General features: G+C 64.9%; 49 protein-coding genes and 2 pseudogenes (1 of these 51 cut by a window edge). 22 read left to right on the forward strand and 29 right to left on the reverse strand.

Features of this window, described 5'->3' with window-relative positions:
* Positions 1-338, forward strand: a 338-nt coding sequence (locus tag EPK82_RS19200) for an aldehyde dehydrogenase family protein (protein WP_134677689.1), incomplete at its 5' end; no start/stop codon positions are given.
* Between the two features lie 349 nt (positions 339-687).
* On the opposite strand, the pseudogene EPK82_RS24955 reads toward EPK82_RS19200, so the two are convergent.
* From EPK82_RS24955 to EPK82_RS19220, 4 genes and pseudogenes are all read right to left on the reverse strand, one after another.
* Positions 688-966: pseudogene (locus EPK82_RS24955) on the reverse strand (hypothetical protein); the annotation flags it as partial.
* 197 nt (positions 967-1,163) lie between these two features.
* On the reverse strand, positions 1,164-1,718 hold the full coding sequence (locus EPK82_RS19210) for a YbhB/YbcL family Raf kinase inhibitor-like protein (RefSeq protein ID WP_134677691.1): 555 nt from the start codon (positions 1,716-1,718) through the stop codon (positions 1,164-1,166).
* Between the two features lie 60 nt (positions 1,719-1,778).
* Positions 1,779-2,612, reverse strand: a complete 834-nt coding sequence (locus EPK82_RS19215; protein WP_167494380.1) for a helix-turn-helix transcriptional regulator — start codon at positions 2,610-2,612, stop codon at positions 1,779-1,781.
* A gap of 206 nt (positions 2,613-2,818) precedes the next feature.
* Positions 2,819-3,715 carry a LysR family transcriptional regulator gene (locus EPK82_RS19220; RefSeq protein ID WP_134677693.1) on the reverse strand — a complete coding sequence of 299 codons (897 nt, stop codon included), beginning with the start codon at positions 3,713-3,715 and terminating at the stop codon, positions 2,819-2,821.
* 96 nt (positions 3,716-3,811) lie between these two features.
* Here EPK82_RS19220 and EPK82_RS19225 point away from each other — a divergent pair, with 96 nt between their 5' ends.
* Genes EPK82_RS19225 through EPK82_RS19245 form a run of 5 tightly spaced genes read left to right on the forward strand, consistent with a single transcriptional unit; the run spans position 3,812 to position 7,449 of the window.
* The gene (locus EPK82_RS19225) at positions 3,812-4,483 is read left to right on the forward strand and encodes an SDR family oxidoreductase (protein ID WP_134677694.1); all 672 of its coding nucleotides are present in this window, start codon (positions 3,812-3,814) and stop codon (positions 4,481-4,483) included.
* Between the two features lie 18 nt (positions 4,484-4,501).
* Positions 4,502-5,620: an alkene reductase gene (locus EPK82_RS19230; RefSeq protein ID WP_134677695.1), complete on the forward strand. Its 1,119-nt coding sequence runs from the start codon at positions 4,502-4,504 to the stop codon at positions 5,618-5,620.
* A complete protein-coding gene (locus EPK82_RS19235) occupies positions 5,617-6,111 on the forward strand; it encodes a VOC family protein (protein WP_208651164.1) in 495 nt (164 codons plus the stop codon). Before EPK82_RS19230 ends, EPK82_RS19235 begins: the two co-directional genes overlap by 4 nt.
* A gap of 36 nt (positions 6,112-6,147) precedes the next feature.
* A complete protein-coding gene (locus EPK82_RS19240) occupies positions 6,148-6,954 on the forward strand; it encodes a glycine betaine ABC transporter substrate-binding protein (RefSeq protein ID WP_134677696.1) in 807 nt (268 codons plus the stop codon).
* Between the two features lie 24 nt (positions 6,955-6,978).
* Positions 6,979-7,449 (forward strand): Atu1372/SO_1960 family protein, encoded by a 471-nt coding sequence (locus EPK82_RS19245; RefSeq protein ID WP_134677697.1) that lies wholly within the window; start codon positions 6,979-6,981, stop codon positions 7,447-7,449.
* A gap of 220 nt (positions 7,450-7,669) precedes the next feature.
* On the opposite strand, the gene EPK82_RS19250 is transcribed toward EPK82_RS19245, so the two are convergent.
* The 8 genes from EPK82_RS19250 to EPK82_RS19285 form a co-directional block, all read right to left on the reverse strand.
* A complete protein-coding gene (locus tag EPK82_RS19250; protein WP_134677698.1) occupies positions 7,670-8,053 on the reverse strand; it encodes a hypothetical protein in 384 nt (127 codons plus the stop codon).
* A gap of 129 nt (positions 8,054-8,182) precedes the next feature.
* Positions 8,183-9,388: a CmlA/FloR family chloramphenicol efflux MFS transporter gene (gene cml / locus EPK82_RS19255; protein ID WP_134677699.1), complete on the reverse strand. Its 1,206-nt coding sequence runs from the start codon at positions 9,386-9,388 to the stop codon at positions 8,183-8,185.
* Positions 9,389-9,619: 231 nt separating this feature from the next.
* Complete coding sequence (locus tag EPK82_RS19260) at positions 9,620-10,366, reverse strand: SDR family NAD(P)-dependent oxidoreductase (RefSeq protein ID WP_134677700.1); 747 nt, start codon at positions 10,364-10,366, stop codon at positions 9,620-9,622.
* A 2-nt stretch (positions 10,367-10,368) separates the two neighbouring features.
* The gene (locus EPK82_RS19265) at positions 10,369-11,184 is read right to left on the reverse strand and encodes an ABC transporter permease (protein WP_134677701.1); all 816 of its coding nucleotides are present in this window, start codon (positions 11,182-11,184) and stop codon (positions 10,369-10,371) included.
* 13 nt (positions 11,185-11,197) lie between these two features.
* Positions 11,198-12,463, reverse strand: a complete 1,266-nt coding sequence (locus EPK82_RS19270; RefSeq protein ID WP_134677702.1) for an ABC transporter permease — start codon at positions 12,461-12,463, stop codon at positions 11,198-11,200.
* 78 nt (positions 12,464-12,541) lie between these two features.
* The gene (locus EPK82_RS19275) at positions 12,542-13,543 is read right to left on the reverse strand and encodes an ABC transporter substrate-binding protein (protein ID WP_244230049.1); all 1,002 of its coding nucleotides are present in this window, start codon (positions 13,541-13,543) and stop codon (positions 12,542-12,544) included.
* Positions 13,544-13,745: 202 nt separating this feature from the next.
* Positions 13,746-14,849 (reverse strand): ABC transporter ATP-binding protein, encoded by a 1,104-nt coding sequence (locus EPK82_RS19280; RefSeq protein WP_134677704.1) that lies wholly within the window; start codon positions 14,847-14,849, stop codon positions 13,746-13,748.
* Complete coding sequence (locus EPK82_RS19285) at positions 14,846-16,282, reverse strand: aminotransferase (RefSeq protein ID WP_341870010.1); 1,437 nt, start codon at positions 16,280-16,282, stop codon at positions 14,846-14,848. The genes EPK82_RS19280 and EPK82_RS19285 overlap by 4 nt, the downstream gene beginning before the upstream one ends.
* A 151-nt stretch (positions 16,283-16,433) precedes the next feature.
* Here EPK82_RS19285 and EPK82_RS19290 point away from each other — a divergent pair, with 151 nt between their 5' ends.
* From EPK82_RS19290 to EPK82_RS19310, 5 genes are all read left to right on the forward strand, one after another.
* Complete coding sequence (locus EPK82_RS19290; RefSeq protein ID WP_134677706.1) at positions 16,434-17,318, forward strand: transketolase; 885 nt, start codon at positions 16,434-16,436, stop codon at positions 17,316-17,318.
* Positions 17,315-18,313: a transketolase family protein gene (locus EPK82_RS19295; protein ID WP_134677707.1), complete on the forward strand. Its 999-nt coding sequence runs from the start codon at positions 17,315-17,317 to the stop codon at positions 18,311-18,313. The genes EPK82_RS19290 and EPK82_RS19295 overlap by 4 nt, the downstream gene beginning before the upstream one ends.
* The gene (locus EPK82_RS19300) at positions 18,303-19,595 is read left to right on the forward strand and encodes an aspartate aminotransferase family protein (RefSeq protein ID WP_134677708.1); all 1,293 of its coding nucleotides are present in this window, start codon (positions 18,303-18,305) and stop codon (positions 19,593-19,595) included. The genes EPK82_RS19295 and EPK82_RS19300 overlap by 11 nt, the downstream gene beginning before the upstream one ends.
* Positions 19,596-19,702: 107 nt before the next feature.
* Positions 19,703-20,380 (forward strand): GntR family transcriptional regulator, encoded by a 678-nt coding sequence (locus EPK82_RS19305; protein WP_134677709.1) that lies wholly within the window; start codon positions 19,703-19,705, stop codon positions 20,378-20,380.
* An 84-nt stretch (positions 20,381-20,464) separates the two neighbouring features.
* Positions 20,465-22,285, forward strand: a complete 1,821-nt coding sequence (locus EPK82_RS19310; protein WP_134677710.1) for an ABC transporter ATP-binding protein/permease — start codon at positions 20,465-20,467, stop codon at positions 22,283-22,285.
* A 287-nt stretch (positions 22,286-22,572) separates the two neighbouring features.
* Here the strand turns inward: EPK82_RS19310 and EPK82_RS19315 are convergent, their stop codons facing one another.
* The 4 genes from EPK82_RS19315 to EPK82_RS19330 are packed head-to-tail and all read right to left on the reverse strand — an operon-like array spanning position 22,573 to position 29,172.
* The gene (locus EPK82_RS19315) at positions 22,573-22,893 is read right to left on the reverse strand and encodes a DUF2149 domain-containing protein (protein ID WP_134677711.1); all 321 of its coding nucleotides are present in this window, start codon (positions 22,891-22,893) and stop codon (positions 22,573-22,575) included.
* Positions 22,893-23,369, reverse strand: coding sequence for a MotA/TolQ/ExbB proton channel family protein (locus EPK82_RS19320; protein WP_134677712.1), 477 nt, complete (start codon positions 23,367-23,369; stop codon positions 22,893-22,895). The genes EPK82_RS19315 and EPK82_RS19320 overlap by 1 nt, the downstream gene beginning before the upstream one ends.
* Positions 23,366-27,217: a cobaltochelatase subunit CobN gene (gene cobN / locus EPK82_RS19325; protein ID WP_134677713.1), complete on the reverse strand. Its 3,852-nt coding sequence runs from the start codon at positions 27,215-27,217 to the stop codon at positions 23,366-23,368. The genes EPK82_RS19320 and cobN overlap by 4 nt, the downstream gene beginning before the upstream one ends.
* Positions 27,217-29,172 (reverse strand): TonB-dependent receptor domain-containing protein, encoded by a 1,956-nt coding sequence (locus EPK82_RS19330; protein WP_134677714.1) that lies wholly within the window; start codon positions 29,170-29,172, stop codon positions 27,217-27,219. The genes cobN and EPK82_RS19330 overlap by 1 nt, the downstream gene beginning before the upstream one ends.
* Positions 29,173-29,335: 163 nt before the next feature.
* On the opposite strand from EPK82_RS19330, the pseudogene EPK82_RS19335 reads away from it, so the two are divergent.
* The 3 genes and pseudogenes from EPK82_RS19335 to EPK82_RS19345 all read left to right on the forward strand — a co-directional run.
* A pseudogene (locus tag EPK82_RS19335) lies at positions 29,336-30,052 on the forward strand (flavin reductase); the annotation flags it as partial.
* Positions 30,053-30,176: 124 nt separating this feature from the next.
* Positions 30,177-32,375 (forward strand): OsmC domain/YcaO domain-containing protein, encoded by a 2,199-nt coding sequence (locus tag EPK82_RS19340; protein ID WP_134677715.1) that lies wholly within the window; start codon positions 30,177-30,179, stop codon positions 32,373-32,375.
* Positions 32,376-32,377: 2 nt separating this feature from the next.
* The gene (locus EPK82_RS19345) at positions 32,378-32,968 is read left to right on the forward strand and encodes a nucleotidyltransferase family protein (RefSeq protein WP_134677716.1); all 591 of its coding nucleotides are present in this window, start codon (positions 32,378-32,380) and stop codon (positions 32,966-32,968) included.
* 4 nt (positions 32,969-32,972) lie between these two features.
* Here EPK82_RS19345 and EPK82_RS19350 read toward each other — a convergent pair whose 3' ends face one another.
* Positions 32,973-33,890, reverse strand: coding sequence for a LysR family transcriptional regulator (locus EPK82_RS19350; RefSeq protein ID WP_037047036.1), 918 nt, complete (start codon positions 33,888-33,890; stop codon positions 32,973-32,975).
* 130 nt (positions 33,891-34,020) lie between these two features.
* Between EPK82_RS19350 and EPK82_RS19355 the strand changes: the two genes are divergently transcribed.
* Complete coding sequence (locus EPK82_RS19355) at positions 34,021-35,271, forward strand: cation:dicarboxylate symporter family transporter (RefSeq protein WP_134677717.1); 1,251 nt, start codon at positions 34,021-34,023, stop codon at positions 35,269-35,271.
* Positions 35,272-35,287: 16 nt separating this feature from the next.
* Here EPK82_RS19355 and EPK82_RS19360 read toward each other — a convergent pair whose 3' ends face one another.
* The 4 genes from EPK82_RS19360 to EPK82_RS19375 form a co-directional block, all read right to left on the reverse strand.
* The gene (locus tag EPK82_RS19360) at positions 35,288-35,749 is read right to left on the reverse strand and encodes a hypothetical protein (RefSeq protein WP_134677718.1); all 462 of its coding nucleotides are present in this window, start codon (positions 35,747-35,749) and stop codon (positions 35,288-35,290) included.
* Positions 35,750-35,869: 120 nt separating this feature from the next.
* Positions 35,870-37,459: an argininosuccinate lyase gene (locus EPK82_RS19365; protein ID WP_134677719.1), complete on the reverse strand. Its 1,590-nt coding sequence runs from the start codon at positions 37,457-37,459 to the stop codon at positions 35,870-35,872.
* 59 nt (positions 37,460-37,518) lie between these two features.
* A complete protein-coding gene (locus EPK82_RS19370) occupies positions 37,519-38,760 on the reverse strand; it encodes an OprD family porin (RefSeq protein ID WP_134677774.1) in 1,242 nt (413 codons plus the stop codon).
* A 138-nt stretch (positions 38,761-38,898) separates the two neighbouring features.
* Positions 38,899-39,786 carry a LysR family transcriptional regulator gene (locus tag EPK82_RS19375; protein WP_037047027.1) on the reverse strand — a complete coding sequence of 296 codons (888 nt, stop codon included), beginning with the start codon at positions 39,784-39,786 and terminating at the stop codon, positions 38,899-38,901.
* 119 nt (positions 39,787-39,905) lie between these two features.
* Between EPK82_RS19375 and EPK82_RS19380 the strand changes: the two genes are divergently transcribed.
* The 4 genes from EPK82_RS19380 to EPK82_RS19395 all read left to right on the forward strand — a co-directional run bounded on the left by EPK82_RS19380 (position 39,906) and on the right by EPK82_RS19395 (position 44,428).
* Positions 39,906-40,604, forward strand: a complete 699-nt coding sequence (locus EPK82_RS19380) for a CoA transferase subunit A (protein WP_037047024.1) — start codon at positions 39,906-39,908, stop codon at positions 40,602-40,604.
* A gap of 153 nt (positions 40,605-40,757) precedes the next feature.
* Positions 40,758-41,414 (forward strand): CoA transferase subunit B, encoded by a 657-nt coding sequence (locus EPK82_RS19385; RefSeq protein WP_037047022.1) that lies wholly within the window; start codon positions 40,758-40,760, stop codon positions 41,412-41,414.
* Between the two features lie 147 nt (positions 41,415-41,561).
* On the forward strand, positions 41,562-42,740 hold the full coding sequence (locus EPK82_RS19390) for an acetyl-CoA C-acetyltransferase (RefSeq protein ID WP_134677720.1): 1,179 nt from the start codon (positions 41,562-41,564) through the stop codon (positions 42,738-42,740).
* A 344-nt stretch (positions 42,741-43,084) separates the two neighbouring features.
* A complete protein-coding gene (locus EPK82_RS19395) occupies positions 43,085-44,428 on the forward strand; it encodes a short-chain fatty acid transporter (RefSeq protein WP_037047010.1) in 1,344 nt (447 codons plus the stop codon).
* A 97-nt stretch (positions 44,429-44,525) separates the two neighbouring features.
* Here EPK82_RS19395 and EPK82_RS19400 read toward each other — a convergent pair whose 3' ends face one another.
* From EPK82_RS19400 to EPK82_RS19410, 3 genes are all read right to left on the reverse strand, one after another.
* Complete coding sequence (locus EPK82_RS19400; protein WP_134677721.1) at positions 44,526-47,138, reverse strand: LuxR C-terminal-related transcriptional regulator; 2,613 nt, start codon at positions 47,136-47,138, stop codon at positions 44,526-44,528.
* 167 nt (positions 47,139-47,305) lie between these two features.
* Positions 47,306-48,673, reverse strand: a complete 1,368-nt coding sequence (locus tag EPK82_RS19405) for a DUF1329 domain-containing protein (protein ID WP_134677722.1) — start codon at positions 48,671-48,673, stop codon at positions 47,306-47,308.
* A 27-nt stretch (positions 48,674-48,700) separates the two neighbouring features.
* Complete coding sequence (locus EPK82_RS19410; RefSeq protein ID WP_134677723.1) at positions 48,701-50,494, reverse strand: DUF1302 domain-containing protein; 1,794 nt, start codon at positions 50,492-50,494, stop codon at positions 48,701-48,703.
* A gap of 240 nt (positions 50,495-50,734) precedes the next feature.
* Between EPK82_RS19410 and EPK82_RS19415 the strand changes: the two genes are divergently transcribed.
* Positions 50,735-51,016, forward strand: coding sequence for a hypothetical protein (locus EPK82_RS19415; RefSeq protein ID WP_037047003.1), 282 nt, complete (start codon positions 50,735-50,737; stop codon positions 51,014-51,016).
* 6 nt (positions 51,017-51,022) lie between these two features.
* Here EPK82_RS19415 and EPK82_RS19420 read toward each other — a convergent pair whose 3' ends face one another.
* The 5 genes from EPK82_RS19420 to EPK82_RS19440 form a co-directional block, all read right to left on the reverse strand.
* Entirely contained in the window at positions 51,023-52,177 is a 1,155-nt protein-coding gene (locus tag EPK82_RS19420; RefSeq protein ID WP_037047001.1) for a phospholipase D-like domain-containing protein, read from the reverse strand.
* Between the two features lie 246 nt (positions 52,178-52,423).
* Positions 52,424-52,744: a hypothetical protein gene (locus EPK82_RS19425; protein WP_037046999.1), complete on the reverse strand. Its 321-nt coding sequence runs from the start codon at positions 52,742-52,744 to the stop codon at positions 52,424-52,426.
* Positions 52,741-53,859, reverse strand: coding sequence for a serine hydrolase domain-containing protein (locus EPK82_RS19430; RefSeq protein WP_134677724.1), 1,119 nt, complete (start codon positions 53,857-53,859; stop codon positions 52,741-52,743). Before EPK82_RS19430 ends, EPK82_RS19425 begins: the two co-directional genes overlap by 4 nt.
* Before the next feature lie 84 nt (positions 53,860-53,943).
* Positions 53,944-54,729, reverse strand: coding sequence for an oxygen-binding di-iron domain-containing protein (locus EPK82_RS19435; RefSeq protein ID WP_037046995.1), 786 nt, complete (start codon positions 54,727-54,729; stop codon positions 53,944-53,946).
* 66 nt (positions 54,730-54,795) lie between these two features.
* Positions 54,796-55,686: an acyl-CoA dehydrogenase middle domain-containing protein gene (locus EPK82_RS19440; protein ID WP_037046993.1), complete on the reverse strand. Its 891-nt coding sequence runs from the start codon at positions 55,684-55,686 to the stop codon at positions 54,796-54,798.
* Positions 55,687-55,831: 145 nt separating this feature from the next.
* Between EPK82_RS19440 and olsB the strand changes: the two genes are divergently transcribed.
* The gene (olsB, locus tag EPK82_RS19445; protein ID WP_037046991.1) at positions 55,832-56,563 is read left to right on the forward strand and encodes an L-ornithine N(alpha)-acyltransferase; all 732 of its coding nucleotides are present in this window, start codon (positions 55,832-55,834) and stop codon (positions 56,561-56,563) included.
* Between the two features lie 116 nt (positions 56,564-56,679).
* On the forward strand, positions 56,680-57,310 hold the 5' portion of the coding sequence (locus EPK82_RS19450; protein ID WP_134677725.1) for a lysophospholipid acyltransferase family protein. Its footprint extends 143 nt past the window's final position; only the first 631 of its 774 coding nucleotides appear in the window; its start codon is at positions 56,680-56,682; the stop codon falls past the right edge of the window.

Raw genomic sequence — 57,310 nt, forward strand, 5'->3', positions numbered from 1 at the left:
AGATGCGCGTGTTCCAGGAGGAGATCTTCGGCCCGGTGATCGGCGTGACCACCTTCAAGGACGAGGCCGAGGCGCTGGCCATCGCCAACGACACCGAGTTCGGCCTGGGCGCCGGCGTGTGGAGCCGCGACATGAACGTCGCCTACCGCATGGGCCGCGCGATCAAGGCGGGTCGCGTATGGACCAACTGCTACCACCTGTACCCGGCGCATGCTGCCTTCGGCGGCTACAAGAAGTCCGGGGTCGGGCGTGAGACCCACAAGATGATGCTCGATCACTACCAGCAGACCAAGAACCTGCTGGTCAGCTACGACATCAATCCGCTGGGGTTCTTCTGAACCAGCAACGGCTCTCCCAGACTAGCCACTCGGCCCTGGCTCGTTGCGCGAAGAGACCAAATTCCGCCCAGGGCACACTGCTCTGGGCGGAGCAGGCTCAGAGCTTGCCCTCCGAACCGCTGTAGCGGGTGCCCTGAACATTGCCATCCGCATCTGAGAGGCAGGACCAGTGAGCGTCTGCCCCCGGAACCCTGACCATCACCCCGATGCCCGCTTCGGCACTCATGACATCGATGACCGACAACGAGCTCTGGGCCACCCCCGTGGTTTTCGCAACAGCCGCCAGACACGCCTGCTCGGCCTTGCTTGGCTCCTTGTTGGGAACCACGCTGGACGATGCCGAGGCATCCTGACAGACACCATGAACGCCGTGTTTCGCTGTATAGGAAACACTCATACTCTGATCCGGGTTCTGCATGAGCGAGATGGTGACGCCGTCATGTGAGGCCTCGTGATAGCTGTCGCTGAATTTCTTCAGCTTGGCTTCCTTGCCATTCACATAGACGGGGCCACCTTGATCGGCATGCACCTCGATCGAACCGGGGCAGCTGTAGTTCAACAGAGGGATTCCGGCTTGCGCCATGCCGGAAGCAAGCAGTGCGATACTCGAGACAAGATGAATGTTCATGGGATTGGCGTCGTCCTCGGCAGGGATTGGAGCAATTGAAATCCAGCCTCTCCAAACGTCGGAAATCATTCTCGAGCCAGGCTGGATCCACCCTCAGGAATCTAGCATGGAATCGATCCAGCCCGACGCCAGCCGGCAAATGGCGAGCTGCGGCAGCGGCCGGACCGTTCTGCGCAACCCCGTGTGCAGCCCTACGTTCAACGTCCGTAAGTGGCCGTCACGCTCGCACTGGCCAGCTTGTTGAAATGCACGAGGAAGCCGATCAGCGCCGGCGAGGCGTTCGCCAATGGCGGCTCCAGCTTTTCCACCTTCAACGCATGCACGGTGAACACATAGCGGTGCGGTTTGTCCCCCTGCGGCGGGCAGGCGCCGCCAAAACCGGCCGAGCCGTAGTCGCTGACGCCCTCTACCGCCCCCTCCGGCAGCGCTTGGCCAGCCTTCTGGCCAACGCCCTCAGGCAGCGACGAGGTGCTTGCCGGCAGGTCATAGAGGACCCAATGCCACCAGCCCGACCCTGTGGGTGCATCCGGGTCGTAAGCGGTGACCACGAAGCTCTTCGTCCCGGCTGGCGCGCCACTCCAGGACAACGCCGGCGAAAGATTGTCGCCACTGCAGCCGAAGCCGCTGTATACGTGCCGTTCGGACAGGGTTCCCCCATCCGCGAACGACGAACTGGTCAGCGTGAAGTCTGCAGCCCTGACCAATGCAGGCAGGCAGACGAAAGCAAGAGCGACAGCGATCACAGGGCGCATCGGAGAGATTCCTTGACAGTATTCGACGGCGGCAATGATCCCGCCGCGTAACCTGCCCCGCTACGCCAAACGCTCCAGATGCGCGCCATTCTGCGCCAAGCGTTGGCGCATCACCGAGGGCGCGAATCCCCAGCGCGCCTGGAAGGCCGCGCTGAAGCGGCTGTGTGACTCCCAACCACAATGCAGGGCGATGTCGTTGATGGAGCGCTGGGTGCTCTGCAGCAGGACCAGAGCGGTTTCCAGGCGCACCTCGCGGACCAGCCCGGCGAGGGTGAATCCCGACCCGGCGAGGCGTCGGCGCAGCGTCGAGGCGCTGGTATGGAAAACCTCGGCGAGACGTTCGATTCTCCAGTCCTCTTCAGGCCGCAGAGCGATGAGCCGGCGGATACGCTCCGCCCAGGAAATCTGCTCGACGGGCTTGAGACGCACGCCACGCTCACCCAGGACAAGCAACAGTTCGATCACCCGGTGGCGCTGCAGCAAAGGAGAAACCGTCGCCGCCTCCAGGGCCAGCGCAGTGCGCTCGATGACCTCGCTCAGTTCACCGTCGAGGTCCATGGTCCTGGCTGCGGACAGCTCGTCCCGCACCGGCGGCAGGATGGCCGCAACCGCCCTGACAGGTTCGTCGGAAAAGGCCAAGGCCAGCGCCTCGTAGCACGACTCGTCAGCGGGATCATTGAGCACGTCCCACTGGGTTCCCCGTGCCAGCACCACCACTTCGTTCTTCGATACGCTGAGGGTCCCGGTTGGTGCGATGAGCGCCTTGCGACCACGGCGCACCAGCACCAGGAGGTCCTCGCGGATCGACAGGGTTCTCACACGATGCCTGGCGCTGCTGGCAATGCGAATGACCTGAGCCGGCGCGGAAGCGATATCAGTAACGGGAGTGGACACTAGGGACAGTTCCTTTTCGGTTGGTTTCGCCACCATTGGCTGTCGCAGCCGCGCAGTGCCTCGGAAGGCAGTGGTCACATGCACATCACGCAGGGCGGGCGGCACCGGGCTTCGTCTGAAGGGCTGTTCGCGCTGCCAATCTACTGGGTGTGCCGTCGGAAAGCCAAGCCAGGGCACTTGCCCACTCTGGCAACGGCCCGCTCTGGCTAGGTTCTGTCATCGGCGGCAAGCTCCGTGGCGATCGCCTCGATCAGCGCGCGTACGCGGCGCGGCTGGCTGCGCGTCCCCGGGTAGACGATCTGCAGGGCCGTACGTGCCGCACTGTATGGCGCCAGGACTTCGATCAGTCGTCCGCCATCAAGGTCGGCCTGCACGTCCCATACCGATTTCAGGCACAGACCATGGCCCTGCAGCGCCCAGCGCCTGACCAGTTCGCCATGGTTGGCCATGCGCCGGCTGCGGACGGCGACCGAGTAGGGCTTGCCGTCGACGAGAAACGACCACTGGTGATCACTGTTGATGCCGAAACGCATGACGATGCAGTCATGCCCGTGCAGTTCATCGGGGTGCAATGGCACACCCATGCGCTCGAGGTAGCCGGGCGCGGCGCATACGACGCGCCGGTTCTCGCCGATGGGTTTGACCTTCAGGCTGCTGTCAGCCAGCGTGCCGTAGCGCACGGCAAAATCGAGGCCCTGGCTGACCAGGTCGACGAAGCCGTCGGTGAGGTTGAGCTCGACGCTGACCTCGCGGTGCTGGTCGAGAAAGCGGTCGACAATCGGCACGATGCGCGCCTGCCCCAGATCGACCGGAGCACTCAAGCGCACCGGCCCACTCAGGCTCTGCGCACCAAGACGCACCCGGCTGTCCAGTTCCTCCGCTTCGGCCAGCAGGCGGCGGGCGCCCTCGGCCAGCGTCCGGCCTTCGTCCGTCAGACTGATCGAGCGCGTGGTGCGGGTCAGCAACGCCACACCATAGTGCGACTCCAGTGCGGCCAGCCGTTCGGACACCGAGGCGGGCGAGAGCCCCAGCTCACGCCCGGCGGCAGAAAGCCCGCCCTTCTCGATGATCAGCAGGAACAGCTCCAGGTGGTTGAGCATCATTCGTAATATCCGAAATATCTTTTCGATTCTTGCTGGATTTTAAGCCTGCAGCGCAAAGCATAAGGTACCCCCATCGTTCATCGAGGGGGAAGCACCGTGAACTTCACCGAGCAAAGCACCAGCGTCATCGTCGGCGGCCATACGGGTATCGGTCGGGCACTTGCGGATGCACTCCGCGAGCGCCCGGGTCGGGTGCTGGTGGCCAGCCGCCGCAGCGGCCTGGATGTCACCGACCCGAGCGCCGTGGAGCGCTACTTCGAGGCCATCGGCACTATCGACCACCTGATCTTCACCGCCGGCTCACAAGCGCCGGGCGGGCAACTGCTCGACATGGACCTGAGCACGGCGAGGGCCGCCTTCGACACCAAGTTCTGGGGCAGCCTGGCCGTGGCCAAGGTAGGCGCACGGTACCTGCGCGCCGGTGGCAGCCTGACGCTGACGAGCGGCTTCCTGGCACGCCGCGCCGTGCCCGGCACCTTCGTCAAGACGGCGATGAACGCAGCGCTCGAAGCCGTCGCCAAGGTGCTGGCACGTGAACTGGCGCCATTGCGGGTGAACGTCGTCAGCCCCGGCCTGACCGACAGCGAAGCCTATGCCGGCATGGCAGAGGACGCACGCCTGGCCATGCTGCAACGCGCCGCCAACAACCTGCCGGTCGGCCGCGTCGGCAGGCCGCAAGACCTGGCCCAGGGCTACCTGCTGGCCATCGACAACCCCTTCATGACAGGTGCGGTCATCGATATCGATGGCGGCGCACTCATCAACTGATCCCACGGAGAAACGTCCATGTCCGACTCTCGCAAACTCTTCGACCCGGTCCGCGTTGGCAACCTGGAACTGGCCAACCGCCTGGTTATGGCACCGATGACACGCGCGCGCAGCACGCAGCCCGGTGACGTACCCAACGCCCTCAATGCCAGCTACTACGCGCAGCGTGCCAGCGCCGGGCTGATCGTCTCGGAGGCCACGCAGATCTCGCCACAGGGCAAGGGCTACTCGTTCACCCCCGGCATCCACAGTGCCGAGCAGGTGGAAGGCTGGCGCCTGGTGACCCGTGCCGTGCACCAGGCCGGGGGGCGCATCTACCTGCAGCTCTGGCACGTCGGGCGCATGTCGCACCCGGACTTCCATGACGGGCAGCTTCCGGTCGCGCCCTCGTCCGTCGCCTTCGACGGCGCGATCTGGAAAGTCGACCCGGTCACCGGCGAGGGCGGCATGCACCCCTGCCCCATCCCGCGAGCACTCGAGCGCGAGGAAATACAGGCAATCGTCGAGGACTACCGCGTCGCCGCCAGGCACGCCATTGCCGCCGGTTTCGACGGTGTCGAGGTACACGCGGCCAATGGCTACCTGATCGACCAGTTCCTGCGCACCACCTCTAACCTGCGCAGCGACGAATACGGCGGCTCGCGGGAAAATCGCCTGCGCTTTCTGCGTCAGGTGATCGACGCCGTGGCCGACGAAGTCGGCGCCGCGCGCACCGCCATTCGCCTGGCTCCGTTCCTCACCGCGCGTGGCATGGCCTGCCCGGACATCCTGCCGACCATCCTCGATGCGGCCAGCTACCTGGACGCCAGGCAGATCGCCTACCTGCATCTGGTCGAGGCCGACTGGGACGACGCCCCCGAATTCACCGAAGCGTTTCGCCAGGACATCCGCCAGCGTTTCCGCGGCCCGATCATCGTCGCCGGCAAATACGATCAGGCACGCGCCGAGTGGGTGCTGGGCAAGGGCTATGCCGATCTGGTGGCCTTCGGCCGCCCGTTCATCGCCAACCCCGACCTGCCCCGCCGCTATGCCGAGAACCTGCCGCTGGCCGACTTCGAGCCGAGCAGCCTGTTCGGCGGCGATGCGCGCGGCTACAGCGACTATCCCGCGTCGCCGGTCCAGGAGCAGGCGCTGTGAGCCCGCAGGCCCACGACCAGGGCGTCGGCCTGCCGGCGGGCAACCTGCTGGGGCTCGATCACTTCACCCTGCGTACCAGCCGCCTGGAGCAGACGGTCGAGTTCTTCACCCGGGTGATCGGCTTGAGCGACGGTCCGCGACCGGCGTTTCGCTTCCCCGGACGCTGGCTGTACGTCGGCGCCCATCCGGTGCTGCATCTCGTCGCCGTGACCGCCGACGACCGCCAGCTGCACGCCTACCTGGGCGAGCAGGAGGGTGCCGACGGCAGTGGCTGCGTCGACCACATCTCGCTGCGCGGCACGCACCTGGCCGAGACGCAGCAGCACCTGCTCAGTCTCGGCCAGACGTTTCGCGAGCGCATCGTGCCGCAGATCGGCGAGCACCAGCTGTTTCTCGAGGACCCCAACGGCGTGACCATCGAGCTGATCTTTCCCTACCGCCCGGAGAACGCCGTGCTGGGCGAAGCCATGCCGCGACCGGACATCGGCTGATGTGATGAGCCGCCGTGGCGGCAAGGAGCACCTTGAATGATCCACCTGGGCATCACCGACCTGACCTTCCACCACGCCACCGGCGCCGTGGTCGCTGCGCTGCTCGAACACCTGGGGTACTCGGTGCGCTGCAGCCATGCGCCGCACGAGGAAAACTTCGAACGCCTGCGCCAGGGCCGGATCGACATGCTGGCCTCGGCCTGGCTGCCGTCCAGCCACGGCCTGTACCTTGAGCAGGTGCAGCAGAGCGTGGCCACCCGCGAGCTGGGCCTGCACTACCAGCCCTATGCCCTGTGGGGCGTGCCGGACTACGTGCCGCAGAGCGAGGTCGCCGAGATCGCGGACCTGCTGCGCCCGGCCGTGCGCGCACGAATGACGCCGGTGATCCAGGGCATCGGCCCTGGCGCCGGGATCACCCGTTTCTCGCAACAGATGATGCAGGCCTATGGCCTGACCGACGCGGGTTACCGCTTCCTCACCGGCACGCAGGCGCAATGCATCGAGGCCATCGAGAGCGCCATCGCCGAACGCCGCTGGGCGGTGGTGCCGCTGTGGCAACCACAGTTTCTGCATGCACAGCATCGCCTGCGCGAACTGCATGAGCCGCTGGGCCTGCTCGGCGGCATCGACCGCGCGGTGCTGCTGGCCCGAGAGGACCGTCTGCAGCACTTCAGCCCGCAGCACCTGCAGGTGCTGGACAACATCCGCCTGAGCAATGCCCAGGTCGCGGAGCTCGACTTCGCCATCAACCGTGGTGGCCTGCAGCCGCAAGCCGCCGCGCAGGCCTGGCTGGCCGCCAACCCACGCACATTCGGCCAATGGCTGGAGCCGATCGACGGCTGAGCCGTCCCATCAGAGGAACGCCCCATGCACGACACGCCCGAAACACGCCTGGCCACACTCGGCCTGCAACTGCCCGAGCCCGCGCCGGCGCTCGGCAACTACCTGCCCTGGTGCATCGCCGGCGATACCTTCATGACCTCGGGGCAGTTTCCCTGGTTCGCCGGCGGCGTCAGGTATCGCGGCCAGCTGGGCCGCGACCTGGACCTCGAACAGGGTTACGCAGCCTGCTCGCTGGCAGCGCTCAACGCCATCGCGCAGCTCAAGCAGGCGCTCGGCGAACTGTCGCGGGTGCGCCAGATCGTGCGCCTCGAAGGGGTGCTGAACGTAGCCGAGGGAGAGACCGAACACCCCAAGGCGCTGGATGGCGCCTCCGACCTGATCACCCGCGTATTCGACCGCCAGGGACAGCACACCCGGATGATCTGGACCAATCCGGTGATGCCGATGGACAGCGTGTGCATGGTCTATCTGTTCGCCAGGGTCGAGCCGCACTGACCCGTTCCACCTCTGACGCCGCCTCAGCATCTGACCGAGGCGCCTGCCAGGCCTGCTCCCCCGCTCGGGAGCAGGCAACGCTCCCCCCTATCGACTGGCGCCAAGAGCCCGGGCAAACCGGGCGGCCAGCCACAGCGAAGTCCGGCTGATCCAGCGCAGTCGCCTGCTCATGAGGGAAAGGTTCAGACGCCAGGACGCTGGCCGCACCTGCGGCAGCGCGCTAGTCGAGACTCCACGGGCCTATCGTCACCCCGATGCCGTCATCACCGCAGTCGAGCGGGAATTGCTCGCCGCGCCGCAGGAAGTTCTGCTGCTCTCGCCGGCAGCGCTCGGCATCTCGTTTCACCATCTGTTCAAGACCGCTATTGCCCGTCATCAGCTGATGGCGCGCATCAGGCTCCTTGACGGTAATCCAGGGTTGGGGGTCCCTGATGTTGAACTTCTCCGCAGGCGGATCAGCCTGCACTGACGTTTCGCCCTCGACAGCAGGCAGCTCCTCAGGCTTCACACTGTAACGGCTGAAGATCGAGTCATCGGGCAAATCAGTGGCCAGCGCATTACCCGCCAGCAGCAACAGGACACTTCCCCAGGAACGACAATTCATCACACACCTCACAACAACTTCTATCCATTCATCACTCAGCTTCGAGTGAGCGTAATCAGGCACCGCCCTCACCCCCTCCAGGTCGATTCATGCAACGCCGGCAATGCACGAATCAACCTCAGGGCCGAATCAGCTCCGCCCGCTGCTGCGCCCAGGGCGCCGGTGCAGAGACAGACCGAGTGTTATCGCCGCCATGAGCATGCAATACACCGCTACCGGCCACGCGCTAGCAGCTGGCGTCAGCAAGATGATCAGCGTGCCAATCCCACCCAGCAGCACACCGCCCAGGCAGAAGTAAACCGCTGTGGCAGTGCCGGCGATATGATCGAGCCCACGCAAAGCACCATTGGGGCCGACAGAAACCGCCGCAGAGATTCCCACGCCTATGAGCCACATCGGGCCAATGAAGCCCATGACCGACTCCCGGATCAGTGATTCTCCAGCAACCAGCAGCAGGGCACCAGCGATGAGACAGCCCATCCCCGCGCGAAGAATGACGATTTCCCCGACACGCCGCACCAGCCGCCCGATCACCTGAGCCGCGATCATCATCACGATTGCGACCGTGCCGAACACCAGGCTGAACTCGAACGCAGACAGCTGCTGTCGCTCCATCATCACCCAGGGGGCGACCGAGAAGAAGACGAAGAAACTGCCCATCCCGGCACTGTAGCCGAGGGTATAAAGCCAGAACCCGAAGGACTTCAGAGGCACGAACAGCTGCCGCCAACTCAGGCTGCCCGTTCTGGCTCGCCGGGTCTCGGGCCAGAGCAGCCAGGCTGAAACGACCGCCCCGAGCATGGCGACAGCGAGCACCAGGAAGATCGCCCGCCACCCCAGCCATGCCGCGACCGAAGTCCCCAGCAATGGTCCCAGCGCGGGCACCATCGCCAGCATGGAGCCCAGCAAGCCATAGATGACGCTGCCCTCGGGACGCTTGGCATAGACGTCGCGCACGGTGGCAAATACCGCGACCAGACAAGCCGATGCCCCGGCCGCCTGGAGCGTACGTAGCGCCAGGAATGCCGCAGGCGACGAGGCCAGGGCGAGCCCGACCGAGGCCAGGAAGTAGGTCATGCCACCGAGCAACAGCACGGGGCGTCTGCCGAAATGGTCGGACAGCGGCCCGACTATCAACTGGCCCGCCCCCAGCACGACCAGGTAGACCGTCAGGGTCAACTGAATGGTACTGGCGCTGGCATTCAGCGCCTGGGCCATCGAGGGGATAACGGGCAGATACATGTCCATCCCCAGCGACGCGATCAGGTCGAAGGGGGACAACAGAAGCAGCGTGACGGCGAGCGAGTATCGCCAGGTAAGATCTTTTGAGTGCACGAAGCCATCTCCTTGAGCGAGAGGTTTGGCTGCGGTCTCATCATGTAAAGAAGCCAGAAGAGCGCCGCAACAACCGGAAAGAAAGGTTGCTGCGGCTTACTTGACGGCTTGCTTGGCGGTTCTCATTGGCGTTCATTCCCGATGCGATGGGCTAGCGTATCACCGCCCAATCGAGCGGTGAAGCACGAGCCGCAGCGCTCGGCAGCCCCCATCGAGCTCGAGTTGAACGGCTCAGACCACTGGCGGAATCCTGGGTGTGAGCAACCCCGCGGTTTCACCGCCATCGATGGTGAGCGAGGTGCCATTGACATAACTGGACGCGGGAGAAAGCAGCCAGACGATCGCGTTGGCCACCTCGTCAGGCCGGGCCAGTCTGGCGGCAGGAATGCGCGCGCTCAACGCCGCCACCTTGCCGGCATCCGCGACGACACCACTCATCATGCGCGTGGCAATCTGCCCTGGACACACCGCGTTGAAGCGCACCTGCGCGCCATACTCCAGGGCCAGTGCCTGGGTCAGGCCCAACAACGCCGCCTTGCTTGCACAGTATGTGGCGAGCCCCTGCTCCCCCGTCTTGCCGGCGATCGACGAGACGTTCACGACCGCCCCGCCGCCCTTCTGCAGGCCGGGCAGCGCATGCTTGATGAAGAAGAAGGCGGAGCGCGTGTTGACTGCGAACATGGCGTCCCACTCTTGCTGCGTGGTTTCGTGAAATGCCTTGCGCCCTGCCATGCCTGCATTGTTGACCAGCCCGCTGAGTGCTCCATCACCAAGCTCCAGCGCCTTGGCCACGACCGCCGCGCAGTCTTCCTCGTTGCGCACGTCGCCAGGGACGAACGTGCTCGCTGGCAGGCGCTCTTGCAATGCCGCCCCGGCCTCTGCGTCGCGGCCGCTGAACACCACCTTGCAACCCTGACCGGCCAGCAACTCGACGGTCGCGGCGCCGATGCCATGGGTGCCACCTGTGACGATATACATAATCATGATTTCCGTTGGTTGTTGCGCTGGGCGCGCAAGGTGAGGAAGGTCGTGCTCAGAAGGCCGGCAATACCGACGACGAGCAAGAAGGTCGACATGGCCAGAATCGACGGATCGATGGTGTCGCGGATGCCGTCGAACATCTGCCGGGGCAAGGTCCGCTGACTTGGCCCGCCGATGAACAGCGTTACCACGATTTCATCGAACGAGGTCATGAAGGCGAACAGTGCGCCGGACACGATGCCGGGCGCGATGATCGGAACGGCGATGCCCACGAACGCGCGCGCAGGGCTCGCGCCGGCCATGGCCGCGGCTTTCAGCAATGTCATGTCGAACCCCTGGAGGCTGGCCGCCACGCTGATCAGCACGAACGGGGTGGCCAGCACGGTATGCGCGAGAATCAGCCCCGTCATCGTTCCCGTCAGGCCCAGCTGGCCGAACAGAAAGTACATGCCCAGCCCGGAAATGACCGGCGGGAAGATCATGGGCGAGATCAGCAGGCCGAGCAGACCGCCCGGCACAGGCAGGTTGCGTCTGGCAAAGGCCAGCGCGGCCAGGGTCCCCAGTACCGTGGCCAGGGCGGTCGAGGTCGCCCCGACTACGAGACTGTTGCTCAGCGCACTCATCCATGGGCCACTGGTGAAGACGCGCTCGTACCATTGTAGGGAAAACCCTGGCAACGGGTACGACAGAAATGAGCCGCTGCTGAACGAGATCGGCACGACCGCCAGCAAGGGGCCGATCATGAACAGGCTCATCAGCAGACCGAACGACAGATGCGCTTTGCGCATGATCGAAGCAAGCAAAAAATGACGCATGGCAATGGCTCCCCTAACGCAATCCGGCGATCTGACGGATGCCCACCAGGCGCGCCGCCAACAGATAGATGACCATGACGCACAGAATCAGCACCAGTCCGAGCGCCGAGGCCATGCCCCAGTTGACGGTCGTGTTGGTGTAGAAGGCAATGAAGTAACCAAGCATCTGCTCACGGGCGCTGCCCACCAGCGTGGGGGTCACGTAGTAACCCGCGGCCACGATGAAGGTCAGCAAGGTGCCGGAGCCAATGCCGGTGAGGGTCATCGGCAGATAGACATGGATGAACCCGCGCAACGGGTGCGCACCCAGCGATGCCGAGGCCCGCATGAAGTGCGGCGGGATGCTCTTCATGACGCTGTACAGCGGCAGCACACTGAATGGCAGCAGGATATGGACCATGACGATGTACACCCCTGGCAGGTTGAAGATCATCGCGATGGGCTGATCGATCAGTCCCGCGTGCAGGAGCAAGGTGTTGACGATGCCCTTTTGCTGCAGCACCACGATCCAGGACGTTGTCCTGGCGAGCAGTGACGTCCAGAACGGCAGCATCACGGCGAGGAGCAGCAGGATCTGCATCGGACGGGGCGCGCTGACCATCAGGGCGGCGAAGGGAAAACCCAGCACCAGGCAGAGCAAGGACACCACCAGGGCGATTTTCAGCGTCTTCAGGATCAGGCTGACGTACACACGCTGATTCTCGTCAGCCAGTGCGACGCCCTCAGCGGTCTGCTTGAGGTCGACGGCCGCCAGCAGGTAGTAGGGTGTGTATGCCGGTGAGGCACGCTGGAAGTCGCTCCAGAACTTCGCGGAAATCCAGCGCGGATCGATAGCCGCCAAGCGTGCCTGTGCACTGCTCGCTGTCGAGGAAGGGTCTCTCTTGTAGTGACGCGCAGTCTTCATGACCAGCGCACGATAGCCACTGCTCTCGTAGTTCAGGCGTCGCGCCGCTTCGCCGATGACGGCAATGCTCGGTGCCTGGAGAAAATCCTGCTCGAGGGCGATGAAAACCCCTTCCGCAGGAACGGCGTGCGGCGTCACGCTCTTCTGTTCCTCCAGCGCCGCCAGCGTGCGGGGGAACGCCTGAATCACTTCCGGGTTGCTGACGGCCCGGTACAGCATCATGCCAATCGGCAGCGCGAAGAAAACGGCGGTGTAGGCCAGCAGCGGCAGCACCAGCAAGACGGAGAAAACCTGCTTGCGTCGACTGGAACGCTGATGCGCGTCTACCAGCGCGACAGCTTCTGCCGGCGCTGCAGCGGTCGAGGATATGGACATAGTCAAACTTACCTTGCGCGAATGCGTCTGAGCGGTGCCATCGCCGTGACGGCCGATGGCACGTTCGTCAAGCCAGGGTTACTGCGCGACCCAGCGGGTGAAGCGAGCCATCAGGTCTTCTTCGTAGTTGACCCAGAACGGGGTATCCAGCAACAAGGCGTCCTTCATGTTGGCCGGTGCGTTGGGCAGCGTCTGCACGGTTCTGGCATCCAGCGCGGCACTGGCCTTGCTGTTGACGATTCCATAGGGAATGGCATGGGCAAAGTCCTCCTGGGCCTGGCGGCTGAGGATGAAATCGAGAAGCCGGTAACTCTGCTCCAGGTTCGGCGTGCCCTTGATGATCGTCCAGTAGTCCATGCTGTAGAGCTGCTGCTGCCAGATCAGCGGAAACTGACTGCCCTGCTGATTGGCGATGGCGATCCGCCCGTTGTAGGCCGCCGTCATGGCCAGATCACCGGCAGCCATCCACTCCAGAGGCTGCGCGCCGGTTTCCCACCATTGAATGTAGGGTTTGATCTCGTCCAGCTTGGCGAACGCACGATCCTGGCCTTGCTGGGTGGCCAGCACCTTGTAGACGTCCTGCGGCGCCACGCCGTCCGCCATCAAGGCAATTTCCAGGGTCATGCGTGCCTGTTTGCGCAAGCCGCGCTTGCCTGGCCACTTCTGCACATTCCAGAAATCCGCCCAGCTTTTCGGGCCGTCAGCAGCGAACTTCTTCTGGTCATAGGTCATCACCTCGGACCAGACGAAAGCGCCGACACCGCAGGTCGAGAACGCTTCGGGGTCTACCTCGGGCGCATTCTTGAGTCGCTTGAGATCGAGTTCCTCGAGCAGTCCCTGCTCACAGGCCAGCTCCATCTCGTTCTGGTCCATCTGTACCAGATCCCAGGTGGGGTTCCCGGACTCGACCATGGCCTTCTGTTTGGCCAAGCCGCCGCCGTAGGTGTCCTGGACGATCGGCAGGCCGCTTTGCGCGGTGAAAGGTTTGAAGTAGGCCTTGTCGAAAGCCTCCTGCGTGACGCCCCCGAAACCGACGGCCGTGAGGTCGCGAGCTTGAGCGATGGTACTGATTGCACTCACGAAAAGGACAGTGACGAACTGTTTCTTCAACGATGACATGATGCTGTTCTCCTGCGGAGCTAGAGCGGGTTGTGCCAACAAGGCGGAAATTGGGCAGGAGATGTGCTCAGGTCGAGCGATCAAAACTGGACATGCGATAACCCTCTTGTTGTTGTAGGTGGGTGGTGCTTCGGGTGGTGCGGTGTAACCGGGTGTGGATTTCTCAGCTTGCCGCGAAGATGTGGGCGTCCTGCGGCCTCCAGGTGAAGCCGATGCGCTGACCATCACGCAGTGCCCTGACCGCCGCGTCGTTCGGGGTCTTGACGATCACCGTTTCGCCATTGGCCAACCTGAGGTGCACGCGCAGGTGATCCCCCAGGTAGACACGATCGGCGAGCGTTGCCTGGTAACGCGATTCGTCGCCGTGACACAGGCGGATGTTCTCGGGACGGATCAGCAGATCGACCCGCTGGGTGAGCGCCTGAGGCGCTCCAGCCGCCATGCCGCGCACGACGAAACCGGCCTCCAGGGCGACGTCGAGCTGAGCGCCCTGGCGCTCCAGCGGTCGGCCTCGCAGCACGTTGTTTTCACCGATGAAGGTGGCGACATAAGGATTTTCCGGACGCTCATAGAGCGAAGTCGGGTCGCCGATCTGGGCGATGTCCCCCTGATGGAAGACGGCGACACGGTCCGACATGGTCAGTGCTTCGCCCTGGTCGTGGGTGACGTAGACCACGGTCACCCCCAGATGCCGGTGCAGTTGCTTGATCTCGTACTGCATGTGCTCACGCAGGTTCTTGTCCAACGCCCCCAGGGGTTCATCCATCAGGATGACCTGTGGCTCGAAAACCATGGCGCGGGCCAGTGCCACACGCTGCTGCTGGCCGCCGGAGAGCTCGGCAGGACGGCGAGCCTGCATCCCGTGCAACTGCACCATGTCGATGGCGCGCTTTACCTTCTGCTCGATCTCGCTGCGGCCAAGGCCCCGCATCTTCAGCGGATAGGCCAGGTTTTCAGCGACGCTCATGTGCGGGAACAACGCGTAGTTCTGGAACACCATGCCCATGCCGCGCTGGTGGGCCGGGACGTTCTGGATCGGTTTGCCGCCCATGCGGATCTCGCCACGGGTTGGCGTTTCGAAGCCGGCCAGCATCATCAACGTGGTGGTCTTTCCTGAGCCTGACGCACCGAGCAGCGTCAGGAACTCGCCCTGCGCGATGCTCAGATTGAGGTCCTGGATGACCAGGTTCTTGCCGTCGTAGCTCTTCTGCACGTGGCATAGCTCGATCAGCGGCGACTGATCAGGGAACTGCGAGACACTGTTCATGGGCGTTGTCCGTTGGCGTGGTAGACCTCATCGAGCGCGGCGCGCAGGCGCGCAACCATTTCGCGGATCTGCTCCGCGTCGATGATGTAGGGCGGCGCCAGGGCGATGGCGTCCCCCATGTTGCGAACGATCAGGCCATGCCGGCGAGCGGCGAGCTCGACCTGCGCGCCGATGGCCAGACGGGCCGGGAATGACGCCCGCGAGGCTTTGTCCTCGACCAGCTCCAGCCCGGCGACCAGGCCGATACCGCGTATCTCGCCGATCAGCGGGTGGTCGAGCAGGGGCGAAAGGCACTGATGCAGCTCGCGTCCCATCGCGGCCGTATGCAGTGGCACGTTCATCTCGCGATAGATGTCCAGCGCTTCCAGCGCGACGGCTGCCGCGACCGGATGTCCCGAGTAGGTGAAGCCATGGCCGAAGCCATCCAGCTCACTGCTCTGCTCCTCCAGCACGGCATAGACCGCCGCGCTGACGAGCACACAGGAAATCGGCTGGTAGCCTGCGGACAGGCTCTTGGCACAGGCCATCAGGTCAGGCGTGAAGCCCATCGTCTGGTGCCCGAACCACTGCCCCGTCCGGCCGAAGCCGCAGATGATTTCATCGGCCAGCATGAGGATGTCATGGCGTGCCAGCAGCGCCTGGACTGCGGCGAAGTAGCCCGCCGGCGGAACGATGACGCCCCCCGCGCCCATGATGGGTTCACTGATGAAAGCGGCAATGTTCTGAGGCCCCTCGGCCTCGATGCGCTTCTCCAGCTGGTTGACCAGGCGCGCACAGAACTCGGCCTCGGACTCACCCGTTTGTACATTGCGGTAATGGTGCGGGCAATCGACATGGATCACCCCGTCAAGCGGCAGGCCAAAGGCCGCGTGCATGTTGGGCAAACCGGACAGGGACGCACCCATGACAGTGGAACCATGGAAGCCTCTCTGGTGAGCGATCACCTTGCGCTTCTGCGGATTGCCCCTGGCCCGGTGGTAGGCCCAGGCCATCTTGATCATCGAATCGTTGGCTTCGGAGCCGGAGCAGGCAAAGAACACCTTCGCCTCGGGCATCTTCGCCAGCTCGCAGATGCGCTCGGCCAGGCGCGCAGTCACCGCCGGCACCCGATGGTTGAAGGTGTGGTAGTAGGGCAGCGTCTCCAGCTGGCGCTGTGCGGCGCCGGCCAGACGCCGGTTGGAAAAACCCAGGCTCGCACACCACAGGCCCGACATCCCTTCGATGTATGCCTGGCCATGCTCATCGATCACATGCACCCCGTCTCCTCGCTCGATCACCAGCGGTCCCTGCCGCTGGTGCCGGCGCATGTTGGTTTGCGAGTGCAAGTGATAGCGCCTGTCGACCTGGGCAATGGTGCTTGTCGGGGGCGTGTGCAGTGACGGCATCGCAGTGATCTCCACGCTAACAGATAACTTATAAATTATGCATTGCATATCCGGCGCAGGACTCGACCTGCTTGGCCTGGCTGTCCCGCTGTGGAAAAAAGTACAACCCACCGCTTGTTCATGCAAGATATATCTTATAAGTTATTTGAAGAACGTCGTTAACCGACCGTCCCCACAACAACAACCAGGAACTGCAGCCATGCCGATTGCGCCTTCCGCTCACACAGCGCCCCCACCGGACCTGATCCCAGAACAGATCGCCTACCTCCAGGAGCGCGCGCAGTTCGTGCGTCTCGAAACAGTGCGGCTGATCTCGATTGCCAAGGTCGGCCACTACACATCGGTCTTTTCCTGCGCGGAGATCTTTGCCGCGCTGTACTACGACGCCATGCGCCTGCGCCATGGCGAGCCCAAGTGGGACGGGCGAGACCGATTCCTGATGGGCAAGGGGCACGCCGCAGTCGGCCTGTACCCGATCCTGGTCGACTGGGGGTTCTTCGATAAATCCGTGCTGGATGGCTACACCCGCCTGGGCAATCCGCTGGGTGATCACCCGGACATGCGCAAGGTGGCGGGCGTGGATTTCAGCTCCGGTTCCATCGGTCACGCACTGTCTGGCGGTTTTGGCATGGCCATGGGCGCACGCCTGCAAGACCAGGCATTCGACGTCTACGTGCTGCTGGGCGATGGCGAGATGCACGAAGGCCAGGTGTGGGAAGCCGCAATGGCTGCAGCGCACTACAAGACCTCCAACCTGATCGCGATCATCGATCGCAATGGCTATCAGCTCGACGGCAAGGTCGACGACATCATTGGCATCGAGCCGCTAGGTGACAAATGGCGGGCCTTCGGCTGGGAGGTGCACGAAGTGGATGGTCACGACGTCGCCGCTGTCGCCCGCCTGCTGCGCCAGCTGAAAGCGGATGAGCAACGCGAGAAGCCGGTATGCGTGATTGCCAAGACCGTGAAGGGCAAGGGCGTCGAGTACATGGAAACCGAGCCGGGCTGGCATCTCGGCTGGCTCGCAGAAGAGGACGAGCGCCTGGCCATCGAAGAAATCAAAGCCCGAGGAGGTGTGCAATGAACGCTCCAGTAAGCCCGGACAGCTGGCAGTACCGTCAGATCAATGCCCGTGCCCCCGGTTTGAACTACCTCTCCAACGGCCTGATCGATCTCGTCGCCGCCGGCCACAAGATCGCGGTGGGCACCGCCGACCTGCAGTATTCCAACGGTTTGAATCGGTTCGCCGAAAAGCACCCGGAGCTGTTCATTCAGTTTGGTATCTCCGAGCAGAACATGGTCACCGCCGCAGCGGGGATCGCCACTACTGGCAGCATGCCCTTCGTGGCCACGTTCGCCTCGTTCCTGGCGCTGCTGTGCTGCGAGCAGATCCGCATGGACGTGGCCTACTCGGCGCTGCCGGTGCGACTGATCGGCCACCACGCCGGCATCAGCCTCGGGTTCTACGGCACCTCGCACCACGCCACAGAGGACCTGGCGATCACCCGTGGCATTGCCGACCTCACGGTGGTCGCGCCGGCTGATGGTCCGCAGCTGGCCGCCGCGATTCGCGCATCGATCCATCATCCACAGCCCATCTACTTCCGCATTGGCCGAGGGCAGGAGCCGAATGTCTATGCGGACGACGTCGTCTTCGAGTTCGGCAAGGCCATCGTCCATGCCCAGGGGCACGACCTGACGCTGATTGCCACGGGCAGCATGCTGCATCCCACACTGGCAGCGGCCGAAGCCTTGCGCGCCAGCGGGCTTGCGGTCGGGGTAATCGACATGCACACCATCAAGCCGCTCGATCGCGAGGCCGTGCTGCACGCCGCGCGTCAGTGCCCATTGTTGATCACGGTCGAGGAGCACAACGTGCTGGGCGGCCTTGGCGGGGCTGTCGCGGAAGTGCTCGCCGATGTCGGCCAGGGTACCCGCCTGGTACGCCATGGGATCTATGACGAATACAGCCTGATCGCACCGCCTACCCACCTGTACCGGCACTACCGGCTCGATGCGGCCGGAATTGAGGCCGTCGCGCGCGAGGCACTGGCCAAAGGGGGCAAGCATGAGCGTTGATCTCAATGTCGCACTGAGCGAACGCGCCCGGCAGGTCCTGCCGGGCGGGCACCTCAGCCCCAGTCGCAAGCTGGGACAACCCTATGCCTTCGTGCGTGCCGAGGGTGCGTACCTGTACGACGCCAACGGCCAGCGCTACACCGACTATCACTGCGGTTTCGGCGCTCATGTGCTGGGCCACGGTATCGCGTCCATTCGCGACCGGGTCTTCGAAGTCAGTCAGCGCATAGACCTGATTGGTGCCGGAATCATCGACCTGGAAGTGGAAGCCGCCGAGGCGCTGGTGCGCCTGATTCCCTGTGCGGAGCAGGTCGCCTTCTGCAACAGCGGGTCCGAGGCGACCTACCATGCCCTGCGCCTGGCGCGCGCGGTGACCGGGGCGCAGCGGATCATCAAGTTCCAGGGTGGGTATCACGGCTGGCATGACTATGTCGCCATGAATGGCCAGAGTGCCGCGGAAAAGCTGGACGGCTACGACCCCATGTCGGACGGCATACTGTTCGATGCGGCACGCCATACCGTCATTCTTCCGTACAACGATGCCGACGCCGTGGAGCACTACCTCAAGGCCAACCCCGGCCAGGTCGCGGCCATCATCGTCGAGCCGATCGCGCACAACATGGGCGCGGTCACCGCTACGCGGGAGTTCCTCCAGACACTGCGGCTGCTCAGCAGCGAACATGGGGTGATCCTGATCTTTGACGAGGTGATCACCGGTTTTCGCCATGCCCTCGGGGGCTATCAGGCACTGATCGGTGTCACACCGGATCTGGCGACCTTCGGCAAGGCAGCCTCGTCCGGCTATCCGGTCGGCTTCGTGGCCGGACGCCGGGATCTCCTCGAACGCGTCGGCCGCAGTGGCGAACGTGGCGTGTTCATGGGCGGGACGTTCAACGGCACGCCCTCCACACTGGCGGCCGTACTGGCGACAATCGACGCACTTTCGCAGCAAGGTGTCTACGAGCGCTTGTTCGCCCTGGGTGATTACCTGCGCAGTCAGCTGGACGGGATCATCGAACGACTGGGCATCGAGGCCCAGAGCGCCGGATTCGGCTCCGTGTGGCTGCTGTATTTCTTCAGCGGGCCGTACCGCCAGTATCGCGACCTGCTCGCCAACGATGACGAGCTGGATCTGGCGCTGCGCCGGCGCCTCATCGAACAGCGGCAGATCTTCCAGCCCCTGCAGCTGAAACGCCTGTACCTGTCGGCCAGCCACACCCGGGAAATCGTTGACGATACGCTGGGGCTGATCGAGGACAATCTGCGCAGCCTGCGTCGCTGACGTGGCATCGCTCAGGCAGGACGCCGACGGCGGATAAATCATCTGGCAATAGGTTATATTTTATAAATGGTGCGAAATGCACCATTTATGGATCAATGGAGTCAGACGTGCAGATTCAACCGCTGGAACAAGGAAATTTGTCGGCCCGGGCGTACTACTCGATTCGCGAAGGGCTGATTGCCGGCAACTTCAAGCCTGGTGAGCGTCTGGTCATGCAGGATCTTGCCGAGCGCCTGGGCACGAGCGTGACGCCCGTGCGCGAGGCATGCCTGCGTCTGGTCAGCGAGCGCGGCCTGGAACTGCGCTCAGGCCGCTTCGCTATCGTGCCCACGCTGACGCTGAGTCGCTATATCGAGGTTCGCACCATCCGCATTGCCCTGGAAGGCCTGGCCGCCGAGTTGGCGACCCGCCACGTCACAGCCGAGAGCCTGGCAACGCTGGAAACGCTGCACGCCAGATTCGAAGAGGCCGAGCAGCAGAACGATGCCGTCGCCGCCATGCAGTACAACCGAGAATTTCATTTCACGCTGTACCGGCTGTCCGGCATGGAGATGCTGACCGCGCAGATCGAGGGGCTGTGGGTTTCCATGGGACCTATCTTGAATCTGTTCTACAGCAAGGGGCACAACACCTACCTCGGCGCCAGTGCTCATCTGACGCTCATGGACGCCCTGCGCGAGAAGAAGCCCGCCAAGGCGCGCAAGGCAATCGCGGACGACATCCTGGGAGCCAGCGACAGCATCATCGAATTCATCGACGGCCGCGAAAGGACCGAACAGCGTTAACCCGCCCGTCCATGTGACCCGGCACCTGTCCAGCCCACGCCCTGGGCCTGAGACATCTCATTCTCATCCTCACGGATCTACCTTATGGATATGGATTGGAGTCAGGCCCTGCAAGAGAGCCTGAGTTGGCTTGCAGTGGCGGCTGTCGTCACCTTCATCGTGTTCGCCGGAGCCTCGGCCCTGGCCATTCGCTGGACCCGCTGGGGTCGTCAGTTCTGGCAGATAGCCGGCCCCTACCTGAGCCCGCGAAACAGCTGGAAACCCTTGCTGGTGTTCGCCGTGCTGTTGGTACTGGCGCTGTTCGCGGTGCGCATGAACGTGCTCTTCTCATTCTGGTACAACGGCTTCTACAGCGCGCTGCAGGCCCTGGATCAGAAGGCGTTCTGGTTTCTCCTCGGCGTCTTCGCGGTCCTGGCGACCATCCATGTTCTGCGTGCCCTGTTCAACTACTACGTGACCCAGGCCTTCAGCATCCGCTGGCGGATCTGGCTCACCGAGCGCCTCACCGCCGACTGGATGAACGGCGACGCCTACTATCGCGGGCAGTTCCTCGACACCCCGGTGGATAACCCCGATCAGCGCATCGAGCTGGATGTAAATGCCTTCGTCAACTACTCGGTGAGCCTCAGCCTCGGTGCCGTCAGCGCACTGGTATCGCTGGTCGCCTTCACCGGCATTCTCTGGGGCCTGTCGGCGCCACTCAGCGTCGCCGGCGTGGAAATCCCCCGGGCGATGGTGTTCGCCGTCTATATCTACGTGATCATCGCCACCTGGATCGCCTTCCGCCTCGGTCGGCCGCTGATCCGCCTGAACTTCCTCAACGAGAAGCTGACCGCGAACTTCCGCTACGCCCTGATGCGCCTGCGCGAGTACGCGGAGAACGTAGCCTTCTACCAGGGCTCGGCCATCGAGCGTGGCACCCTGCTCGGCCGCTTCTCGGCACTCATCGGCAATGTCTGGGCACTGGTCTACCGGAGTCTGAAGTTCGACGGCTTCAACCTCGCCGTGAGCCAGGTGGCAGTGGTCTTCCCCTTCATCCTGCAGGCACCGCGCTTCTTCAGCGGCGCGATCAAGCTGGGCGACGTGATGCAGACTTCCCAGGCCTTCGGCCAGGTGCAGGACTCGCTGTCATTCTTCCGCTCCTCCTATGACACCTTCGCCCAGTATCGCGCCACCCTCGACCGTCTCACCGGCTTCCTCGACGCCAACCAGCAATCGCGCGAGCTGCCAAGCGTGACGCGAATCGCCCAGAGCGAGGCGCTGGACATCGTCGGCATGCAGGTGCAGCGCCCCGACGGCCATCACCTGTTGCAGGACCTGAATCTCAACCTGCGACCCGGCCAGGCCCTGCTGATCAAGGGCCCATCCGGCAGCGGCAAGACTACCCTGCTGCGCGCCCTGGCCGGCCTGTGGCCCTACGCCGAGGGTGAGGTGCACTGCCCCGCGGGCAGCGACGCGCTGTTCCTTGCCCAGCGTCCCTACCTGCCGCTGGGCGACCTGCGCAGCGCCATTGCCTACCCCGCCAGCAGCCTGCCCGGAGACGACGAGCGCCTGCAGCAGGCCCTGCGCCAGGTCAATCTGGCCCACCTGACAGATCGACTGGACCTGAGCAACGATTGGTCGCGCATTCTCTCGATCGGTGAACAGCAACGCCTGGCCTTCGCTCGCGTACTGGTCAACCGGCCGCACATCGTGTTCCTCGACGAATCCACCTCGGCCATGGACGAAGGCCTGGAGCATGCCCTCTATTCGCTGCTGCGCCGCGAGATGAGCGACAGCGTGCTGGTCAGCGTCGGCCACCGCGCCACCCTGTCCAGGTTCCATACGCACCGCCTGGAACTGGACGGACAAGGAGCCTGGTCGCTGACCGAGCAGGCTGCGCACGAGCCGCCTGCCTTGAGTTGAGTACGCGGGTGCAGGCATGCCATTGGCCGATCAGCCCGTACCTGCATGCAGCAGGAAGCCAGTGCCCGCATCGACGGTGCAGGCTACGCTGGGGCGCTGCCCCCTCGTAGCCTGACGAGCGCCTTGAAAGCGGGTGAGCCAGAGGCAGGCGGACCACGCCCCGGCCTGTCGCCGAACCGTCGTGGCGAGGAGCCCATGGCCGGCCCACTCATCAACGACACAACCGCCGACCGACCCGGGCTGACAGCTCAAGCAGCGCAAGCCTGCATACCCCGTGGGACAGCCGTCTACTCGGCTCTCTCCTGCTCTGGCACATAGATCATCCGACCGTCTGCCAGGCGATAGGTCACACCGGCCTTGGTGCCCTGCCCTTCGCCGATACTGCCATTGGATTCGTAGCGCTTAAGCTCCTCGCCATCTTTGACCAGCATGCGCATGTCGGCCTCACCGGGGTTTTCGATGACCACGACCTTGTCCTGGCTGAAGGGATTGAGCGGGTTCTGCACGATGACCACCAGCAGGATACCTATAACGACCAGAAACAGGTCGATCAGGTTGACCATCGAGATGATCGGATCGTCCGCCTCGTCATGTTCGAGAAAGCGCATCAGGCCTGCTCCCACGCACGCTCGATGCTACGAAGTTCCTGCAGCAGCCAACGACGGCGAACGGTAAGGATGAAGAAGGTGATGCTGGCGCTGAGCAGGGCGACGATCACCGAGGAGAACGCCACCACCATGTTCTCGCCAATGCCCTGAGCGTCGTTGCGGGTCAGCGCCAGTAGTGCAGGCCCCATCGGAATCATGGTGGCCACTAGGCCAAGCATCGGTGCACTGCGCGAGGTGATCCGCAGCCACTCCAGTTGCTTCATGATCCAGAGTTCAAGATCATCGCTGCTGCCGCCATGTTGCTCGTACCACCTGGCCAGCCTCGACTGGTAGCGAGCACGGTGACGTTGCCAGGCTTCCAGCGCGAAAGCGCCCAGAGCAAAGCAGGCATAAGCCAGCGACGCCAGGATCAAGAGCATGACGGGAACGAGGAAAAGCCGGGTGATTTCGTAGATGCTGGTTTCTAGACCGTTCATAACGCAGGTTCCGTCATTCGAGAATTTGTAAGACCCTGCCGAATGGCACCGGCCATGAAGCAGGCAAACAGCAGGGCGAAGCCGAGCCACAACAGCCACCGAGATTGCTCATCGCCCTGGGCGGGCATCACCTCCTCGAGCACCTGACCGCTGACAACCTGAGCGGCAGCCCCTGCATTCGACGACGGAGTGTTCTGGCCAGGGCTGTGCAAGCCGAAACCTGCGGCCAGCTGTTCGCTGAACTGCCGGGTAAGCGCTTCCCCAACCTCACCCGCCTCTGTACTTGCCAACTGCTGACGGCGCTCGACCAGCTCGCGGCGGGTCTGCTCGCTGGCATCCCAGTAGCCTTTGCGGATGGCCTCGAGCATGCGCTCGATGAGTTGAGCCTGAGCCGTTGGGTTGTGCTGCTCGAACCAGGCGTCGAGACCAAGCTCGCGCTTGTCCATGACGTAGGTGTCATGAATCGCCTGCCACTGATCATCACGCACCATGGTGCGATCGGTGGCCTGCCAGCCCCACAGGTTATTCACCAGGTTGAGCATCTCCAGCGTGCCGGCGTAGCCCTCCTTCTGCATCTCACCGATCCACTGCGGGTTCAGGTAGCGACCACGCAGCTCGGTCGCGAGGAACCGGGCGGCGCCCGTGATGCGCTCGCTCTTGCGCAGATCGGCTATGTACAGCACCGGACTGCGGCCATCGAGATGCCGCACCGCAGCCGAGAGACCACCGAGAAACTCGAAGGGGTGATCGGTGGACAGCAGCCCATTGAGTTCGGACGAACGTGACATCACGGCGGCCTCAACCCCCTTGAGCTGCTCGGCGAACAGATTGCCGCCCTCCAGCTTCACACCCCAGGCTTGCGCACCGTACCCATATTGCAGGCGCTGCAAAAACTGCTGGCCGAGCGCCGCATCGTCATCCCATTTCGTCGAGTCCAGGGCCAGCTTGGAAACGCCGGTACCATAGTCGCCCGGTTCGTTGCCGAACACGCGCAAACGTGACAGCTGCTGTGCCTGTTCGGCGGACACACCCTGCGCCTGCAAGCGCACGGCCAGCGCCCGGCTGTTCGCGGCGATGACATTCCCAGGCTCGTCCAGCTCAGCCAGACGATCTGCTGCATCTGCGAGCAGGCGCATGAAGCCGTCGAACTGATCCCGGTACAGGCTGGTGACCTGCAAGACGGCGTCGATACGTGGTCGTCCCAGTTCGCCGGCGGGAATGATATCCAGCGCCACTACCCGGCCACCGTCATCCCACACCGGGCGAAGGCCCATGGCATGCAGCACCTGGCTCTCGACGATGCCCAGGTGCCTCAACGCCTCCGACGACCACAGGCTGAACGCCAGCTTCTGCGGCGCCTGCCCCTCATGGTCCGCGCGGTACTGGCCGATCAGCTGCGCCAACGCCTCCTCCCCCGCCGCATAGGCCGCCCGTGTCGGCACCTTGTCAGCCTCGAAGGCATAGAGGTTGCGGCCACTCGGCACATCGGGATTGCGGACCGGGTCGCCGCCCGCCCCCGGCTCGACGAAAGCGCCGGACAGTCCTGCCAACAGTGCTTCCAGTTCCTGCGTATCGGCAAGCTGTCGATCCAGTTCGATGCCCCTGTCGATCAGCTCACGCAGTTCGGCAGACTCGATCGTCTCCGCGGCCACGCCATCCCTGAGATAACGCTGCAGGGTTCGGTAAGGCAGTGAGTTCTGCAGTTCACGGTAGTCGCTGGCGAATACCTCGTCGGGGTCGAGCCCCAGCGCCTGGTAGTACGCCTTACCCAGCTGCTGCATTACCGTGCTCAGCCGATGTTCGGCCGATGCCGGCTCACCGAAGGTATGTAACCCAAGCGGCGTGGCGCCGCGTGCAAGTTCGTGCAGGTGATCATGCAGGACGGCGAAGAATGCCGGGAAATCCGCACGCATCGACGCCTCATCCCAACCCAGGTCGGCCTGCATGTCCATGGCCACGACCGCCGTCCATATCTGCTCGGCGGTTTGCTCGCGTACGGCGCCTTCGTCCAGCTGTTGGTATTCGTGGATCGTCTGGTGCAGATCGCGCAGCTCGTCATAGAGGCCGGCCGGTGCGAAGGCCGGCGTCTGATGGCTGATGGTGACGGCACGCCCCCTGCGCCTGGCCTGAATGGCCTCGCCGATGTTGTCCTGGATATAGGGATAGAAGACCGGCAGGTCGCCGACGGCGAGAAAGGGATAATCATCGGCGGACAAGCCGCGATCCTTTCCTGGCAGCCACTCCTGTGTACCGTGCGTGCCGAAGTGGATCAGCGCATCGGCGCCGAAGCGCTCGCGCACCAGCTGGTAAGCCGCCATGTAGAGATGGTCCGGCGGCACCTTGCTGTCGTGGTAGGCCTCGCCTGGCCGCCCCGCTCTCGGTGGCTGGGGTAAAAGCAGCAACTTGCCCAGGTGCAAGGCCGGGATCACGAACTGCATGACGCCATCGACCTCGCGCAGCGCCCAGTGTTGCACCGGCTCGCCCCAACGGGCGGTCAGCGCATCGCGCGTCGCCAGCGGCAGGCGCGCGAACCAGGCCTGGTAATCCTTCAATGGCAGCGTGTCGGCCAGCCCCTCGCGCAGCAGTTCATCCAGGGTTTCCGGGCGGTAGTAACCCGCCAGCAGGCGTTGAGCGGCATCGATCAGATCGGCCTCCGATGTCGCGGGCACCTCGTATCCCGCACGGTTCAGGGCCGCACTCAACGCGGCCAGGCTGGCGGGCACGTTGAGGTGAGACGCAGCGACGTTCCGTTCACCGTCCGGGTGATTCCAGAACATCAGCGCGAGTCGTTTGTCCTGCGCTGGCAACTGACGCAGGCGAATCAGCCGATCCAGCTTGCCGAGCAGCGCTTCGGCCTGACCGGGCATGAGCCTCGGTTCCCCCTCCTCCAGTGCACTGATCACCAGCGGATCACTCATGCCCCAGCTTTCCGGAACGCTGAGAAAGGCCGACGCCGCGCGTGCCTCCATGCCACTGGTCTGAGCCTGCCACTGCTGCTCGCTACCGCCGCGATGAGCGAATGTCTGCAGCACCGGCACACCGAGCAGCAGGAACTCCTGCTTTCGCGCCGGACCGTTCTGCATGTGCTGGAGATTCACCAACGCCTGCAGGTCGGCAGTGGCGAATAGCTCAACAAGCGCATGCGGGTTGGCATCATCGAACCAGAACAGCAGCGGCAACTGCCCATGTCGTTCGCTGCGTTCGATGAGCTCGTCGATGGCCTGCAACTGGGCATCGGCAATGGCACCGCGGTGAATGGCGAACGCCACCCGTGGCGCGGTTGGCTGCCAGCGTTCACGCCCCCACTCGAGATAGTCATCGAGCGTGGCGAATGGCGACGGCGCATCAGGATGATAGAAACCGGTTTTCGGCAGTTCGACAGGAGCCGGTAAATCATCGAAAGGCAGACCCGCCTTCCTGCGCTGAGTCAGCGTGAACAGTTGTTTGAGGTTGGTCTCGCCCCCATTGCCGTAGTAGCCGATCAGGCGCATCGCCAGCGGCGGCGGCAGGTTGCCATAGGCCGGCGGACCGCCACCGACGCGAATCCAGGGCACGGGCAAACGTTCCAGTACGTCGCCCAAACGCTGCTGCACTGCCTGCAGGTCGGACGGACGCGGCGTGTCCATGATCAGCAGATCGACCGCCGCCAGCCACTCGCCATCAGGTGCCTGTTCGGCACCACTGCGCAGGCTGGAAAATTCTACGCCCCGCTGCTTCGCCCAGGCAGCGAGACGCGCATGCTTGCCGGCCAGCACGAAGTCGCTGCTGAGCATGCGTACCTGTGCAGGCTCGGCAGCGGCCTGCAGGCTCCAGCTCAGGCAGCAGAGCAGAAGGATCAGGCCGCGCATCAGAACGTGGCAACCAGGCCGACGTGATAGGTGCGCCCGGGCTCGGCATAGACGAAGCGCTCACTCTGATCCGCCAGGCGTTCGTCACCGATGTTCTCGATACCGCCGCGCAGCGTCAGGTTACTGCTCAGCTTCTGGCTCATTTCCAGATGCCACAGGCTGTAGGCCGGCAGCGAGTAGGCCACGTTGCTGCTGTAGGTCAGCTGGCTTCCAATGTACTCGGTGCGCAACTGAGCCTCGAAGGTGGACGTCGGCTGCCATTGCAGCACGCTGTTGGCAAGATGTCGGGAACGGTCTCCCAGGCGCTGCCCGAGCGTGCGGTTGCGCGCATCCAGGTAGGTGTAATTGAGCTTCCAGCTCAGCGTGCTGCTCAGATCCACCCCTGCGCCCAACTCGACACCGCGGATACGGGCCTTGTCCACGTTCTCGTAGTTACGCAGCTCACGCCCACGCACACCGCAGCTGGCTACGCAGACCGTCTGGATCAGATCCTCCACGTCATTCTCGAAGAGCATGCCGCTCAGCGACCAGCCCCGTGCCTGGTAATCCGCGCCCAGCTCATAGGACGTATTGGTTTCCGGCTGCAGATCGGGGTTGCCGACGATGGTGAATCGACCGCCGCCGCCGACGGCAGAGTAGCCCGGCGACAACTGTTTCAGGCTTGGTGCCTTGAAGCCTTTGCCGACGCCAGCGCGCAGAGTCAGATGATCGTCGAGATGGTGCAGCAGGTAGACACGCGGGCTGTTCTCCCAGCCGAACTGCTCGTGCTTGTCGAAGCGGCTGCCCAGTGTCAGCGACCAAGCGGGACTGAAAGCGATCTCGTCCTGCAGGAAGACCGCGCGATGCAGTGCCTCATCCTCGCCCCGAGCGTTGACCGAACGATCCTCCAGCTCCTCCTTGCGCCACTCGCCACCAAGGGTCACCCGATGCATATCGAGCAACGGCACACTCAGATTGCCGTCCACCACGCTGTCGGTCAGACGCTGCGGGCCGCTGGGGGCTACCCCGCCACTGCGGGAGTTCTTGCGCTCCAGCTGATTGCGATAGGCACGCAACTGACTGCTGCCCCACAGCCAATCGCCAGAATGCACCAACGACCAGCGTTCCCGTTCGATGATGTCAGTGGACTCGTAGTCCCTCGATGCGCCACCACCCGTTTCGCTATTGCGCCAACGCCGCTCGCGTCCGCTTTCGTATCCGAAGTCGATGCGCTGCGCGTCGTCCGGCGTCCAGCTCAGCGTTGCACCGCCGCTGTTGCCGTTACGACCTTCCAGTTCGGAAAGATTGCGACTGTCGAAGTCTGGCGTTTCCTGCTGACGCTGGCTCTCGGCATTGAGTGCCAGCCCCAGCACACCCGGCAACAGGGGGCCGCTGACGTACCCTCCCGCCTGGTGCGTTTGCCCACCCAGGCCATCCTCACGAACGCCCCCCTCGACGAAACCACTACCCAGCCAGGTGTCGGTCGCCTTGCGCGTGATCACGTTGACCACGCCACCCAGCGCTTCGGAACCGTAGAGTGAAGACATCGGCCCACGTACCACCTCGATGCGTTCGATGGCCTCGACCGGCACCCAGCCCAGGTCGAAATCGGAGTGGGCAATGGCTCCGGCTGATGGACTGATGCGCTTGCCGTCGATGAGCACCAGGGTGTGCTCGCTGGACATGCCGCGAATGCTGATCCCCCGGCGACTCATACCGATGCCGTTGAACTGCAAGCCTTCGCTTCCACGCAGTGCGTCCTTGAGATCTCGCACGGGGCGCCTGCTCAGATCCTCAGCAGTGATGACAGCGACACTGGCCGGCACATCCTTCAGCGCACGCTTGGTACTGGTGGCGCTGACCACCGTTGGTTCCAGCATCAGCACCTCGGCCTGACCGCCAAGCGGTAAAAAGCTGAATGCAAGCAACGACAAAGAACGGCGCGGCGCAAAGCGACGCATCTTCAAGACTGGCATGGCGATCCTTCCAACGGGCAGATCTGCGATCTGAGTGGCGATTGTTGTGAGACAGGGTGAGGCAGAAGGCCGTAGATGCAGCCCAATAAAATGAAATGTTATTTCATAACATTATTGAGGTCAAAAATTACTCAGTCAATCCAACCGCGCCCACCATGCTCCACGCTCCGCCCGCCAGGGTGAAGACAAGTTCGCCGGTGTCCGCCTGGATAACGGCCTCAGCAACGCCCCCCTGCTGCAGGACTGCACCGCGCGCTTCCAGTGCCGCACCGCCTTCCAGTACGAAGGCGGCGATCATGTGATCTTCGTCGGGGAGGTGCTCGCCTTCGATCACAGCGAGCGTGCCCCGCTGGCCTTCCAGCGCGGCCAGTACGCCCTGACCACGCGCAAGCCACCTGAAGAGCTGCGCCTGGGCTGCGAGCCACCACCGGAGTGCAGCTACACCGAGGACCTGCTCGGCTACCTGCTCGGCCGCTCGCACTATCAACTGCTGCACGCGCTGCGTCGTCAGCTGCCGTCACGACAGCTCGACGAGCATGCCTTCTTCGTGCTGTCGGTACTGTGCATCCGCGACGGCCTGAGCCTGGATGAGCTCAACGCCTTCGTCTCCTACACCGGCAAGCCTGTGCAGACCACGACGCTGCTGTTTCTCGAGCGCCAGGGGCTCATCGCGAGCGAACGCAAGGGCGCTGAGACGCTGTACGTGCTGACGGCCAAGGGTCGGGAGTGCTCGCTGGAGGAAATAGCCCTGGCCAAGGCGGTCGAGGAGGAGGTCTCCTCGCGCCTGGGCAGCAGCGACGTCGAGGCGCTGAAGGTACTGCTCAAGCGCCTGATCGCCAGCACCGACTGTGGCGTGCCCGATCTCTGGGGGCCTCGCTGAGGCCAGGGGCTTTACTGCCCATCGCGCATGCACCGCGCATCGAACCATCCGCTCGCCGATACAGACTTCCCCCGGAAAACCCGGATAATGGCGGCCATTTCGTTTCGCTCGCTGGTGCTGCCCCATGGAAATCAAGGTCAACTTTCTCGACAACCTTCGCCTCGAAGCCAAGTTCGATGACTTCACGGTGATCGCCGATCAGCCGATCCGCTACAAGGGCGACGGCTCGGCGCCGGGACCGTTCGACTACTTCCTCGCCTCCTCGGCGCTGTGCGCGGCCTATTTCGTCAAGCTGTACTGCCAGACGCGGGACATCCCCACCGAGCACATCCGCCTGTCGCAGAACAACATCGTCGACCCGGAGAACCGCTACGCGCAGATCTTCAAGATCCAGGTCGAGCTGCCGGCCGACATTTCCGAGAAGGACCGCCAGGGCATCCTGCGCTCCATCGACCGCTGCACGGTGAAGAAGGTGGTGCAGCAGGGCCCCGAGTTCATCATCGAGGAAGTCGACAACCTCGACGCGGACGCCCAGGCGCTGCTGATGCCGGTGTCCGACAGCACGACCTACATTCCGGGCAAGGACCTGCCGCTGGAACAGACCATCGCCAACATGTCGGGCATCCTCGCCGACCTGGGGATGAAGATCGAGATCGCCTCCTGGCGCAACATCGTGCCCAACGTCTGGTCGCTGCATATCCGTGATGCGCAGTCGAACCTGTGCTTCACCAACGGCAAGGGCGCGAGCAAGGAGAGTGCCCTGGCGTCGGCGCTGGGCGAGTTCATCGAACGGCTCAACTGCAACTTCTTCTACAACGACCAGTTCTGGGGCGAGGACATCGCCAATGCCGCGTTCGTCCACTACCCCGACGAGCGCTGGTTCAAGCCGGGGCCTAAGGATGCACTGCCGGCCGAGATCCTCGACGAGCACTGCCTGGCCATCTACAACCCGGATGGCGAGCTGCGCGGCTCGCACCTGTTCGACACCAACTCGGGCAACAGCGCACGCGGCATCTGCTCGCTGCCCTTCGTGCGCCAGAGCGACGGCGAGACGGTGTACTTCCCGTCCAACCTGATCGAGAACCTGTACCTGTCCAACGGCATGAGCGCCGGCAACACCCTGGCCGAAGCGCAGGTGCAGTGCCTGTCGGAAATCTTCGAGCGCGCGGTCAAGCGCGAGATCCTGGAGAACGAACTGGCCCTGCCGGACGTGCCGCAGGAGGTGCTGGCCAAGTACCCGGGCATCGTCGCCGGCATCCAGGGCCTCGAAGAACAAGGCTTCCCGGTGCTGGTCAAGGACGCCTCCCTGGGCGGCGAGTTCCCGGTGATGTGCGTGACCCTGATGAACCCGCGCACCGGTGGCGTGTTCGCCTCCTTCGGCGCCCACCCGAGCCTGGAAGTGGCGCTGGAGCGCAGCCTCACCGAGCTGCTGCAGGGGCGCAGCTTCGAGGGGCTGAACGACCTGCCGCAGCCAACCTTCGACAGCCTGGCACTGACCGAACCGAACAACTTCGTCGAGCACTTCATCGACTCCAGCGGCGTGGTGTCCTGGCGCTTTTTCAGCGCCAGGAGCGACTTCGAGTTCGTCGAGTGGGACTTCTCCGGCGAAGGCTCGGAGTCCAACGAACAGGAAGCCGCCACCCTGTTCGGCATCCTCGAAGACCTGGGCAAGGAGGTCTACATGGCCACCTACGACGACCTCGGCGCCAACGCCTGTCGCATCCTGGTGCCGGGCTATTCGGAAATCTACCCGGTGGAAGACCTGATCTGGGACAACACCAACAAGGCGCTGCTGTTCCGCAAGGACATCCTCAACCTGCATGCCCTGAGCGATCGCGAACTCAAGTCGCTGCTGCGCAACCTCAACAACAGTGAGGTCGACGACTACACCGACATCAGCACGCTGATCGGCATCGAGTTCGACGACAACACGGTCTGGGGCCAGCTGACCATTCTCGAACTGAAGCTGCTGATCAGCCTGGCGCTGAACAAGTACGACGATGCCAAGGAACTGGTGGAGATGTTCCTGCAATACAACGACAACACAGTCGAACGTGGGCTGTTCTACCAGGCCGTCAATGCCGTGCTGGAGATCCAGCTGGACGACGAACTGGAACTGGCCGACTACGAGCACAACCTGCGCCGCATGTTCGGCAGCGAACGCATGGATGCGGTGATCGGCTCGGTGCAGGGCAGCGTGCGTTTCCATGGCCTGACCCCGACCAGCATGCAGCTCGAAGGGCTGGACAAGCACCTGCGCCTGATCGACAGCTACAAGAAGCTGCACGCCGCTCGCGCCAGGGCGGCCGGGCTGGCCGGCTGAGCATGCGCGCCGAACGCGTCGCGGCGCTGATGCTGGCGGCCGGCTACAGCCGCCGCTTCGGCAGCGACAAGCGTCGCCAGCTGCTCGCCGACGGCCGCTCGCTGCTCGCCGCCAGCCTCGCCCTGCCCTGCGCCCGGCTGGACGAGGTCTGGCTGGTGCTGCGCCCGGACGAAGCCGTGGCGCAGCTGGGCCTGTCCGATCGCGTCAGACTGGTGCAGCACCCGAGCACGACCCAAGGCATGGGCCACAGCCTGGCGGCCGGCATCGCGCGACTGCAGGCCGAATCGTCCGCGCAGGCCGTGGCGATCTTTCTCGCCGACATGCCGCTGATCCGACGGGACAGCCTGGATGCCCTGCTGGCGCAGGCCAGCGCGAGCAGCATCGTGCAACCCAGCCATCGCGGCAGCCGCGGCCACCCGGTACTGATCGGCCGCGACTTCTGGCCACAGCTTGCCGCGCTGAGCGGCGATGCCGGCGCACGCAGGGTGCTGCAGCGCAACGCCGAGGCCGTGCAGATCGTCGAGCTGGACGACCCCGGCGTGCTGCAGGACGTCGATACCCGCGAAGACTGGCAACAGCTGCCGCCACACTGAACCTTCAGTGCGCTTCCTTGCGGTACTCCGCGCCCAGCTCACGGGCCAGGGCAATGAAATTGACGACCTGCGGCGACTGGTGCAGTTCACGGCAGACCAGGGTGATCGGCGCGACCAGACGAGGCCTGGCATCACGAATCGAGCGATACGCCACGCTGTGCTCGTGAAAACCGCGCATCGACGCAGGCACCACTGACACGCCGGCGCCGGCGGCCACCAGGCTGACATTGGTCAGCATGCGCTCCACCTCGAACGCCACCTGCGGCTCGAACCCGGCACTGCGGCACGCCTGCAGGAAATTGGCGTACATCCCCGGCGCACCGGGACGACGCACCAGGATCAATGGCTCGTCGACGAGGTCCTTGAGCGAAACGGCGCCAGCACGCTCAAGCAACCGATGCCCGACCGGCAGGACGAGCACCAGTTCCTCGTTGAGCAGGCGGTGGTAGCTGACGCCCTCAGGGCTGGCCACGGGAGCGCGCAGGATGCCGACATCCACCCGCTCGCTCAGCACGTTGTCGGTCAGCAGTTTCGCGCTGCCCTCGTTCAGCGCAATGTCCACCCCTGGATAGCGTTCGCGATAACGCCGGATGATCCTCGGGATCAATGGATGCGACGCAGCGGAGCTGGTGAACCCCAGCCTCAGGCTGCCTTCGATGCCCTGCGCGGCCCGCGCAGCCTTGAGTCCACCCTGCTGGACCCGCTGGAGGATGTCCCGTGCTTCCTTCAGGAAGACCTCGCCGCCCACCGTCAGATCGACACCCTTGGCATGGCGGATGAACAGCTCGAATCCCAGCTCGGCCTCCAACGCACGGATCTGCTGGCTCAGCGGCGGTTGCTGCATGTTCAGGCGCGTAGCCGCGCGGGTAAAGTGACGCTCCTCGGCAACCATGACGAAGTAGCGCAGGTGACGAAGCTCCATGAGATGACTCACCGTGAGACAGAGTGGACAGCAGGGCCGAACGATACCGAATCGCGCGACCGATGGGGTAGGATGAGGCCTCTGCTGGAGCGATCACAGCAGACACCCATAACGATAAAAACAGAGTGTCATGATTCACCGACTTGCCCGTTCCGCTATTGCTCAGCTGCTGATGGCCGTCCTGCTCGGCGGTATTCTCGGTGTCTGCGATCCAGCTCTGGCAATCCAGATGAAACCGCTCAGCGAGCTGTTTCTTGGCATCATTGCCTGGGTGACGCCGCCGGTGATGTTCATCCTGCTCTGCTCCAGCGTCGCCAGGCTCGTCGGCCACCCTGGCAGCGCGACACTGGCATTGAAGACCTTGGGCTACTGGCAGCTGATGTCCATGCTGTCACTGAGCTGCGGCATCCTGTTGGCGCTGCTGTTGCAGCCTGGCAGCAGTGATGCCTCCCTGTCACCCACAGCGGCCGACAGCCAAACCGGTACGGACGTGATTGCGCAGCTGCCCGCCCTGGTGCTGCAGACGCTCGAGCAGAGCCTGATTCTCAAGGTGCTGCTTGCCGCGCTGATCTGCGGCTACCTGCTGGGGCTCTCGGGCCGAGCGGGTACGTCACTGCAGCGATACCTGGATCAGGGCGTCTCGCTGATCTTCGGACTGATGCGAGGCATCGTGCGCTTCGCCCCACTGGCCGCCTTCGCTGCCATCGCCTTCACCATCGGCAAGTACGGCATGACAGCCGCCATTCCGCTGTTGAAGTTCATCGCCACCCTGTACCTGGCCAGCCTCCTGTATGTCGCGCTGGTACTGGGCCTTGCGCTGCGCCTGCTCGGGTTGCGCCTGTGGCGCCTGATCCTCCACGTCAAAGAAGAACTGCTGCTGGTCGCCGCCACCGGCTCATCGGTAGCGGCTCTGCCGAAGCTGCTCGAGAAACTCGAAACGGCTGGGTGCAGCAGCCATGTCGCACGCCTGCTGCTGACCGGCGGCTACAGCTTCAACCTCAACGGTTCGAATCTCTACCTGAGCGTGGCCATGATGTTTCTCGCACAGATGGCAGGAACCGATCTCAGCGCTCAGCAGCTCCTGCTGCTCCTGTTCGTCAGTCTGTTCACCTCGTTGGGAGCGACCAGCGTCGCCGGCTCGGCTTTCGTCATCCTGACCGCCACACTGAGCGCTCTGCAGTTCGCCCCGCTGGAGCTGCTGGGTGTCCTGATTGGCGTCGAACGCCTGATGAAGTGCCGCTCGCTGACCAATGTCCTGGGCAACTGCGTGGCCTGTCTGTTCATCAGCAAATGCCACGGTGCGCTGAATGTCGAGCAGGCTCGGTGCGTACTCGGCCGGCACCGCCAGCAGCGAAGCGCCCTGACGCTGAACGAGAAGTGACGGCCTGCCGCGCGGACTATTCGCTTGCCTGCTGCAGCCGATAGCGCAGCCTGAGCCGACCTGGACCTCCGGCACTGCGTGCAGCATGGCGCCGCAGCAGTTCGGCCCCGGCCCCCTGGCCGACCAGGTCGACAACCTGCAGATCGGCAAGAGCTGGATGATCTGCGAGATAGCGCAACAGACCATCGACAACCGATAACGCGCGCACGCCTCTGCGGGCATATCCGGAGCGCGCTCCCCTGGCCCAGTCGTCCGTCTGCCAGGCCGGCATGTCAGAGCGAACCCTGGGGTCGCCAGGTTCAAGAAAGACAGGCGCCATCAGCAGTGTCTCATCGGCCAGGAATGACTCCCCGTCGGGCGCCGGGCCGAAAAGGATGACCGCCCGGCTCAGACCGACTGGCAGGTTGTAGAGATCTGCATTGGCGCCTACCAGGATGGTGAAGGTAACCCCATCGCCACGCAGCCGCATGAACTGCATCGACAGCTTGCTCCTGGGTTCCACCGGGCCGCTCCCCGAGTACCACAAGGCGCCGCTACCGAGCATCGATAGCAGCGCCGCCAGCTGGAGCAGGTGACGCCTGCGCACGGACCGAGACGATCAGCGCGCGAGGCGGTCGAACGCCTTGTCCAGACGCTGCTCCGCATCGACCAGTCGCTGGCGATGCTCGCTCATCCAGCCCTGATCGCTCTTCAGGGTCTTCTGCGCCGCCGCGAGCATGCGCTTGACCTCGGCAGGTTGCGGCCCCCCCGTGCCCCTGCGGGTCTCCACCATGGTGCGTGGCGACAGCGTGGCACGGAACTCGGATTCACTCAGCGGCAACCGCTGCTCCTGCCACTTGTACTTCTGCGCCGCCTTGCTGAACAGCGCCTGGGCATCCGCGTAGGGAAAGGTCTTCGGCAGCAAGCCTTCCTTGCGCGCCTGCCCGACGATCATGGAGGCGAAGCTGTGTCCTATGCGAAACGGCACCTTGTGCTCACGCTCGAGGGTGTCGGCCAGTTCCATCGACGTGGTCCAATCGTTGTCCAGTTCTTCCAGGGCACGCTCGGGGTTGATCACCAGGGCATCGAGTACCGAATCCAGACGCTTGAACATCTGCGTGGCCGACTCGAACAGGCCGAGCTCGTCGAACGCGATCTTGTAGTCGGTCATGCCGGTCGTGACATTGTGCGCACGGATCGACGTGGCGCCGGCCAGTCCGACGACGTTGGACGCCGACTCGCGGGTGCGCATCAACAGGCCCGGGTTGCGCTTCTGCGGCATGGCGCTGCTGGTATAGGTTGCCCCCTCCTCGAGCAGCAACCAGGGGCGGGTCTGGTGGTACTGGGTATGAATGTCACCGATCAGTGCGCCCACGCGAATCGCTGACGAGGACGCGATACCGGCAGCCTCCAGCGGGATGTCGAAGGTCGATACCTGGCTGGAGTCCAGCGAGTTTTCGCGTACGCCATCGAAACCGAGCAGGCTCGCCAGGCGCTCTCGATTGAGCGGCCAGCCCGAGTTGGCCAGGACTGCGGTGCCCATCGGGCTGAGGTTGAGACGCCCGTAGAGTTCGTGAATGCGCTGGGCGTCACGCTGGAATGCCGCTTCGAACGCCAGCAGATAGTGCGCGTAGCTGATCGGCATGGCCTGCACACCGTTGGTATAGGCAGGAATCAGCGTGTCGACATTGTCGCCGGCGATTCTCAGCAGGCGTTCGCGCACGCTGTTGAGGCCGTCGCTGAAATCCAGCACCTGGGCGCGCAGCACCGCCAGGCGATAGGTCGCGTACATGTCCTGCCGACTGCGCCCGGAATGGATCAGCGATGCCTCGGGACCGATCTTGTCGATCATGATCTTCTCGACCTGCAACACATCGCTGGGGCGCTTGCCATCGGCCTGCCCTGCCTGCTCGATGACATGCTGCACGCCACCGGCAATACGCTTGCCCTGCGGGGCACTGACGATACCTTCCTCGGTGAGCATGACGATGGAGGCCTTGTTGATGCGGTTCATCCAGGCGAACTGGCTTTCGTAGGCACCGCCTTTCAGCGCACGTTTGTCGGTACTCGCACCGATCCTGGCGGCCTGCTCGGCACACTCGGCAGTGGTGTTGCAGGGGACGTCGGCGGTATTGGCGGCCTGGAGGCTGAGCGGCAGGAACAACGCGGCGCTGATGGCCAGGTGCAACAGGGTCTTGTGGGTCTTCATGCATGAATCCTCGCGAATGCACCGGGCCGCAGCGGGCCCGGTATCTGGCAGAAAAGGGATCAGAACAGCGGCAGGGTGTAGCTGAAGATCAGGCGGTTCTGATCGATGTCGTTACCGCCGTTGCTGCGATAGGTACCGTTCCGCCATTTGACGCCGAAGTTCTTCAGCGGGCCGTTCTGCACGACATAGGCAATGTCGGTGTTGCGCTCCCACTCCTTGCCCTCACGACCGCCGGCGCGTTCGAAGTTGTCGCCGCTGATGTAGCGGGTCATGAAGGTCAGGCCAGGCAGCCCCAGCGCGGTGAAGTCGTAGTCGTAACGCACCTGCCAGGAGCGCTCCTCGGGGCTGGCGAAATCCGCCGAGATCATCACGTAGTTGACCAGGAAGGAGTTGGTGCCTTCGATATGCGGAAAGCCCGTATCGCCACTCATCTTCTGATACGCCACACCGAACGAGTGGCTGTTGAGGTTGTAGGTGAACCTGGCACCGACGGCCGTGTTGTCGACGTTGCTGTTGCCATCATGGGTGGAGCGGGCATAGCGAATGTCACTGTCGAACGAATGCCCGTCCCTGATGGGCAGGTGATGACGCAGGCTGACGATGTGTTGCTTGTAGTTCTGCTCCAGGTGCCCGTAGTTGTAGGCGGTACTCAGCTGCTTGGACCACTTGTAGCTGGCCCCTGCGAAGTTGAATTCGTCGCTGGCCTGGCCACCTCGGATGCCCTTGCCGGCGACCAGCATGTCATCACTGGCACTGGAGTTGCGCAGGCTGTTCTGCGTCAGTTGGCCAACGTCCAGCGTCAGCCCGTCGATTTCTCGGGATTGCAGCTGTGCGCCCCGGAAGGTCTGCGGCAGCAGACGAGAATCACTGGGCAGGACCGTCGGCAGTTTCGGGATCAAGGTACCGACATGCAGCGTGCTCTTGGAGATGCGCGCCTTGGCGGTAAAACCCAACTGGCTGTAATCATCGGGGGCCTTGTCGTCGCCCACCGGCAGCAGGCCGGTACCCTGGCGATCAGGACCGGAGTCGAGCTTCAGGCCAAGCAGGCCCAGCGCATCGACACCGAAGCCTATCGGCCCCTCGGTGAAGCCGGACTGATAGTTGAGCAGAAACCCTTGTGCCCACTCGTCCCGCTTGGACTGGCTGGCGCCGTCCTGGCGAAAGTCATGGTTCATGTAGAAGTTGCGTAACTCGACGGAGGCCTTGCTGTCTTCGAAGAAGGCGGCGCTGGCGACGACGGGAAAGGCAAGGGAGCTGCCCACTGCGAGGAGTGCGGGCAGGCGCGAGGTAGGTCGTATCATTTTCATGCCTCGATTCATTGTTTTTGTTAGCGACCAGGCAACTGGCAAGGGGATGCTAAAGACAACGAATAGAGATTAAAAATATATAAATAGTCTCGACATGATACTTACAAAATATGCATAACCCCCTCCCCCATCTCAGTCCAAGCGAGCGGTCGTCATCAGCACCTCGCTCAACGCCTGCGCCGCGCTGGACAACTGATGCCCGGCCAGGTGCAACAGACCCACACGGCGCGAGACCTGCGGCTCGCTGAGCGGCAGGCAGCGGGCGCCCAGGTCTTCCATCTGCTGGCGACATAGCTGCGGCACCGCGCTGACGCCCAGGCCTTCGGCGACCATGCGTCCGACCGTCACCAGCTGGTGGCTCTCGAACGCCACCGGCAGCTTGCCATGCCGGGCGATCACGCTGTCTTCCAGCAGCAGGCGGACTGCCGAGGGCCGCTGCAGGGTGATGAAGGGCTGCTCCAGCAACTGCGCCCAGGTCAGCGCGGACTGCCCGGCCAGCTCGCTGCCGGCCGGCACCACGGCGACGAAGCGATCGTCGTACAGCGCGGTGAACTGCAGGCCGTCGAGGGTCGCCGGCTCGAAGGCGATACCCAGTTCGACACGGCCATCGCGCACCATCTCCATCACCTGCTCGTTGATCACGTCATGCACCGCCACGTTGACCCGCGGATAGGCATCGCGGAACGCGCGCAACGCCGCCGGCAGGCGGTTGCCGGCGAACGACGGCATGGCCGCCACCGCCACCTTGCCCATCTGCAGGGTGAAGTGCTGGCGCAGCAGGTCCTCGGCATTGTCCCAGTCGGCCAGCAGGCGCACGGCGATCGGCAGCAAGGTCTCGCCTTCGGGGGTCAGCGCCACGCTGCGGGTGGTGCGTACCAGCAACTGGCCGCCCAGGGACTGCTCCAGGTTCTTGATCGCCAGGCTCAGCGCCGGCTGCGACAGGTGCAGGCGCTCGCAGGCCTGGGCGAAGCTCAGGCTCTGCGCCACGGCGAGAAAGGCGCGTAGCTGCTTGACGGTCATTGATTTATTTACCTGATCAATCAAGAGGAAAAACAAACTTAACAAATAAGCCCGCAGCGATGAAGCTTGGACACAGCCTGGCAGTGCTCCTGCCCCACAACAACAAGAGGCAGCCTCGAATGAGCGGACTCGACAAACGCGTCGGCAGCTATGAAGAAGCCCTGCACGGCCTGCAGGACGGCATGACCGTACTGGCCGGCGGCTTCGGCCTGTGCGGCATCCCCGAGAACCTGATCGCGGAGATCCGTCGCCGTGGCGTGCGCGACCTCACCGTGGTCTCCAACAACTGCGGTGTCGACGGCTTCGGTCTCGGCGTGCTGCTGGAAGACCGGCAGATCCGCAAGATGATCGCCTCCTACGTCGGCGAGAACGCCCTGTTCGAACAGCAGCTGCTCAGCGGCGAGCTGGAAGTCGAACTCACCCCGCAAGGCACCCTGGCCGAGAAGCTGCGCGCCGGTGGCGCCGGCATTCCTGCCTTCTTCACCGCCACGGGTTACGGCACGCCGGTCGCCGAGGGCAAGGAAGCGCGCGAGATCGACGGCCGTCACTACATCCTCGAACCGGCCATCACCGGCGACTTCGCCATCGTCAAGGGCTGGAAGGCCGACCATTTCGGCAACGTGGTCTACCGCCACACCGCGCAGAACTTCAACCCGGTGGTCGCCAGTGCCGGACGCATCACCGTGGTCGAGGTGGAAGAGATCGTGGAACCCGGCGAACTCGACCCGACGCAGATTCACACCCCCGGCATCTACGTCGACCGGCTGATCTGCGGCACCTTCGAGAAACGTATCGAAAAACGCACCCTGCGCAGCTAGCAGGTTGCTGAACAACGTCAGCGAGACAGCCGAGACAAGGCAGGAACAGGCAGGCAAGCGCAGTTCACGCGCAGTGAATCAGTACCTTGAGCCCGTTTTCAACGCCGTCGGCCACGCAGGCAGTTCTTCAGCAGCCGCCAAGAGGATAAGAGCATGGCACTAACCCGTGAACAAATGGCCCAGCGCGTCGCCCGCGAGCTGCAGGATGGTTTCTACGTCAACCTGGGCATCGGCATTCCCACCCTGGTGGCCAACTACGTGCCCGAGGGCATGCAGGTGATGCTGCAATCGGAAAACGGTCTGCTCGGCATGGGCGCCTTTCCGAGCGAGGACGAAGTCGACGCCGACATGATCAATGCCGGCAAGCAGACGGTCACCGCCGTCAAGGGCGCGGCGATCTTCGACTCGGCGCAATCCTTCGCCATGATCCGTGGCGGCCATGTAGACCTGACCGTGCTCGGCGCCTTCGAGGTGGACGTGCGCGGCAACATCGCCTCATGGATGATCCCCGGCAAGCTGGTCAAGGGCATGGGCGGCGCCATGGACCTGGTGGCCGGTGCCGACAACATCATCGTCACCATGACCCACGCCTCCAAGGACGGCGAGTCCAAGCTGCTGGAACACTGCAGCCTGCCGCTGACCGGTTGCGGCTGCATCCGCAAGGTACTGACCGACCTGGCCTACCTGGAGATCGAGGACAACGCGTTCGTCCTGCGCGAGCGAGCCCCTGGGGTCAGCGTCGAGGAAATCGTCGCCAAGACCGCCGGCAAGCTGATCGTCCCCGAACACGTGCCGGAAATGAGCTTCTAAGTTGTCTACCGTTCCGTAGGCGCCACCACGCACGGCGTCTACGGAACGTTTTTCTACATGGCGGGAGGCACTTCAGCGGCGAGCCTGTCTCGTCGCGGCTCAGCCCCTCCCACGCTACGCGGCCCATCAGCCGAGAGGAGTCACCCCATGCAAGACGTCGTCATCGTCGCCGCCACCCGTACCGCGATCGGCAGTTTCCAGGGCAGCCTGGCCGAGGTCCCCGCCCCCGAGCTCGGCGCCATCGTCATCAGGCGTCTGCTGGAGCAGACCGGCCTCGACGCCGCCCAGGTCGATGAAGTGATCCTCGGCCAGGTGCTCACCGCAGGCTCCGGGCAGAACCCCGCACGCCAGGCTGCGATCCGCGCCGGCCTGCCGCACGCCGTGCCGGCGATGACCCTGAACAAGGTCTGCGGCTCGGGCCTGAAAGCCCTGCACCTGGCGACCCAGGCCATCCGCTGCGGCGACGCCGAGGTGGTGATCGCCGGCGGCATGGAGAACATGAGCCTGTCGCCCTACGTATTGCCCAAGGCCCGTACCGGCCTGCGCATGGGCCATGCGCAGATGCTCGACAGCATGATCGTCGACGGCCTGTGGGACGCCTTCAACGACTACCACATGGGTATCACTGCCGAGAACCTGGTGGAGAAGTACGCTATCAGCCGTGAAGCCCAGGATGCCTTCGCCGCCGCCTCGCAACAGAAAGCCGTGGCCGCCATCGAAACCGGTCGTTTCGATGCCGAGATCACCCCGGTGCTGATCCCGCAGCGCAAGGGCGACCCGCTCGCCTTCGCCCGTGACGAGCAGCCACGCGCCGGGACCACCGCCGACAGCCTGGCCAAGCTCAAGCCCGCCTTCAAGAAGGACGGCAGCGTCACCGCCGGCAATGCCTCCAGCCTCAACGACGGTGCCGCTGCGGTGCTGCTGATGAGCGCCGCCAAGGCGCAGACACTGGGGCTGCCGGTGCTGGCGAAGATCGCCGGCTACGCCAACGCCGGCGTCGATCCGGCGATCATGGGTATCGCCCCGGTATCCGCCACTCGCCGCTGCCTGGACAAGGCCGGCTGGAGCCTGGCCGACCTGGACCTGATCGAAGCCAACGAAGCGTTCGCTGCACAGGCGCTGTCGGTGGGCCAGGAGCTGGGCTGGGATGCCGACAAGGTCAACGTCAATGGCGGCGCCATCGCCCTTGGCCACCCCATCGGTGCTTCGGGCTGCCGCGTGCTGGTCAGCCTGCTGCACGAGATGATCCGCCGCGACGCCAGGAAAGGCCTGGCCACCCTGTGCATCGGTGGCGGTCAGGGCGTGGCGCTGGCCATCGAGCGCTGACCCGCAGGGTGGTTCACACCCTGCAGACTGCAACAGCGTGGCCCGGATACGATCCGGGGAGGACCTCCCGGCCTGCATCCGGGCTACGTCAAACAGCTCGGCCTCGTGCCGGGCTTTGTCATATCCACTGCAACGCCCAGGCGAAGCCAACCCCAGAGTGCCTGGTCAAAGCCCCAGAACATGTTCGAAGCCTCGCGAGCGGGAGGCATGCAAGGCAAAACAGGCGAAGAAGCGGAGTTTACGAGCAGTAGATGAGCATTCTGAGCAGGTTCTAAGCCCGCAGGCCCGATGCGCAGCAGGTTTTCAACAGGCTCTTACACAACCATAAGAAAGAGGCGTCCCCCATGTTCAACACCCTCACTCGCATGAGCGTGAGCCTGGTACAGAAGTACCTGCCCTCACCTTTCGTGTTCTCCGCATTGCTCACCCTGGGCGTGCTGCTGGCCGGCATCTTCTCTACCGGCCAATCGCTGCCGGCCATGGTGCAACACTGGAGCGGCGGCTTCTGGACCCTGCTCGGCTTCGCCATGCAGATGGCCCTGATCTTCGTCACCGGCCACGCCCTGGCCAGCGCCCCGATCATCAACCGCCAGCTCGACCGTCTGGCCGGCGTCGCCCGCACACCAGGACAGGCAATCGTCATGGTCACCCTGGTGGCGCTGCTCGGCTGCTGGGTCAACTGGGGTTTCGGCCTGGTGATCGGCGCCGTGTTCGCCCGCGCCCTGGCGCGCAAGGTGGATGGCGTCGACTACCCGCTGCTGGTGGCCTCGGCCTACTCGGGCTTCCTGGTCTGGCACGGCGGTCTGGCCGGTTCGATCCCGCTGTCGATGGCCACGGGCGGACCTGACCTGGCGCGGATCACCGCCGGCATCCTGACCGAGCCGGTGAGCATCGCCGAGACCCTGTTCAGCCCGCTGAACCTGACCATCGTCGCCCTGCTGGTGATCGGCCTGCCGCTGCTCAACCGCGCCATGCACCCGCGCCAGGGGGCCAAGGTGGCCGACCCGGCCAAGCTGGTGGAATCCCGTGCCGAACTCCCGGCGCGTGAAACCCCGGCACAGCGCCTGGACGACAGCCGCATTCTCGGCCTGGCCCTGGTGGCCATGGCTGGCATCTACCTGTTCAACCACTTCGCCAACAAGGGCTTCGTCCTCGGCCTGGACGTGGTGATCGCGATCTTCCTGTTCTGCGGCCTGCTGATGCACGGCACCCCGGAGCGCTACATGCGCGCCGTGGATGAGAGCGTGCGCGGCATCGGCGGCATCGTCCTGCTGTTCCCCTTCTACGCCGGGATCATGGGCATGATGATGGGTGCCAATGCCGACGGTATCTCCCTTGGCCGGCAGATCACCGAGACCTTCATCTCCTGGTCGTCGGCCGACACCTTCCCGCTGCTGGCCTTCCTCAGCGCGGGCGTGGTCAACGTGTTCGTGCCGTCCGGCGGTGGCCAGTGGGCCGTGCAGGGACCGATCATGCTGCCGGCCGCCCAGGCCCTGGGCGTATCCCCGACCGTGACCGCCATGGCGATCGCCTGGGGCGATGCCTGGACCAACATGATCCAGCCGTTCTGGGCCCTGCCGCTGCTCGGCATCGTCGGCCTCGGCGCCCGTGACATCATGGGCTACTGCCTGATCATGCTGCTGTACTCCGGCGTGGTGATCTGCGGCGCCTTCTACTTCATCGGCTGAGCCTTCAGCCTGGTTCCGGCTCGCGATCGGCGCTCCCCGACACCTCGCGAGCTGGAGCATTGCGAGCCTGCTTCTAGCGCAGCAGGCTGTGCCGAACTCAATCGCCCATCAGCCCCTGCGCCTTGGCCATCGCCACGGCCTGCGTGCGTCGTTGCACGCCGAGCTTGACGTTGATCCGCCGGGCATGGGTCTTGACCGTGTGCAGCGAGATGAACAGGCGATCGGCGATCTCCTGGTTCGACAGCCCCTGGGCGATCAGCTGCAGCACCGCCAGCTCGCGCGAGCTGAGCAGCGCGGTTCCGGCACTGGCCGGCTCATCGACCGCAGGTGCCGGCTCGAACAGGCGCTGATACAGGCTGCTGCCCGCCTCCCCCGGCAACACCCGCTCCAGCCATTGCGCCTGACGCTGCTGCAGTTCCTGCAACGGCCGTAGCAGACGCAGCTGCCGCGCCTCATCGATCGCGACCCGCAGCAGGGCCTCGGCCGCACTCTCCTGCTGCTGGTGCAGCAGGCACTCCACCAGGGCGATCCGGCACTCGCAGGCCAGGCTGCGGTGGCCGGACAGCTGGCATTCGTCGAGCAGCAGGCGCAGCGCATGCTCGGCGGCGGCCCGATGGCCGAGCAACAGGTCGCTGACCGCCAGGTGCAGACGCAGGCGCGGCAGCAGATCGTAGAAACCGGAAGGCGCCAACTGCTGGCGTTGCTGCAGCTGCTGCAAGGTCTGGGCGAACACCTCGCGTGCCCTGCCGACCTGGTCCTGGCGCAACAGCAGGCGGCCACTCTGCAACTGCAGCACGCCGCGATAGCGCACCTCGGGCACATGCGACCACTGCATGGCCCGCTCGGCCTTCTGTAACCACTGGTAGGCCTCTTCCAGGTCGCCGCGCGACTCGGCCAGCTCCAGCAAGCCCAGATAACCGGAAATGGTGTAGGCGTCCCCGCAATACTCGGCCTCCTGCAGCCCGTGGCGGTAGGCGAGCTGTGCGGCCTCCTCGAGGCCCTGGCGCGCCAGCAGGCTGGCCCGCAACAGCAGCAGACGCCCGACCACCGGGCTGTGACTGAAACCGTCACGCAGCAGCGCCAGCGACTGCTCGGCCAGTTCGGCGGCGCGCCCGGCCTCGCCCTGCATTTCCAGCAGCAGGCAGTGATCGGTGTTGAGCAGTGCCTCGTAGATCAGGCTGCCATGCAGCCGCGCCAGGCGCAGGCCTTCGTCCAGTGCCTGCTGCGCCTGGTCCAGGGCATTCTCCGCGAGGTACTGCTGGGCCAGCGCCTGGTAGCACAGGATGCGCTGCGACCAGCCGCTCTCGTCCAGCGCCTGCAACGCCTCCAGGCAGTGCTGGCGGGCGTCGCGACGGCCGCACTGGCGCGCCAGCACGCCACTGAGGGCCTGCCACTGGGCCAGCAGCTTGCGCTGGCGCCGGGCATCGGGCTGCGGCAGGAAATGCGCCAGCGCCTGGGTGCACTCAGCGGCCTCGTCGAAGCGTGCGCAGATGATCAGCGCCCAGGCCTGCAGCACGATCAGCCGCGGCGAACTGGCGAACAACCAGGCCGGCAGCTCCTCGCGCCACTGCAGGAACTGCGCGACCGAGTGCCCCTGCAGCAGCTGCTCCTGGCTGAAGCGCTGCAGGTAGTTGACCGCCACTTCGATCTGCCCGGCCTGCAGCGCGTGCTCGACCGCCTCGCGAATGTCGCCATGCAGGGCGAACCACTGGCAGGCCCGCACGTGTACCGAGGCCGACGGCGGAGCGCCCGGCAACTGCCGCAGCACCTGCGCCAGCGGGTGCCAGAGGCGAAACCAGCTGCCGCTGCTGTCCAGGCTGCGCAGGAACAGCTGGCGCCGCAGCAACCCGTGCAGCAGGTCGCTGCCGCGCCCCTCCAGCAGGTGTTCGCAGAGCGAGGCGGAGAAGCGCGGCAACAGTGCCAGGGCGTGCAGGTCACCGAGCAACTCCTCGTCCAGCTCGGCGAGCACCTCGCGCTGCACGTAGTCGCGCAGCAGCGGACACCCCGACTGCAGGCGCTGGCGGAGCGCTGCTTCATCGGCATCGAGCAGCAGCAGGCGAATCGCCGCCAGCCAGCCTTCGCTGAACTGCAGCAGGGCCTGGCGCAGGTCGTCGGGCAGTGGCAACTGCAGGGTCGCCAGCAGCTCGTCCAGGGCTTCGCCATCCAGCGCCAGATCCTCGCCCTGCAGCTCGAGCAGGTCACCCTGCAACAGCAGGCGCGGCAGGTTCCAGCCTGGGGTGCGGCGGCATGCGACCCACCAGGTCACCTGCGCGGGCGCGGCGGCGAACAGCCGGTCGAGGCAGGCATCGAGTTCGCCATCCTCGGCGCGCGGGTAATCGTCGATGAATATCCACAGGCGGCCGCTGCGCTGGTGCAACAGTTCGAGCAACGCGGCTTCGCTGTGCTCGTCGGCCGCCAACGGCTGCTGCAGGGCCGCAGCCAGGCGCTTGCACAATTGCGCGGCGCTCAGCGCACCGCCGCCCAGGTCGAGCCAGAACGGTTCGATCGTGGCGGGTGTCATGCGCGCGCACTGGCCGAGCAACACGCTCTTGCCCGCACCAGCCGGGGCGCACAGCAGGCGCAGGCGCGATTCACTGGCCAGCAGGCGTTGCACCAGGGCGGGACGAGGCACCACGCAAGGTGGCAGCCGGGGCAGGTCGACAGGTCGCGCCTGCAGCGCACCCTGACGGGCGATGGCGAGGGTAGGCATGGCAGCGGTTCTCTCTGTTGTCATTGTTGAACCACTCGCAGATGGTACCCCGCCCATCTGCCTTGGCCACCCCATGACGCTTATGGGGCGAGATTCACGCAACCGTGGCCCATGCAAAAAAGCCGGTGTCACGGGCAGTGACACCGGCTCGTTCAAGGCAGGCCCGCTCAGCGCACGCCGGCGTTACGCAGGGCCGCAGGCGTGAAGTCCTTGGCCGAGGCCTGGGTGCCGTACTGCACCGCGGTCTTCTCCTCGTTGGCCATGCCGATGGCGATGTAGCGCCCGGCGATGATGTCGTACAGCGCCTCGAACGCGTAGACCGGAACCTTCTGCGCATAGTGCTGCATGAGCATGGCCTCACCGACGCGCCACAGCTGGCCACGCCCGTCGTAGTGCTCGGACAGGGCGATCTGCCAGGAGTCCTCGTCCACGTAGAAGCGGCGCTTGGCGTAGATGTTGCGCTCGCCCGCCTTGAGCGTCGCCTCCACTTCCCAGACCCGGTGCAGCTCGTAGCGGATCAGGTCCTGATTGACATGGCCGGCCTTGAGGATGTCCTCGTACTTCACCTGGGGCGTGGCCACGCGGTAGTTGTTGTAGGGGATCAGCATTTCGCGCTTGCCCACCAGTTTCCAGTCGTAACGATCCGGAGCACCGTTGAACATGTCGAAGTTGTCCGAGGTACGCAGGCCGTCAGCGGCAGTACCCGGACCGTCGTACGCCACCTGCGGCGCACGGCGCACGCGGCGCTGTCCGGCGTTGTACAGCCAGGCCATGCGTGGTTCCTTCACCTGATCCAGCGAGTCGTGCACCAGCAGCACGTTACCGGCCAGGCGCGACGGCGCGGTGACCCGCTGCTTGAAGAACAGCAGCGCGTTCTCCGCCTTGTCCGGGTCGATGTCCGGGATATTCTCGGGGAAGGCCACCTCGTCCTCGAAATGCACCAGGGTGTAGGCCCCGTTGGTCTGCGGCGACGCCTGCACGATGCTGCGCTTGAGGTTGCCGCCGCGATAGCGGGTGATGTGGTTCCACACCACTTCCAGACCGTTCTGCGGGATCGGGAAGGCGTAATAGCGGCTGTCGGTGAAGTTGACCAGGCCGTTGCCGCCATCGCGCAGACCGGTCTTCAGCGCGCTGGTCCTGGCCGCGGCGTAGATGCTGTCGGGCAGCGCCGAGCTGCGGTGGGTCGGGTACACCGCCATGCGGTAGCTTTCCGGGTAGCGTTTGAACATCGCCAGTTGCCCGGCAGACAGCTGCTCGCGGTACTGCTCCAGGTTCTGCGCGGTGATGGTGAACAGCGGCTGCTCGCTGGCGTAGGGGTCACTGAGAAAACCGTTCGCGTCGACCTGCCCGGCATCGCTGGCCAGGCCACCGTTCCAGGCGGGGATGTTGCCGGCGGCGTTGCCGGCCATCTCCGCGCCCAGCGGCGTCAGGCTGCTACCGAGCTTGGCCGCCTCATCCGCACTGACCGCCGCCAGCACGCTGCTGGCCAGCAGGCTCAGGGAAAGTGCGCCGAGCATCTTCAGGGTTGTATTCATCTGCATTCCTCAACTGATCCTGATGGCCTAGAAGCTCACGCCGAAGCTGAGCGCCAGGAAGTCGCGGTCCACCGCGACGTTGTAATCCCCGCCGAAGAAGTCGGTGTACGACAGGCTGGCGGTGTAGGTATTGCGGTAGTCGGCGTCGATACCGATGCTCACGGCCTTGGCGCCCTCGTTGAACAGGCCGTTGGGGCCGTAGCCGTCGACGTCGTGCGACCAGGAGATGTTCGGCTTGAGGTTCACCCCGGCGATGGCGTTGCTGTACTCCCAGATGCCGCGCACGCGGTAGCCCCAGGAGGTGCGGGTGACGAAGCCATGGGTGTCGCCACGGAAACCGTAGGCGCCGAACAGCGAGTCACGCCCGTAGCGCAGGTCTTCGCGGCTCTCCAGGCCACCGACGTGGGCCATGCCGACCTCGCCCACCAGGGTGAAGCGTCCGGCGCCCATCACCTGATCGAAGAAGTGGGTGAAGGTGGTCTGTACCTGGGTGACCTCCTTGCGCCGGTAACCGATGTTGTCCTGCCCTGCCCCGGCCGAGACCGGCGCGGTGCCGGGCGCGATGGGGTTGAGCAGGCTCAGGGTCATGTCGGTGGTGTTGATCTGCAGCGGCATGTTCGGCCGGTAGCTGACCTCGCCGCTCCAGGCGGTGCCGGTCGGCAGGGTGGTGGCGAAGCTCAGGCCGTAGAGGCGAATGTCTTCCGGGTACTCCAGGAAGTACTTGCCGTTGCCCAGCATCACGCTCTGCGCGAGACCAGTCCCCGAACCGGGAGAGATGCCATTGGCGGTGGCGATGATGTTGGGCAGCGCGGCCAGCGTCGCCAGGCTGGCATTCTGCGTGCCGACAATGGGTGTGCGGCTGTGATAGTTCATGAAGTACGCGCCGTACTCGGTCTCGTCACCCAGCCAGCGCAGGGCCACGCCCCACTGGCCGCTGTCACGCGCATCGCGATCCCCCGCACGCGGCAGGATCACCCCTTCGGAATCCACCTGGAAACCCTGGCCGAAGGCCGCTGCCACCGGTTGCAGCGGCGCGATGGCCGGCGAACCGATGTGATAGCCGCTGTCGCAACCGTCGGCGGCGACATCGGCGGTGGAGAAGAAGGTGCCGCAGTTGTCGATCACCGTCTGGTCCCACTCCAGCTGGTAGAACGCCTCCATGCTCAGCTGGTCGCTCAGGCTCTGCGACAGGTAGAACATGTTGACCGGGATCAGGCCTTCCTTGAGCTCGGCCCCCGGCCGGCGGAAGGCGGCCACGTCGATGGGGTTGATCGAGTTGATGCTGTTGCCGATGAAGGTGCTCTCACCCCAGCTCACCACCTGCTTGCCGAGCCGCACGGTGCCAGGCAGGTCACCGATCGTGTAGTTGTGGTAGACGAAGGCGTCGAGAATCTCGGCGCCGGCGGACTTGGCGCCTTCCTTGCGGTTGTGCTCGTCGATGTCCTTGAACAGACGGCTCTCGTCCTTGAGTTCGAAGTCGTACCAGTACTTGCCACGCACGAAGACGCCGGTGTCACGATAGCGCAGCTCCAGGTCATGGGTACCCTTGAAGATCTTCGAGAAGGTCTCGCCCTTCTTGAAGTTCAGGCGACCGTCGTCGCCGGTCTGCGCCTGCCCCTGACCGCCGTTGTTCGGCCCGATCAGGTCGCGGTCCGGGCTGCGCATCGACCAGCTGGCGCCGATCGACAGCGAGCTGTCGAACTGCCCTTCGATCTCGCCGATGTTGAAGGTGACGGCCTGCGCCTGCGCGGCGAAACCGACGGCGACGGCCAAAGCCAAGGTGTGCGGCTGGAATAGTCCGGGCCCTGTTGTTCTTGTCATGCGGGTCTCCTGAAGTGGGGTACAGCTGCAGGGAACCCTACGCAGCGACCGCGACCCGGTTAAGCGCACCAAGGAGGGATTTCATCTGTCGCTCGAAAGGATGAATGGCGCCCTGCACCGGGCCTGCGCGCGGCGACCCAAGCGCGATGAATGACGGACCATCAAGGGGACGGGGAACTTTCCCCCGGGCGACCGAGCAGGCATGCTGCGCACCTACGCATCACGGGAGCGACACGATTCATGGAGATACTGCTGAAACTCTGCGCCTCGCTGGCCCTCGCCATGGGCGCGATCTTCGCCTTCCTGCCCGGCGCGTTCGGCCTGCTCAACTTTCGCAACGAACAGCGCCAGGCCTGGCTCAAGCACCTGGCAACGCTGAGCTGGTGGCTGCTGCTGCTCGCCCATCCGCTCGCGCTGTACCAGCTGTGGCAGGCCGATACCCCCTATCGCTGGCTGTTGCTGCCGGTGGGCCTGCACCTGCTGTTCTTCGGTGTGTTCGGGCGCAACGTCAGCACGCGCTGAAGCGCTTCAGCGCCAGCGGTCCAGCAGGTTCACCGCCAGCCGATCCAGCCAGCCCCACAGGCGTTGCTGGGCGCGGCGCCACCAGGGCCTCTGCTGCCAGTCGTCGAGGGTGATCTCGCGGCTGACGGCGAAATCCTCGATGAAGCACGCCGCCACCGCCTGGGTGAAGCCCGGATCGAGTGCCTCGACGTTGGCGTCGAGGTTGAAACGCAGGTTCCAGTGATCGAAGTTGCACGATCCGACACTGACCCAGTCGTCCACCAGGACCATCTTCAGGTGCAGGAAACGGGGCTGGTATTCGAAGATGCGCACGCCTGCCTTGAGCAGCTTGGGGTAGTAGCGCTGGCCGGCGAAGCGCACCGGCGGGTGATCGGTGTGGCGGCCGGCCAGCAGCAGACGCACCTCGACGCCGCGCGCCGCCGCCCGACGCAGCGCTCGACGAATCTTCCAGGTGGGCAGGAAGTACGGCGTGGCCAGCCAGACGCGCTGGCGGGCCCCTCGCAGCGCCCGTAGCAGGGACAGCAGAATGTCACGGTGCTGGGCGGCATCGGCGTAGGCCACGCGGCCCAGGCCGAGCCCCGCCGGCGGGCAGTCCGGCAGACTCAGCGCCAGCGGCTGGTGCCGCGGACGCCAGGCGAAGCGCGCCCGCCACTGGTGCTCGAACAACTGCTGCCAGTCGCCTACCAGCGGCCCTTCGATCTCCACCATGACTTCGTGCCAGGGGCTGCGCGACTCGCTGGGCAACCAGAACTCGTCGGTGGCGCCCGTGCCGCCGACATAGGCCAGGCGGCCATCCACCAGCACCAGCTTGCGATGATCCCGATGAAAGTTGCGCACGCCACGACGCCAGCGCAGCGGGTTGTACCAGCGCAGTTCCACCCCAGCCGCCAGCAGGCGCTCACGCGCCGGCACTGCCAGCCCCGCCGCACCGTAGGCATCGAACAGGCCGCGCACCCGCACGCCACGGGCAGCGGCCCGGCACAGCGCATCGACCAGGCGCTCGCTGCACTGGCCATCCTCGATCAGGTACAGCTCCACCTCCACCTGCTGCGCGGCTGCGGCGATCGCGGCCAGCATGCGCGGGAAGAACACCGCACCATCGAGCAGCAGCTCGAAACGGTTGCCCGCCCGCCAGGGGTAGATGGTGCCGCGCGACGCCACGCTCAACCTCCCCGGCGGCAGGACAGGATGCTTGGCCCCTGTGGCAAGAGGAACGCCCGCAGCGCCCCGTTACAGGCGGTGACGACAGACAATGAGGGGAACGGCGAATGGCGCATGAGGGCTCGGAAAACGGCATGACCGGTCGGCCACGATAGCCGCCATGGGCCGCCTTGCAAAGCCCGCACGCCCGCGCCTCGCCGCCCGCTGGCGCAGCCCCTGGAGCGCGCCGTCAGTCCGCGTCAGTCGTCACTCGTTCGGCAGCAGCTGGCAGCCCTGGCGCGCGCCCAGCCACGCGGCGCTGTGGGTACGGCCCAGGCCGCTGGCGGTCACGCGCCTGGCGTCTTCGTCGTCGAGCAGGCTGCTGATCGGCACGTACTGCTGCACGTAGCCTTCGCAATAGGCCGCCGGGTTGCCGCTGACGTAACGGCAGGAGCAGTACTCCTTGGCCGTGTAGGCGCCGATGATGTCGGGGAAGGCCGCCAGGTGCTGGCGATTCGCCCAGGCCCAGGCCAGCAGCACGAGGAGCAGCAGGACCAGCACGCTGAGCAGCGGATGACGACGGATCATGGCTGTACCTCCGCGGCGAAGGCCGCCTGCACGCGCTTGAGCAATTCGTTGTGCTGGAAGCTGCCGTCGCGGTCATCGGCATAGCGCACCACCACCAGGTTCTCCTTCGGCATCACGTACAGGCCCTGCCCCCAGTGCCCCAGCGCGGCGAGCGTATCGCTCGGTGCGTCCGGCCACGGTCGCGGCCAGCCCGGCAGCTCGGGGTTGAGCCACCACTGGCCGCCGGGTACGGCATCACCCGGAGCGACCCCCTGCGCCATGTAGGCGGCGAAGGGCGTGGAAACGAAATCGACCCAGGCCGACGGCAGCAGCTGCCGCTCGCCCCAGCGCCCGCCGCGCTGCATGAGCAGGCCGATGCGCGCCAGGTCACGGGCGGTCATGTAGGCGTAGGACGAGGCGATGAAGGTCCCGCTGGCATCGCGTTCCCATGCCGCGCTGGTGATGCCCAGCGGCTCGAACAGCGCGGTCCAGGGATAGTCGGCGTAGGCCTGCTGCCCGAGCATGCCGCGCAGGGTGGCGGCCAGGACATTGCTGTCGCCGCTGGAATAGCGGAAGCGCGTACCGGGCGCGGCGTCGGCCGCATGCGCAGCGGCGAACGCAGCCATGTCGCCACGCCCCCGGGTGTAGAGCATGGCCACCACCGACGACTTCAGCGGCGCGTATTCGTAGTCCTCCTGCCAGTCCAGACCCGAGGCCCAGTTGAGCAGGTGTCCCATCTTGATCTGCGGGTGCTCGGCCATCGCCGGGTAGTACTGCGCGGCCGCGGCATCGAGCCTGAAACGTCCCTCGCCATAGGCCACGCCGAGCACGGTGGCGAAGACGCTCTTGGCCATCGACCAGCTCAGGTGCGCGGTCTGCGCCGTGGTCGGTTCGGCGTAGCGCTCGTAGACGATGCGGCCATCGCGCACCACCAGCAATGCGTCGGTACGAATGCCCGTGCGCTGGGCATCGTCACGTTCGGGGAAGGCATAGCGCTCCAGCTCGGCGAGGGCTGGCGTCTGCGCCGCAGCCTGCACCTGCCAGTCGGGCTGCGGCCAGTTTTCCGCGTGGGCGGCGCCGGCAAGCAGGCTGAAGCCGAGCGTCAGGCTCAGGCGGCGAAGAGAACGGATCGACATGGCGGGCCTCGGTTTAATGACCGAGGCGCACCCTAGCATGCCGGCCACGACAGCTTGAAGCGCCTATTGCGCCATCTGCCGGACTCATCGGGGCAGGCAGTAATCCTCGGGGCCCATCAGGTCGAGGCCACACTCGAGGTTCTCGATCCAGTAGAGGAAGGCGCTGATCATCTCCGCCCCCACGAAAGGCCGGCCGTGCTGCGGCACGATCATCGCCACATCCATCTCGCGCACCATCGCCGCCCACAGGCGACAGGCCTTGTTGCCGGCCATGTAGCGACGGTGGAAGCCCTCCATGTTCGGCACATGGTTGACGAAGTCACGCACCGGCGTGGCGTCGTCGACCATCGACGCGCCCATGTCGCCGGAGAAGAGGATCTTGCTCACCGGGTCATACAGCTGGAAGTTGCCCACCGAGTGGAGGAAGTGCGCGGGCACCGCCTTGAGCTTGCACTTGCCCAGCGGGATGCTCTGGCCACGGTCCGGCAACGCGATGATGCGGTCGTAGGTATTGATGCCACGGCTCAGGGCCAGGTAATTGGCCGTCAGGTGCGGCAGGAAGCGGGCCCACAGCTTGGAGCAGATGACCCGTGCGCTGGTGTGCAGCAGCCACTTGTCCAGGGACGCGATGATGTCCGGGTCCTGGTGCGAGGCGAAGATGTAGGTCAGGTCCTGCACGCTGATGTGCTTGGACAGCTCCAGCGACAAGGGGGTGTACGTCAGGTCACCGCCCGGATCGAGCAGCAGGTACTGCTCGTTGTCGGTGATCAGGAACTGGTTGGATTGCACGCCCTCGCCGCTGACCAGGTCATCGAACATCAGGCATTGGTGGCTGCCGTTATCGAACAGCACGATGGGCTCGCGGCGCATGGAAACCTCTCGGAAAAAACGCGAGGCCACATTAATCCCATGCCCAGGGGCCGGCACTGATATGGATCAACAGCCGGCGACAATCCGTCGCGCTTTCTCCAGGCGCTTGCTGCGCGCCGCCTCGGCAATGCGCAGCAGGCCCTGGTCGCGCTGCCACAGCCCGGCCCAGTGCGCCGGGCCGGCGGCCAGCGCCGCATCCAGTTCGCCGGCCAATGCCTGCTGCTCGGCGAACAGGCCGGCCAGCAACAGGTGCGTAGTGGCCGCATTGGGCGCCTGCCGCGCCACCTCGGCGCAACCGGCCAGCAAGGCCTGCAGACGCAGCAGCAGGGGTTCGGGCCAGGCGCATTCACGCCCCACGCCGGACAGCCACGCGGCCACGGCGGTCAGCACGTGCAGATCCTCCAGGGTGCGGAAGGGTTTGACGTAGTCGTCCCAGCCATCGCCGGCCAGACGCTCGCCCTGCGCCTGATCCAGGTGCAGGCGGGCATGACCGATGTCGGGCATCAGCGGCAGCGCCGGCAAGGCTTCGATGCGTACACCCGGTGCGCCCTGGCGAACCACGCCGAGGGCCAGGCGCGGCGACTCGTCCGCCGCCTCCTCGCGAGCGGCCACCAGCAACCAGTCGGCGCACTCGGCGGCGGTGACGAAGTCCTTGCGGCCACTGACGTACAGGCCGTAGATGCGCGTGCTCATGTCCGCCGGACGGGTGCTGCGGTTCTCCGTCACGCACAGGGCGCCGGCCGTCCACGGCGCTGCGGGCCAGAGCACCCGCAGCGCCGCCTGGTAGCCGGCAAGAAAGGCCAGGCCCGGCGTGGCCGCGCGCAGGCCGCCGACCAGCGCCAGCTCGAACGGAGCCGGCGTCCCCCCCAGGCTGGCCAGCAAGCGGCCATACCAGTCCTCCAGGCCCTGCTCCGCAGACAGACGCTCGACAGGCTGAAACAGGCTCGACCAGGGCATCGCAGATCTCCTTCGCAGCGCCTCGGGCGCCGTCACATAAGCATCAAAAAAGCGTCACGGTGATGACACCACACCGACCTAGCCTGAGCTTGCCCAACAAGATCGACCGGCTGCAAGTAGCCAGCCGGCACACGGAGGATCAGGCATGACTCAAACCGCTCGCCGTCTGCAGGCCGAACGCCTGCAAGGCCCCGCCGCCCTGCGTGAAGCTCAGGCCTTGCGCTACCGCGTGTTCAGCGCGGAATTCGACGCCAAGCTCAACGGTGCCGAACTGGGTCTGGACATGGACGACTACGACATTCACTGCCGCCATATCGGTGTGCGCGACATGCAGAGCGGCGAGCTGGTGGCCACCACCCGCCTGCTCGATCACCAGGCCGCTGCCGGCCTGGGCCGCTATTACAGCGAGGAAGAATTCGCCCTGCACGGCCTGACCAGGCTGGAAGGTCCGGTACTGGAGATCGGCCGCACCTGCGTCGACAGCGCCTACCGCAACGGCGCCACCATCGCCGTGCTCTGGGGCGAGCTGGCCGAGGTCCTCAACGAGGGCGGCTATCGCTACCTGATGGGCTGCGCCAGCATTCCCATGCAGGACGGCGGCATCCAGGCGCAGGCGATCATGCAACGCCTGCGCGAGCGCTACCTGTGCACCGAGCACCTGCGCGCCGAACCCAAGCACCCGCTGCCGCAGCTGGACCTGCCGGGCAACGTCATCGCCGAGATGCCGCCGCTGCTCAAGGCCTACATGCGCCTGGGCGCGAAGATCTGCGGCGAGCCCTGCTGGGACCGCGACTTCCAGGTGGCCGACGTGTTCATCCTGCTCAAGCGCGACGAGCTGTGCCCGCGCTACGCTCGCCACTTCAAGGCCGCGGTCTGAAACGCGCTGGCGGCGGCGCGCCCTGCCCGCCGTCGCCGGCAGACAATCCGGCCGGCCATCGCCAAACGCCGTCATCCGTGGATAATGCCGGCACTCGTTTTCAAGCGGAGGCCTCGATGGCCAAACTGCGTCTTTCCCTGCGCCTCTTTCATCTGGCCCTGGTGATCGCCTTCGGCGCACTGCTGGCCGGCGTCGTCAGCCTGTGCGAGCGCGTCGCCCGGCATGACCTGATGCCCTTGCGCCAACGCCTGACCCGCTGGTTTCTCGCGCGCCTGGGCGGCGCCCTGCCCTTTCGCGTGACGGTCGCCGGCGAGCTGCCTGCGCAGCCGATGCTGTGGGTGGCCAACCACGTGTCCTGGACCGACATCCCGCTACTCGGCGCCCTGCAGCCGATTTCCTTCCTGTCCAAGGCGGAAGTGCGTGCCTGGCCGGTGGCCGGCTGGCTGGCACACAAGGCCGGCACCCTGTTCATCCGCCGTGGCTCGGGCGACAGCAACCTGATCGGCCAGCAGATCGGTCGTCACCTGCAGCAGGGTCACAACCTGCTGATATTCCCCGAGGGCACCACCACCGACGGCCTGGCCGTGCGCACCTTCCATGGCCGCCTGCTGAGCAGCGCCATCGACAGCGGCGTCGCCCTGCAGCCCGTGGCCATCCGCTACCTGCGCGCCGGCCAGCCCTGCCCGGTGGCGCCGTTCATCGGCGACGACGACATGCTTTCGCACCTGCTGCGCCTGCTTTCCAGCC

It is taken from the genome of Ectopseudomonas khazarica, assembly GCF_004521985.1.
GTDB lineage: Bacteria > Pseudomonadota > Gammaproteobacteria > Pseudomonadales > Pseudomonadaceae > Aquipseudomonas > Aquipseudomonas khazarica.

Bases quoted from the DNA above. Each gene is read 5' to 3' on its own strand.
- EPK82_RS19410 (WP_134677723.1), bottom strand. From the start codon at position 50,494: ATGACAAGAACAACAGGGCCCGGACTATTCCAGCCGCACACCTTGGCT.
- EPK82_RS19220 (WP_134677693.1), bottom strand. From the start codon at position 3,715: ATGATGCTCAACCACCTGGAGCTGTTCCTGCTGATCATCGAGAAGGGC.
- EPK82_RS19340 (WP_134677715.1), top strand. From the start codon at position 30,177: ATGGAAATCAAGGTCAACTTTCTCGACAACCTTCGCCTCGAAGCCAAG.
- EPK82_RS19345 (WP_134677716.1), top strand. From the start codon at position 32,378: ATGCGCGCCGAACGCGTCGCGGCGCTGATGCTGGCGGCCGGCTACAGC.
- EPK82_RS19285 (WP_341870010.1), bottom strand. From the start codon at position 16,282: ATGCAATGCATAATTTATAAGTTATCTGTTAGCGTGGAGATCACTGCG.
- EPK82_RS19310 (WP_134677710.1), top strand. From the start codon at position 20,465: ATGGATATGGATTGGAGTCAGGCCCTGCAAGAGAGCCTGAGTTGGCTT.
- EPK82_RS19370 (WP_134677774.1), bottom strand. From the start codon at position 38,760: ATGATACGACCTACCTCGCGCCTGCCCGCACTCCTCGCAGTGGGCAGC.
- EPK82_RS19295 (WP_134677707.1), top strand. From the start codon at position 17,315: ATGAACGCTCCAGTAAGCCCGGACAGCTGGCAGTACCGTCAGATCAAT.
- EPK82_RS19270 (WP_134677702.1), bottom strand. From the start codon at position 12,463: ATGTCCATATCCTCGACCGCTGCAGCGCCGGCAGAAGCTGTCGCGCTG.
- EPK82_RS19430 (WP_134677724.1), bottom strand. From the start codon at position 53,859: ATGTCGATCCGTTCTCTTCGCCGCCTGAGCCTGACGCTCGGCTTCAGC.
- EPK82_RS19425 (WP_037046999.1), bottom strand. From the start codon at position 52,744: ATGATCCGTCGTCATCCGCTGCTCAGCGTGCTGGTCCTGCTGCTCCTC.
- cobN (WP_134677713.1), bottom strand. From the start codon at position 27,217: ATGCGCGGCCTGATCCTTCTGCTCTGCTGCCTGAGCTGGAGCCTGCAG.
- EPK82_RS19360 (WP_134677718.1), bottom strand. From the start codon at position 35,749: ATGCAGTTCATGCGGCTGCGTGGCGATGGGGTTACCTTCACCATCCTG.
- EPK82_RS19280 (WP_134677704.1), bottom strand. From the start codon at position 14,849: ATGAACAGTGTCTCGCAGTTCCCTGATCAGTCGCCGCTGATCGAGCTA.
- EPK82_RS19395 (WP_037047010.1), top strand. From the start codon at position 43,085: ATGTTCAACACCCTCACTCGCATGAGCGTGAGCCTGGTACAGAAGTAC.
- EPK82_RS19400 (WP_134677721.1), bottom strand. From the start codon at position 47,138: ATGCCTACCCTCGCCATCGCCCGTCAGGGTGCGCTGCAGGCGCGACCT.
- EPK82_RS19265 (WP_134677701.1), bottom strand. From the start codon at position 11,184: ATGCGTCATTTTTTGCTTGCTTCGATCATGCGCAAAGCGCATCTGTCG.
- EPK82_RS19440 (WP_037046993.1), bottom strand. From the start codon at position 55,686: ATGCCCTGGTCGAGCCTGTTTCAGCCTGTCGAGCGTCTGTCTGCGGAG.
- olsB (WP_037046991.1), top strand. From the start codon at position 55,832: ATGACTCAAACCGCTCGCCGTCTGCAGGCCGAACGCCTGCAAGGCCCC.
- EPK82_RS19230 (WP_134677695.1), top strand. From the start codon at position 4,502: ATGTCCGACTCTCGCAAACTCTTCGACCCGGTCCGCGTTGGCAACCTG.
- EPK82_RS19260 (WP_134677700.1), bottom strand. From the start codon at position 10,366: ATGTATATCGTCACAGGTGGCACCCATGGCATCGGCGCCGCGACCGTC.
- EPK82_RS19250 (WP_134677698.1), bottom strand. From the start codon at position 8,053: ATGAATTGTCGTTCCTGGGGAAGTGTCCTGTTGCTGCTGGCGGGTAAT.
- EPK82_RS19245 (WP_134677697.1), top strand. From the start codon at position 6,979: ATGCACGACACGCCCGAAACACGCCTGGCCACACTCGGCCTGCAACTG.
- EPK82_RS19330 (WP_134677714.1), bottom strand. From the start codon at position 29,172: ATGCCAGTCTTGAAGATGCGTCGCTTTGCGCCGCGCCGTTCTTTGTCG.
- EPK82_RS19405 (WP_134677722.1), bottom strand. From the start codon at position 48,673: ATGAATACAACCCTGAAGATGCTCGGCGCACTTTCCCTGAGCCTGCTG.
- EPK82_RS19435 (WP_037046995.1), bottom strand. From the start codon at position 54,729: ATGCGCCGCGAGCCCATCGTGCTGTTCGATAACGGCAGCCACCAATGC.
- EPK82_RS19320 (WP_134677712.1), bottom strand. From the start codon at position 23,369: ATGAACGGTCTAGAAACCAGCATCTACGAAATCACCCGGCTTTTCCTC.
- EPK82_RS19315 (WP_134677711.1), bottom strand. From the start codon at position 22,893: ATGCGCTTTCTCGAACATGACGAGGCGGACGATCCGATCATCTCGATG.
- EPK82_RS19365 (WP_134677719.1), bottom strand. From the start codon at position 37,459: ATGAAGACCCACAAGACCCTGTTGCACCTGGCCATCAGCGCCGCGTTG.
- EPK82_RS19210 (WP_134677691.1), bottom strand. From the start codon at position 1,718: ATGCGCCCTGTGATCGCTGTCGCTCTTGCTTTCGTCTGCCTGCCTGCA.
- EPK82_RS19350 (WP_037047036.1), bottom strand. From the start codon at position 33,890: ATGGAGCTTCGTCACCTGCGCTACTTCGTCATGGTTGCCGAGGAGCGT.
- EPK82_RS19415 (WP_037047003.1), top strand. From the start codon at position 50,735: ATGGAGATACTGCTGAAACTCTGCGCCTCGCTGGCCCTCGCCATGGGC.
- EPK82_RS19385 (WP_037047022.1), top strand. From the start codon at position 40,758: ATGGCACTAACCCGTGAACAAATGGCCCAGCGCGTCGCCCGCGAGCTG.
- EPK82_RS19375 (WP_037047027.1), bottom strand. From the start codon at position 39,786: ATGACCGTCAAGCAGCTACGCGCCTTTCTCGCCGTGGCGCAGAGCCTG.
- EPK82_RS19290 (WP_134677706.1), top strand. From the start codon at position 16,434: ATGCCGATTGCGCCTTCCGCTCACACAGCGCCCCCACCGGACCTGATC.
- EPK82_RS19300 (WP_134677708.1), top strand. From the start codon at position 18,303: ATGAGCGTTGATCTCAATGTCGCACTGAGCGAACGCGCCCGGCAGGTC.
- EPK82_RS19355 (WP_134677717.1), top strand. From the start codon at position 34,021: ATGATTCACCGACTTGCCCGTTCCGCTATTGCTCAGCTGCTGATGGCC.
- EPK82_RS19240 (WP_134677696.1), top strand. From the start codon at position 6,148: ATGATCCACCTGGGCATCACCGACCTGACCTTCCACCACGCCACCGGC.
- EPK82_RS19380 (WP_037047024.1), top strand. From the start codon at position 39,906: ATGAGCGGACTCGACAAACGCGTCGGCAGCTATGAAGAAGCCCTGCAC.
- EPK82_RS19390 (WP_134677720.1), top strand. From the start codon at position 41,562: ATGCAAGACGTCGTCATCGTCGCCGCCACCCGTACCGCGATCGGCAGT.